55 protein-coding genes and 1 pseudogene (1 of these 56 running past the window's edge) are annotated in these 57,671 nt (G+C 38.8%); 26 read left to right on the top strand and 30 right to left on the bottom strand.

Translation table 11 applies throughout. The features are described from left to right. The first annotated feature begins 145 nt into the window (after positions 1 to 145). Positions 146 to 424: a hypothetical protein gene (locus tag CWC11_RS10365; protein ID WP_138682636.1), complete on the top strand. Its 279-nt coding sequence runs from the start codon at positions 146 to 148 to the stop codon at positions 422 to 424. Between the two features lie 55 nt (positions 425 to 479). Here CWC11_RS10365 and CWC11_RS10370 read toward each other — a convergent pair whose 3' ends face one another. Next, entirely contained in the window at positions 480 to 1,154 is a 675-nt protein-coding gene (locus CWC11_RS10370) for a hypothetical protein (protein ID WP_138682637.1), read from the bottom strand. 213 nt (positions 1,155 to 1,367) lie between these two features. Here CWC11_RS10370 and CWC11_RS10375 point away from each other — a divergent pair, with 213 nt between their 5' ends. From CWC11_RS10375 to CWC11_RS10390, 4 genes are all read left to right on the top strand, one after another. Beyond that, positions 1,368 to 3,389, top strand: a complete 2,022-nt coding sequence (locus CWC11_RS10375) for an AAA family ATPase (protein ID WP_138682638.1) — start codon at positions 1,368 to 1,370, stop codon at positions 3,387 to 3,389. Between the two features lie 65 nt (positions 3,390 to 3,454). After that, on the top strand, positions 3,455 to 4,369 hold the full coding sequence (locus tag CWC11_RS10380) for an HNH endonuclease (protein ID WP_138682639.1): 915 nt from the start codon (positions 3,455 to 3,457) through the stop codon (positions 4,367 to 4,369). Positions 4,370 to 4,384: 15 nt separating this feature from the next. Beyond that, entirely contained in the window at positions 4,385 to 5,359 is a 975-nt protein-coding gene (locus tag CWC11_RS10385) for a helix-turn-helix transcriptional regulator (protein ID WP_138682640.1), read from the top strand. Positions 5,360 to 5,432: 73 nt separating this feature from the next. Further along, positions 5,433 to 6,524 carry a cell division protein FtsZ gene (locus CWC11_RS10390; protein WP_138682641.1) on the top strand — a complete coding sequence of 364 codons (1,092 nt, stop codon included), beginning with the start codon at positions 5,433 to 5,435 and terminating at the stop codon, positions 6,522 to 6,524. 356 nt (positions 6,525 to 6,880) lie between these two features. Here CWC11_RS10390 and CWC11_RS10395 read toward each other — a convergent pair whose 3' ends face one another. The 6 genes and pseudogenes from CWC11_RS10395 to mnmC form a co-directional block, all read right to left on the bottom strand. After that, the gene (locus tag CWC11_RS10395) at positions 6,881 to 7,948 is read right to left on the bottom strand and encodes a hypothetical protein (RefSeq protein ID WP_138682642.1); all 1,068 of its coding nucleotides are present in this window, start codon (positions 7,946 to 7,948) and stop codon (positions 6,881 to 6,883) included. A gap of 159 nt (positions 7,949 to 8,107) precedes the next feature. Then, positions 8,108 to 8,401, bottom strand: coding sequence for a hypothetical protein (locus CWC11_RS10400; protein WP_138682643.1), 294 nt, complete (start codon positions 8,399 to 8,401; stop codon positions 8,108 to 8,110). Positions 8,402 to 8,431: 30 nt separating this feature from the next. Further along, a pseudogene (locus CWC11_RS10405) lies at positions 8,432 to 9,417 on the bottom strand (YHYH protein). 430 nt (positions 9,418 to 9,847) lie between these two features. Next, a complete protein-coding gene (locus tag CWC11_RS10410; RefSeq protein ID WP_138682644.1) occupies positions 9,848 to 10,483 on the bottom strand; it encodes an SDR family oxidoreductase in 636 nt (211 codons plus the stop codon). Between the two features lie 181 nt (positions 10,484 to 10,664). Beyond that, complete coding sequence (locus CWC11_RS10415; RefSeq protein WP_138682645.1) at positions 10,665 to 10,988, bottom strand: hypothetical protein; 324 nt, start codon at positions 10,986 to 10,988, stop codon at positions 10,665 to 10,667. A 68-nt stretch (positions 10,989 to 11,056) separates the two neighbouring features. Continuing rightward, a complete protein-coding gene (mnmC, locus tag CWC11_RS10420) occupies positions 11,057 to 13,066 on the bottom strand; it encodes a bifunctional tRNA (5-methylaminomethyl-2-thiouridine)(34)-methyltransferase MnmC2/FAD-dependent 5-carboxymethylaminomethyl-2-thiouridine(34) oxidoreductase MnmC1 (RefSeq protein WP_138682646.1) in 2,010 nt (669 codons plus the stop codon). Positions 13,067 to 13,247: 181 nt separating this feature from the next. Between mnmC and fabB the strand changes: the two genes are divergently transcribed. Further along, complete coding sequence (gene fabB, locus CWC11_RS10425) at positions 13,248 to 14,459, top strand: beta-ketoacyl-ACP synthase I (RefSeq protein ID WP_138682647.1); 1,212 nt, start codon at positions 13,248 to 13,250, stop codon at positions 14,457 to 14,459. Positions 14,460 to 14,556: 97 nt separating this feature from the next. Here fabB and CWC11_RS10430 read toward each other — a convergent pair whose 3' ends face one another. Further along, entirely contained in the window at positions 14,557 to 14,922 is a 366-nt protein-coding gene (locus CWC11_RS10430; RefSeq protein ID WP_138682648.1) for a hypothetical protein, read from the bottom strand. A 51-nt stretch (positions 14,923 to 14,973) separates the two neighbouring features. On the opposite strand from CWC11_RS10430, the gene CWC11_RS10435 reads away from it, so the two are divergent. After that, a complete protein-coding gene (locus tag CWC11_RS10435) occupies positions 14,974 to 15,516 on the top strand; it encodes a GNAT family N-acetyltransferase (RefSeq protein ID WP_138682649.1) in 543 nt (180 codons plus the stop codon). A 100-nt stretch (positions 15,517 to 15,616) separates the two neighbouring features. Further along, positions 15,617 to 17,287, top strand: a complete 1,671-nt coding sequence (ggt, locus tag CWC11_RS10440; protein ID WP_138682650.1) for a gamma-glutamyltransferase — start codon at positions 15,617 to 15,619, stop codon at positions 17,285 to 17,287. An 84-nt stretch (positions 17,288 to 17,371) separates the two neighbouring features. Here ggt and CWC11_RS10445 read toward each other — a convergent pair whose 3' ends face one another. From CWC11_RS10445 to CWC11_RS10485, 9 genes are all read right to left on the bottom strand, one after another. Then, positions 17,372 to 18,214 carry a Tim44 domain-containing protein gene (locus tag CWC11_RS10445; RefSeq protein WP_138682651.1) on the bottom strand — a complete coding sequence of 281 codons (843 nt, stop codon included), beginning with the start codon at positions 18,212 to 18,214 and terminating at the stop codon, positions 17,372 to 17,374. Positions 18,215 to 18,384: 170 nt separating this feature from the next. Then, positions 18,385 to 19,137 carry a DUF3379 family protein gene (locus CWC11_RS10450; RefSeq protein WP_058548479.1) on the bottom strand — a complete coding sequence of 251 codons (753 nt, stop codon included), beginning with the start codon at positions 19,135 to 19,137 and terminating at the stop codon, positions 18,385 to 18,387. Next, positions 19,137 to 19,694, bottom strand: coding sequence for a sigma-70 family RNA polymerase sigma factor (locus CWC11_RS10455; RefSeq protein WP_138682652.1), 558 nt, complete (start codon positions 19,692 to 19,694; stop codon positions 19,137 to 19,139). The genes CWC11_RS10450 and CWC11_RS10455 overlap by 1 nt, the downstream gene beginning before the upstream one ends. 63 nt (positions 19,695 to 19,757) lie before the next feature. Then, the gene (locus CWC11_RS10460) at positions 19,758 to 21,416 is read right to left on the bottom strand and encodes a BatD family protein (RefSeq protein WP_138682653.1); all 1,659 of its coding nucleotides are present in this window, start codon (positions 21,414 to 21,416) and stop codon (positions 19,758 to 19,760) included. Further along, complete coding sequence (locus CWC11_RS10465; RefSeq protein ID WP_138682654.1) at positions 21,410 to 23,341, bottom strand: VWA domain-containing protein; 1,932 nt, start codon at positions 23,339 to 23,341, stop codon at positions 21,410 to 21,412. Before CWC11_RS10465 ends, CWC11_RS10460 begins: the two co-directional genes overlap by 7 nt. Further along, positions 23,341 to 24,327 carry a vWA domain-containing protein gene (locus CWC11_RS10470; RefSeq protein ID WP_138682655.1) on the bottom strand — a complete coding sequence of 329 codons (987 nt, stop codon included), beginning with the start codon at positions 24,325 to 24,327 and terminating at the stop codon, positions 23,341 to 23,343. Before CWC11_RS10470 ends, CWC11_RS10465 begins: the two co-directional genes overlap by 1 nt. Then, on the bottom strand, positions 24,320 to 24,754 hold the full coding sequence (locus CWC11_RS10475) for a DUF4381 domain-containing protein (protein ID WP_138682656.1): 435 nt from the start codon (positions 24,752 to 24,754) through the stop codon (positions 24,320 to 24,322). The genes CWC11_RS10470 and CWC11_RS10475 overlap by 8 nt, the downstream gene beginning before the upstream one ends. A 2-nt stretch (positions 24,755 to 24,756) precedes the next feature. After that, positions 24,757 to 25,701 (bottom strand): DUF58 domain-containing protein, encoded by a 945-nt coding sequence (locus tag CWC11_RS10480; protein ID WP_138682657.1) that lies wholly within the window; start codon positions 25,699 to 25,701, stop codon positions 24,757 to 24,759. A gap of 3 nt (positions 25,702 to 25,704) precedes the next feature. Further along, positions 25,705 to 26,661 (bottom strand): AAA family ATPase, encoded by a 957-nt coding sequence (locus tag CWC11_RS10485; protein WP_104643066.1) that lies wholly within the window; start codon positions 26,659 to 26,661, stop codon positions 25,705 to 25,707. Between the two features lie 330 nt (positions 26,662 to 26,991). Between CWC11_RS10485 and fadI the strand changes: the two genes are divergently transcribed. From fadI to CWC11_RS10500, 3 genes are all read left to right on the top strand, one after another. Continuing rightward, complete coding sequence (gene fadI, locus CWC11_RS10490; protein WP_024031879.1) at positions 26,992 to 28,302, top strand: acetyl-CoA C-acyltransferase FadI; 1,311 nt, start codon at positions 26,992 to 26,994, stop codon at positions 28,300 to 28,302. After that, positions 28,302 to 30,524 carry a fatty acid oxidation complex subunit alpha FadJ gene (gene fadJ / locus CWC11_RS10495; RefSeq protein ID WP_138682658.1) on the top strand — a complete coding sequence of 741 codons (2,223 nt, stop codon included), beginning with the start codon at positions 28,302 to 28,304 and terminating at the stop codon, positions 30,522 to 30,524. The genes fadI and fadJ overlap by 1 nt, the downstream gene beginning before the upstream one ends. A gap of 284 nt (positions 30,525 to 30,808) precedes the next feature. Beyond that, complete coding sequence (locus CWC11_RS10500) at positions 30,809 to 31,318, top strand: GNAT family N-acetyltransferase (protein ID WP_138682659.1); 510 nt, start codon at positions 30,809 to 30,811, stop codon at positions 31,316 to 31,318. 39 nt (positions 31,319 to 31,357) lie between these two features. Here the strand turns inward: CWC11_RS10500 and CWC11_RS10505 are convergent, their stop codons facing one another. Continuing rightward, positions 31,358 to 31,744 carry an MmcQ/YjbR family DNA-binding protein gene (locus CWC11_RS10505; protein WP_138682660.1) on the bottom strand — a complete coding sequence of 129 codons (387 nt, stop codon included), beginning with the start codon at positions 31,742 to 31,744 and terminating at the stop codon, positions 31,358 to 31,360. A gap of 205 nt (positions 31,745 to 31,949) precedes the next feature. Between CWC11_RS10505 and efpL the strand changes: the two genes are divergently transcribed. Next, positions 31,950 to 32,522, top strand: coding sequence for an elongation factor P-like protein EfpL (gene efpL, locus CWC11_RS10510; protein WP_058548468.1), 573 nt, complete (start codon positions 31,950 to 31,952; stop codon positions 32,520 to 32,522). Positions 32,523 to 32,613: 91 nt separating this feature from the next. Here the strand turns inward: efpL and CWC11_RS10515 are convergent, their stop codons facing one another. Next, positions 32,614 to 32,928: a YebG family protein gene (locus CWC11_RS10515; RefSeq protein ID WP_058548467.1), complete on the bottom strand. Its 315-nt coding sequence runs from the start codon at positions 32,926 to 32,928 to the stop codon at positions 32,614 to 32,616. Positions 32,929 to 33,239: 311 nt separating this feature from the next. On the opposite strand from CWC11_RS10515, the gene CWC11_RS10520 reads away from it, so the two are divergent. Then, positions 33,240 to 33,536 (top strand): ComEA family DNA-binding protein, encoded by a 297-nt coding sequence (locus CWC11_RS10520; protein WP_138682661.1) that lies wholly within the window; start codon positions 33,240 to 33,242, stop codon positions 33,534 to 33,536. A gap of 24 nt (positions 33,537 to 33,560) precedes the next feature. Here the strand turns inward: CWC11_RS10520 and CWC11_RS10525 are convergent, their stop codons facing one another. Beyond that, a complete protein-coding gene (locus CWC11_RS10525; protein WP_138682662.1) occupies positions 33,561 to 33,863 on the bottom strand; it encodes a DUF6170 family protein in 303 nt (100 codons plus the stop codon). Between the two features lies 1 nt (position 33,864). After that, on the bottom strand, positions 33,865 to 34,383 hold the full coding sequence (gene dsbB, locus CWC11_RS10530) for a disulfide bond formation protein DsbB (protein ID WP_138682663.1): 519 nt from the start codon (positions 34,381 to 34,383) through the stop codon (positions 33,865 to 33,867). 505 nt (positions 34,384 to 34,888) lie between these two features. Here dsbB and fadR point away from each other — a divergent pair. Then, positions 34,889 to 35,602, top strand: a complete 714-nt coding sequence (fadR, locus tag CWC11_RS10535) for a fatty acid metabolism transcriptional regulator FadR (protein WP_058548462.1) — start codon at positions 34,889 to 34,891, stop codon at positions 35,600 to 35,602. A gap of 236 nt (positions 35,603 to 35,838) precedes the next feature. Next, positions 35,839 to 36,444: a peroxiredoxin gene (locus tag CWC11_RS10540; RefSeq protein WP_006793938.1), complete on the top strand. Its 606-nt coding sequence runs from the start codon at positions 35,839 to 35,841 to the stop codon at positions 36,442 to 36,444. 85 nt (positions 36,445 to 36,529) lie between these two features. Here CWC11_RS10540 and CWC11_RS10545 read toward each other — a convergent pair whose 3' ends face one another. Then, positions 36,530 to 39,121, bottom strand: coding sequence for a TonB-dependent receptor (locus CWC11_RS10545; RefSeq protein ID WP_138682664.1), 2,592 nt, complete (start codon positions 39,119 to 39,121; stop codon positions 36,530 to 36,532). Between the two features lie 421 nt (positions 39,122 to 39,542). After that, complete coding sequence (gene smpB, locus CWC11_RS10550) at positions 39,543 to 40,022, bottom strand: SsrA-binding protein SmpB (protein ID WP_058548460.1); 480 nt, start codon at positions 40,020 to 40,022, stop codon at positions 39,543 to 39,545. Between the two features lie 146 nt (positions 40,023 to 40,168). On the opposite strand from smpB, the gene CWC11_RS10555 reads away from it, so the two are divergent. Beyond that, positions 40,169 to 40,609, top strand: a complete 441-nt coding sequence (locus tag CWC11_RS10555; protein ID WP_058548459.1) for a type II toxin-antitoxin system RatA family toxin — start codon at positions 40,169 to 40,171, stop codon at positions 40,607 to 40,609. Beyond that, the gene (locus CWC11_RS10560; protein ID WP_138682665.1) at positions 40,606 to 40,923 is read left to right on the top strand and encodes an RnfH family protein; all 318 of its coding nucleotides are present in this window, start codon (positions 40,606 to 40,608) and stop codon (positions 40,921 to 40,923) included. The genes CWC11_RS10555 and CWC11_RS10560 overlap by 4 nt, the downstream gene beginning before the upstream one ends. A gap of 65 nt (positions 40,924 to 40,988) precedes the next feature. Here CWC11_RS10560 and CWC11_RS10565 read toward each other — a convergent pair whose 3' ends face one another. Further along, on the bottom strand, positions 40,989 to 41,348 hold the full coding sequence (locus CWC11_RS10565; RefSeq protein ID WP_104643062.1) for an outer membrane protein assembly factor BamE: 360 nt from the start codon (positions 41,346 to 41,348) through the stop codon (positions 40,989 to 40,991). Between the two features lie 107 nt (positions 41,349 to 41,455). On the opposite strand from CWC11_RS10565, the gene CWC11_RS10570 reads away from it, so the two are divergent. Continuing rightward, positions 41,456 to 41,773, top strand: a complete 318-nt coding sequence (locus tag CWC11_RS10570; protein ID WP_138682666.1) for a GIY-YIG nuclease family protein — start codon at positions 41,456 to 41,458, stop codon at positions 41,771 to 41,773. Positions 41,774 to 42,037: 264 nt separating this feature from the next. On the opposite strand, the gene CWC11_RS10575 is transcribed toward CWC11_RS10570, so the two are convergent. Together CWC11_RS10575 and ilvC are read right to left on the bottom strand one after the other, a co-directional pair. Continuing rightward, positions 42,038 to 43,957, bottom strand: coding sequence for a methyl-accepting chemotaxis protein (locus CWC11_RS10575; RefSeq protein WP_138682667.1), 1,920 nt, complete (start codon positions 43,955 to 43,957; stop codon positions 42,038 to 42,040). Between the two features lie 190 nt (positions 43,958 to 44,147). Next, complete coding sequence (gene ilvC, locus CWC11_RS10580) at positions 44,148 to 45,620, bottom strand: ketol-acid reductoisomerase (protein WP_058548454.1); 1,473 nt, start codon at positions 45,618 to 45,620, stop codon at positions 44,148 to 44,150. Between the two features lie 136 nt (positions 45,621 to 45,756). Here ilvC and ilvY point away from each other — a divergent pair, with 136 nt between their 5' ends. The 6 genes from ilvY (at position 45,757) to CWC11_RS10610 (ending at position 51,192) form a co-directional block, all read left to right on the top strand. Further along, a complete protein-coding gene (gene ilvY, locus CWC11_RS10585; protein WP_138682668.1) occupies positions 45,757 to 46,662 on the top strand; it encodes an HTH-type transcriptional activator IlvY in 906 nt (301 codons plus the stop codon). A 115-nt stretch (positions 46,663 to 46,777) separates the two neighbouring features. Next, the gene (locus tag CWC11_RS10590; protein WP_171038416.1) at positions 46,778 to 47,824 is read left to right on the top strand and encodes a GGDEF domain-containing protein; all 1,047 of its coding nucleotides are present in this window, start codon (positions 46,778 to 46,780) and stop codon (positions 47,822 to 47,824) included. A 196-nt stretch (positions 47,825 to 48,020) separates the two neighbouring features. Continuing rightward, the gene (locus tag CWC11_RS10595) at positions 48,021 to 48,830 is read left to right on the top strand and encodes a MipA/OmpV family protein (protein ID WP_138682669.1); all 810 of its coding nucleotides are present in this window, start codon (positions 48,021 to 48,023) and stop codon (positions 48,828 to 48,830) included. Between the two features lies 1 nt (position 48,831). Then, the gene (locus CWC11_RS10600; RefSeq protein ID WP_171038418.1) at positions 48,832 to 49,212 is read left to right on the top strand and encodes a DUF3019 domain-containing protein; all 381 of its coding nucleotides are present in this window, start codon (positions 48,832 to 48,834) and stop codon (positions 49,210 to 49,212) included. A gap of 14 nt (positions 49,213 to 49,226) precedes the next feature. Next, the gene (locus tag CWC11_RS10605) at positions 49,227 to 49,919 is read left to right on the top strand and encodes a response regulator (RefSeq protein WP_138682670.1); all 693 of its coding nucleotides are present in this window, start codon (positions 49,227 to 49,229) and stop codon (positions 49,917 to 49,919) included. Between the two features lie 25 nt (positions 49,920 to 49,944). Then, on the top strand, positions 49,945 to 51,192 hold the full coding sequence (locus CWC11_RS10610; RefSeq protein ID WP_138682671.1) for an ATP-binding protein: 1,248 nt from the start codon (positions 49,945 to 49,947) through the stop codon (positions 51,190 to 51,192). Positions 51,193 to 51,248: 56 nt separating this feature from the next. Here CWC11_RS10610 and CWC11_RS10615 read toward each other — a convergent pair whose 3' ends face one another. Together CWC11_RS10615 and CWC11_RS10620 are read right to left on the bottom strand one after the other, a co-directional pair. Further along, positions 51,249 to 51,503, bottom strand: coding sequence for a DUF3820 family protein (locus CWC11_RS10615; RefSeq protein WP_138682672.1), 255 nt, complete (start codon positions 51,501 to 51,503; stop codon positions 51,249 to 51,251). A gap of 343 nt (positions 51,504 to 51,846) precedes the next feature. Then, positions 51,847 to 53,421, bottom strand: coding sequence for a cation:proton antiporter domain-containing protein (locus tag CWC11_RS10620; RefSeq protein WP_058548722.1), 1,575 nt, complete (start codon positions 53,419 to 53,421; stop codon positions 51,847 to 51,849). A 266-nt stretch (positions 53,422 to 53,687) separates the two neighbouring features. On the opposite strand from CWC11_RS10620, the gene CWC11_RS10625 reads away from it, so the two are divergent. Further along, positions 53,688 to 54,431: a sporulation protein gene (locus tag CWC11_RS10625; RefSeq protein ID WP_104643056.1), complete on the top strand. Its 744-nt coding sequence runs from the start codon at positions 53,688 to 53,690 to the stop codon at positions 54,429 to 54,431. A gap of 60 nt (positions 54,432 to 54,491) precedes the next feature. Beyond that, the gene (locus CWC11_RS10630) at positions 54,492 to 54,938 is read left to right on the top strand and encodes a GNAT family N-acetyltransferase (protein ID WP_138682673.1); all 447 of its coding nucleotides are present in this window, start codon (positions 54,492 to 54,494) and stop codon (positions 54,936 to 54,938) included. 49 nt (positions 54,939 to 54,987) lie between these two features. Here CWC11_RS10630 and CWC11_RS10635 read toward each other — a convergent pair whose 3' ends face one another. Both CWC11_RS10635 and CWC11_RS10640 read right to left on the bottom strand, forming a co-directional pair. Continuing rightward, a complete protein-coding gene (locus tag CWC11_RS10635; protein WP_104643054.1) occupies positions 54,988 to 56,343 on the bottom strand; it encodes a sodium-dependent transporter in 1,356 nt (451 codons plus the stop codon). Positions 56,344 to 56,547: 204 nt separating this feature from the next. Beyond that, positions 56,548 to 57,671: the 3' portion of a sensor histidine kinase gene (locus CWC11_RS10640; RefSeq protein ID WP_138682674.1), read on the bottom strand. The gene runs 169 nt beyond the window's last position; the window shows 1,124 of its 1,293 coding nt (coding positions 170-1,293); the start codon falls outside the window, past its right edge; its stop codon occupies positions 56,548 to 56,550.

Here is a 57,671-nt window from a genome sequence, read left to right on the forward strand (position 1 = left end):
AAATAAGTCCTAAATGTGTAAGCACATTTCAGGACAAGACACCTTAAAGTATAAGCGAGAGACAATGTCTCTCGCTTTATTTACAAATACGCTTGCATCATCGCTGTTTTAATACGTTTCGTGAGCGGGTATTATCAAACCCATTTTGCGACACGTAAAGTTAGTAAAAGATACAAATTCAAATGATTCATTAAATACATTGATTGCTGAAGCGTTTAAGCAAGGCGTTAAACGTGGCTTTAACCGTTCTTTAGATCGCTATATGAGTGGAGCCATTAAAACTAAAAAGGTCCCGCACGAGGACAAGTGGAGTTTACACAGCGCGTCAAAGCAGTATCAAATAAAAACTGATTTACCCACTGTATGTGATGGCAGCCAGTCGGTAACAGTAAAAATTAAGCTTTCTGAATGTGGTTTTGAATAAACATAATGTAGAACGAGTAGAGCTCGGTTTTTAAATCGGGCTCAAAATTTGTATTTTAGTTTTTTACAAGCCATATATTTGTTAGATTCTTAGAGTCCATCAGTTCATTTAATTGTATTACCTTTAAATAAGCACGTTGATTTTTATTATGTTTTTGGCTGATACCAATTTTTGAGTTTTCGAATGTAACCGGTGTGATACTGATATAGTGAAAACTATCTAATCTTATGAGTATTTTATTAAGCTTTTCGTTGCTAATATCTGTATTGAGTGCTTTTCCTAATAATTGATAAAGTGGGACGTTATTTACTTCTACTAAAGACTCCGTATTTCCCTCAGCTATCCAAAAACCCTCATCGTCCCCAAAGTTATCAAGATTTATTTCATTGGTACTACAGATATGAACCATTTCATAAGACCAATGATCTTGAAAAAATTCATAGAGTGCTAATAAGGTTTTTATCTCTAATGGTTGTAGGTGCGGATTGGAGATAACATTTTTTGTAAAACAGTCAAGGTCATCTCTTAGTTTATGAAAAGCAAAAAGGCCACTTTCTGGGTCATCTTTGTCTAGTTCATGATTGTTTTTAGTATGCATCTGTAAAAGAGGCCTATGGATATACATGTCTCCGTTTTTATGTCTGGCATAGTATTTTTCGGATTCGATATCTTGATGCTTATTTTTGAGGATTATAGGGTTTTCTGCCGATCCTAAATTTACATTTTTCATAAGAGTCCAAAAAAACTTTATAGCTTAATTTATGCCTCTGCAGGGCCTAAAAAACAAGGGGTTAATAAAAAAACAAACCGAAAGAAAACAAAAAATAAAAAAACTAACATTATCAATGTACTATGCGTTTATTTTAAGACAGGATTGTGGGTACGTTACTTTTTTCTGCTTAGTATTATAGCTACATCAGTTAATAACTACTAGGTACATAGCATGAACACAACCCCTCAATTAAAACGAATTGTTGCACACTTTGCCACTGAATTATTAGGAGAATTCGACGTAGAAGATCTTTGGCACGATAAGCTATTTAAAAAGGCTTTATGTAACATCTCTGGCTTTAGCTATATAAATTTACAGGGCTTAGATGCTCATGATTTGATAGCCCGATTAGATCATTTAGCAATAAACACAAGGCCTAAGACGTTACAAAAAAATGTGCATATATTTTGTAAGGCCTTTGGACTGCCCAAAACGGTTAGTCCATTAGTTATTTTTTCTTGCTGTATGACGCTCAGTAAACCATTACGCGAACTTGTTGAATACTTACGCGACGATTATGCGAGCGTTATTTTAGAAAAAATAGCTAATGTGCTTGATATTGATGAAGCACTACTCAACAAGCAAATTGGGTTAATTATTGAATCTGGCATGTATTCAATGGATATTGAGATATTTGCAGGGGAAGATGAGTTTTTAATATTACCAAACGCAATTGCTAAAAGCCTGCTCGAGGGTAAGTTAAATAGTGAAAGTGATATTTTATCTAACTTGGTTACTCTTTGTGAAGCTTCTGAGCTTAGCGCTGCTGATTTATCTCACTTAGATTTAAATACTTTACTAAAAGCTACGCAAAATGCGACTAAGACGGGTGATCAAGCATTGAGTATTCTATTCTATGGCGTGCCAGGTTCGGGTAAAACTTCATTGGCGAAATATATAGCGCAAGTCTGTGGTTCACAGTTGCTAAAGGTACAAGCTAAAGGTAGTAACTTAATAAACCCAACAAACGAGCTCGATAGCCGAAGCGCAAGCTCTGAGCTGCGTTTAGAGCACTTTAATGTGGTGAGTAAGTTGGTTGGCAAGCGTAAAAAAACAATGCTGTTACTGGATGAGTGTGAAAACATTTTTGAGCGTGATTTATTCTCTAAAAGCTTCTCAAAGGAGCTACTTCATACTTATATTGAAAATCACCCAGTTGTGAGTATTTGGATCACCAATCATCTAGAAGAGTTACCACAGAGCGTTATTAGACGATTTAATATTGTTTACGAAATTCCTGAGCTAAACAAAACAACTAAAGAAAAAATGATTGGCAAATATGTTAAAGGTTTGAGTGTAGGTAACAGTTTTATAAGTAAATTAGCTACTCAACAAAATTTATTGCCTGCCCATATTGCTAAAGCTGTTCATGTAGCTAGGTTATGCGGATTTAAAGCACAGAGTGCGCGTGAATGCATAGAGGAGAATATTCAAGATACTTTAACTGCATGCGGCTTTTCGGCTCACGAACTAACTTATCAAGCAGCGCAAAAGTTTAATCCTAAAATGGTGAATATAGAGTCTGAGTATGCATCACTCGAACAGGTAGAAGAGGCTGTAATTGAATATTCGAGTTCAAGAACTCTGCTAACGGGCCCACCAGGCACAGGTAAAACAGCTTTTGTTAATTATTTATGCGAAAAAGCTGATTTTAAACTTATTTCTGTGAAAGCATCTGACTTATTAAGCAAGTGGGTTGGCGAAAGTGAGCAGAATATTGCTCAACTATTTAAACAAGCTACACAAGAAGGAAGTGCAATATTTATTGATGAGGCAGATAGCTTGCTATGCAGCCGAGAACAAGCGGCTGCAAGTTGGGAAGTGCAAACAGTTAATGAATTACTTTGCCATATGGAGCAATTTCAACTCCCACTTTTTGCAGTAACTAACTTTGCTAAAAATTTAGATAAAGCGGTAATGAGGCGATTTGATTTTAATTTAAATTTAACCTATTTGACTCCGGTACAGTCTAAGCAATTATTTAAAGATACATTAGGCCCAGGAGTGTTAAAAAAGCACCTAATGCATGAGTTATACAAGCTTACAAAGCTCACACCTGGTGATTTCGCTATTGTAAAAAGGCAAATGAAGTTTTCAAAAAAGCGAATGACTCAAGAGCGAATGTTATCGATTTTACAAGAGCAAAACGACCTAAAAGAGGGCGGAAAGCAGAAGATTGGGTTTGTTATTTGAATCTGTAATATACTTGTCTACTATAAAACATTGTATTTAAAGTTATAATTAAAGGGAAAAAAGTTATGAGTGATACGAAAAGATTAGATTTATCAAAATTAAAAAAAACCAAGAGAACACCCGACTTATACCAAAGGGAAGCGGCACGAAAATGGCTTGAAGCTAATCCAAAAGTGTACAAGTTAGTATTAGAGATAATTGACTTTTGCGACCAATATAGAGTTGAAGGTATTGAGTTTGGTTGGTTTAACCGAGAATCAAGCCATGTTTTTAAGTACGGTAAAGACTCAGTAGGCTCTAGGCTGAGTATTCGATGCAAACAAATTGGCTGTACGATAACAGTAACGCTACCTCAATCAGAAAATATACCTAAAAGTATTCAGAATTTATTTGTTGAAGAAGATAATGAACTAAAACATAGAATATTATTTGAGGCTGATTTAGATAATCAGAGTAAGTACGATGAATTACTAAAAATAATAAAAACAAATGTGATTGCTCCACTGTCAAGCCATGATAAGTTTGAGGAAGAAGAGCCAGAAGAATATATTAATGAATTTATTAATACTATTTATAGATTAAGCAAAACCACAGATACTGAGAAAGATGCTCTCGTTAAAGTTAGAATCGGGCAAGGTAGATATAGAGCGGCTTTAGATGATATTTGGAAAGGCTGCGCTTTAACAGGCATAAAATGCAGAGATTTACTGCGCGCTTCACATATCAAGGCCTGGCGCGATGCTGAGGCCCATGAAAGGATAGACCCATTCAATGGTTTGTTGCTTGCTGCACATTTAGATGCGTTATTTGATAAAGGCTTGATAAGCTTTGACTCGAATGGTTTTATTTTGATATCAGACTTGATAAGCGAATCAGATTTAAATAAGTTATCGATTGATAAAAGTATGCAACTTGAAATGCCGCCAGAAACACACGAATACATGAAGTGCCACCGAGAAAAGTATGGTTTTGAATGTTGATATAAAAGGTTATCAATGAATTCACGCCGTCACTTTTCAATTTTAGAGCTTGTGCCAATAGCACCAAGCTCTATCTCGACCCACCAGTTGCAGCAAAAATTGCTTGAACGTGACTTTGATATTTCAATTCGTATGCTGCAACGCGATCTACAATCACTTTACGAGCAAGGTTGCTTTGGGCTTGAAAAAGATAGCCGCAGTAAGCCCTATGGCTGGTCTATCAATGCGCAGTGGCGAAGTAGCAACTCAAGAGTAATGAGTACCGAAGTTGCAGAGCATTATTTGCTGCTAGAGCAATTACTACCGCAATCTGTACCGAGCGATGTTAAACAGTCGGTAAATATTAAAGCAGAGCAGGCGCTTAAACGTGTTAATGGGCATGTGCCTGACTGGCTTTCAACTCTGCCTAAGCCTTCGTTAAAAGTGAATATTGATAGCAAATTAGTTGCGCAAATTGAGCATGCGATTAAGCATAAGCGTGCAGTGAGCACTGAGCTTTATAGAGTACTTTACGATGAGGCACATTGGCTAAAATTTTCTGAGTTGAGTTTTTATAACTTAGTTGAGCAAGGCGGTGTGTTGATGGCGCAGTTTATGGTGGGGGAGCTTCACGATAAGTGCTATCAGATGCCGGTTTATCGCATTCGCAATGTACACATTTTGCAAAAAACACGACGAGAGCCAAGCACTGAGCAGTTAAAGTCGTTACACAGTGCGATTAGTAAAGGCATGTCGCAAGAAGCGATTGAGTTAGTTGTGAAAGTGCCTAGCCACTCTGCGGTTAATCAAGGCTTTATTGAGCTTGGCGAGCTGACTGACAAGCAAAAGATTGATGATAAAAACGTATTACTCACTTACCAAACTATTGATAGCGAGCAATTGACCGATGAGCTATTTAAATTTGCCCATTGGCTCGAGGTTGTTAAACCCGAAAAGCTGCGACAAAGAATTGTTAGCAAGCTTCAAGCGGCCGCAAATATTTATAAATAACTCCTACTAGTTTTGGTGCGTCAAAAATTGACGCACCTGTTTGCTATGCTCCTTTAAAAGTTAAGGAGTAGTTATGTTTCAATTAATTCAGCAAAATGATGGTTTATCAATCGGTGTATTTGGCATTGGCGGGTGTGGCTGTAATACGCTTAACAGTATTTTTGAACAACGCGAGTCTGAGCAGGCGCACTTATACAGCGTTAATACCGACAAAGTGGTGCTTGAACATACGCAAAGTGATGAAGCGGTACTGATAGGTGCAGAGCTTACTCATGGATATGGTGCAGGAGCAGATCCTAAAGTTGGGCTGCAGGCAGCAGAAGAAAGTAAAGATCAGCTTTTAACGCTTATTAATGGTTGCGATATAATACTCTGTGCAACAGGATTGGGTGGCGGTACAGGGACTGGCGCTAGCCCTTACATTGCACAACTTGCTAGTGAGCAAAATAAGCCAGTGATATTTGTAGCTACATTGCCATTTAGTAGTGAAGGGCAGTTTAGAAGCAATATAGCGCAAGCAGGTTTAAATGAGCTTAAAGAGCATGCTAATGCTGTTATTACTCTCCCAAACGATCAACTTATTGAAGTGCTAGGTAATGATATTGGCTTATTTGATGCCTTTAAGCATAGCAACCAAATACTCCACTCACTGATAAAATCACTCATCGATATGCTTTGCTATCAAGGCTTAATAAACGTTGATTTAAATGACTTTGCTAAAATTATGGATTGCCAGGGAGATGCTGTACTGGGTGTTGGCAAGTGCAATGATGAAAGCGAGCTTACTACAGCACTTGATAGTGCACTCAATAACCCACTTGTTAATCAGGTCGATATGTCATCAAGTACGGGTGTAATAATACAAGTCAATTGCAAAGATGAAATTTCACTAGGTAGTTATAACCTCATTACCGATACAGTACGTCAGCAAGTAAGCTCAAATGCTTTAGTTATTTGTGGTGTTTCAAAAATAGAAAGCTTATCAACCAATTATGAGCTGCTAGTTATTGCTACGGGCGCGAGTTCTAAAATGGTTATTGATGACTTGAATAAAGACAAACAGCCTGAAGAAAAAGAACCTAATAAAGCCAAACCAGAAACAACTGACATTTTTGATATTCCTGCTTTTATTCGCAATCAAGCTCCGGCTCCATGTACAAAATAAAAATTTGCTACTGTTCAATCAGTACAGACTCATCAACAGTTTTGTATCGATATGATGACTATAAACATGAGTCATACTAAGAATAGAAATTAAAAAATACACCATTTATACACAAATTATTTTAAGTTGTTGTTTTTAAAGAACTAGGCGGGGGTTCAAATCCCCCCAACTCCACCAATAACGGTTTTTAAATTCGTTTGTTTAAAAACCATAAAAAACCCGCAACTTGAGCAATCAGGTTGCGGGTTTTTTTATAAATATAGTTTTACTGAAAATGATTACTTACTGTACAAATTTAGTTTTAGGTTGCTATTTCAATGTGTGATATTTAATACCAAAGCAGTGCATTATAATATTTAACTGTTTTTTATAGCGCGTAGTTTCATTTTTATAGCTATAACAAAAATGCTCAATAAAGAAAGTAAGCTTATTAACAGCGTTAAACTTAATACTGGGTTGCCTTTTGCTGGTGGTTCGCTTTTGGTATTTGGCTTATCGGTACTTTGGTGCTGCCTAATATAACTTTGGCTTATCCAATCTACGGCGTTAATCCAGTGTATTTTAGCGGAGTCGTCGCTCTGAAGAGCGCTCATTTTATGAGAGTCGTTATCTAGGTTTTTTGCAAGTAGAATGATCTGTTTCCAGAATTCATTTTTTGGCCCTAAATCGTCTATTTCTTGAAGGTGTTGCTGTAACTTAGCTCCGCCCATGGCGTTTACATTTGCTTGGCCTAGAGTTTTTGCATAGCTATTTATATATGTAGCAAACTTACTAAAGTATTCATTATTTTCTGTTGAATCTGTTTTAGTACCTTGCTCAGCGATAGCCATTTGGGGTTGATGCTTAGTGCTGTTTTGCTCATTTAAAAATAGCTTGTATTGTTGATAACTTAATTTACTTTGCACTAACTCATCAGAAGTAAATGTACTTTTAATAACGGTATAGCTAGTGCTTAAGCCAAATAAAGTAACAATAAAAAGCGCTAAATAGCACAAATATAATGCGCTTTTTAGCGTGTTACTAAGTAGTTTTGTTTTAACATTTGTTTGCTCAAAAACAGTGTTTAGTTGTGCTTTTTTAGTTTGTACTGCGCTGTTTTCATCGTTAGTTTTTACAGGAACTTTTTTATCGTTGTTTTGAATGTGCTCGGGGCAAACTAGTTGAGTGTTTTGTGATTGAATAACAGGAGCTGTACGCTCTGGCTCTACTTTAGTTATTAAGCCGAGCTTTTTTAATGATGACTCCGTTTTAACAGCATCAATACTTGTTAAGTCTTTTTTTAAAGCATAAGACTTACCATCAAATAACTGAATGACGATGTCATGAGGGATCTTTAAAAATTGCCCAAGCTGCTCCTGAACAGAAGTAATATCAGCATCTTGATGTAACTGGCCATTAAAAATAATTTTAAATGTAGCGCTCACGTTAGTTTCCTAGTGTAACTCCTTGTTGGAGTGTTTTTTTTATTTTTATACACCCGATTAATTTAACAGATAAACATAACCCTTACTACGTCCATACTCATGATTTTTACTTAAAAACCTTTACTAGCAGCATTAAGGTTTTTAATGCCAGTTATCTATTTATAGATTAGTTAATGGGGTTACAGATTGTTTTACAGTGTTGGTAGGTTTATTCTGTGTTGCTTTATCTAATAATGTCTCTAGTGGTTTGTTTCTTACACACATGAGTATGTTATTCATTGCTTGGCATGTGCCTGATGCTTTTTTATCGTGTGTTGTATAGCTACATTCTTGATTTACAGCTTTTTCTTCACATGCTTGCCAAGGCGCACTTGAGCCATGACCTGCGTGGCTTATTACTGAGCACGATGTAATTAATAAAAAGCACGCTGATAAATTTTTAATTATTTTCATAGTTATCTCACTTAATTCTTTGGTAACAGGCTAGCGGGCGATGGCCCCTTTAAAGCAACCAATAAACATATTTTCAGCTACGCCTGCTGCGTGGTAGTGGTAACCGCGAGTATCGTCAGAGTGGCCTCTGCATTCATCTAAATCTGTTGGCTCTGTGTTGTCTTCGTTAATCATTCCAAATATACCAAAACCATCAAGGGCGTAACCCATCATGGCTGCGTGACCATCCGATTGAATTTGTGTTTGGCTACACCCCGCCTCACCATGATAGTGATAACCAGCCACTAAGTTAATGTGGCCTGCGCAATCGTCAAAGGCGGCAATTGTATAAGCACCTAAAATAGCATCTACAGGAGCAGGGGCTGCGAGCACTACACCGTTTAATGCAACACCTACATTTGTATTGCCAATACTGTTATTTTGAGTTGAAGCAACGGGCGTGATTGGAATTAAAAATGATTCTGATATACCGCCATCAACATAATCAATAGAGCACTCTACACAGTGATTTTGATATTGCTCTTCTACGTTTGGCCTTGCTGCACCGTCACATGACTCTTGCGTGTCGGTTACATTTACAAGCCCAGTTCCTTCGTCATAAAGCTGCCAATGGCTATCGTTATACAAAGTAGGTAGGTTTAAAATAAAGTCGCCAGTAATATCGTAAACCTCACCGCCGCCATCAAACCAGATCCCAGTATATTTTTGGGGCAAAATACGCCAATTTCATAATTAGAGGGAGCGCCAGCAATATCAATCTTATAGCAAGAAGCCTCGTCGCCATTACTCAGTGTGCATGTTTGAGTGCTTATTGATGAGATAAGCGCATCACTTTCAAAGTTAAATGGATCAACCTCTACAATAAGATCAGTTGAGGCTTCAGTGGTGGTATCGTCTGTAGTTGTTGTATCACTAAGTGTTGTGCTGTCGCTACTACCGCCATTACAAGCTGCCAAGCTTAGAAAAGCTAAAAGTAATGTAACTAGCTTTAAGACATGCGTGTTGAATTTGCTCATTAAATATATCCGGTAATGAAATTGATTGTATAATATTTGTTAAATGTGCAAAAAAAGTGCAAAAACCTCGCAACATAGTACATGGCTAGATTAAGGCCGATGATTGGAATATTTTAATACCGTTTCATTTTTGGATTAGTGAAGTTAATGGGTGTGCTTTTTGATTAATTATCATCAGGCAGTTAATTAATAGGAAGTTATACCAATTCGCTTAATTAAGTGAGCTATTCTGATGTGAGAAAATCGTGTCGATAACTAGGAAAAACTTTCTTTATTTGGTTGTTCTATATAAGAAATTTATAACGCAGTTAGCGTCTGATTTAATCCCTCAAATTGAATAAGTATTATTGCGGATTAATGGTATTAGTTAGGGAAGTGAAATAGCAATTGCTTCGCTAAAAGTAGCGAAGCAACAATACAATTTAAACGTTTATTTAACCGCTGCTTTAATAGGTTTTTCGCCATCAAATAGCTCAAAAATACGGTTACTATTAAATGAATTTGTAGCTATGTGTAGCAATGCATTGGCTACATTTTCGCGACTAATTTTAGCTTTTGATCGATCGTTAGGGCGCTCTGTTGTTACTTCCAATGAGGCACTTTCGTCGGTTAACGTTCCTGGGCGTACAATTGTATAATTTAAACCACTGTGAATTAAATGCTCATCAGCCATATGTTTTGCAACTAAATAGGGTTTTAAGTCGCTTTCTATTGCATCGGGATCGTCTGCTCCAATAGAGCTGACCATAATAAAGTGCTTTACACCGTGCTCTTTAGAATACGTTGCCGCTTTAGTTGCTGCCCACAAATCAATAAGTACGGTTTTATCTGTACCTGTGCTTCCACCAGAGCCTGCAGCAAAAATAACTTGGTCACAGCCATTAACTGCATTTGAAAAGTCACCTTCTAAATCTTGTTCAACAATACTTAAAAATGGGCTATCTAAATCACTCAGTTTGCTTTTGTCTCTTACAAGTGCAACAACATTTTGCTCGTTTTTTAAAAGTAGCTCGGTAGCCATTTTACCAATTTGACCACTTGCGCCAATAATTAAAGTCTTACTCATAATTAACTCCTTCTCAATATAGTGTAAAAGTTATTTGTACAAATAGACCTTGGGGTAGGGGTTTATTTTTAAAGGGTAGAATGAGGTTTAAATGAGCTAATTTTAAAAAACATGATAATTTAAAGTTATTACTTAACTGGGTATTAAAATTAGCTATTTTTAAGGCGTTTTTTAGAACTTTTTATTCGATCATTATACTAACTTCGGTCACATAATTATGGTGGTATAAGCTAATCCGTACACTGCGTTCTTGGTAGTTATAATAAAGGGTTTTGTAGGTATTATTACCTTTACTTTTTATTGGCTCACCTAATGCCTGCAAATAAAACTGTGATATAGCCTCGACTGATGATGCTAAATAGCCAGTGCGCACCATAGGGTATTCGTTTGTAACATCTAAAGTTGTAACAAACTCATCTGGCAGGGGGATTTGTGTAACGTCTTGGCTCATTGCGCTAAATGGTAAAATACACATTAGCGATATTACAAAGGTGAATATTTTCATGGGAGTCCTTTTAAGTGAGTAAATTCCTTTTACAGGCACTATTTTACGTAAAATTACGGTGATGTCATTTAAATTTTATTACGTATTAAATCACGAACAATAAATCGTGCAGGGTGAATCGCTTGGCTTACGCGCTCACTTAAAGGGCGAGGTTCGTTGTTTAAACAACTAATAAAGTGCTCACTCAACAGTGGTGCGCTACATAATGCACGAGCGCCAAACCCTGTAAAAATATGCAGGCCTTGTTGTGGCTTATTAAGTTTCTCATATTGATAGCGTTTACCTAAGCGTAAGTTAGCAAAAGCGATTGTGTAGTCACTTTGCTCGCACCACTGACCAGCCATAGGAAGGTGGTCGATAAATGTGCAGCGCACAGCCGCTTTAGCAGATGTTATTTTTCCTAGCGTGGTTGCAAAATCGCTTTGCTGATAAAAGCTAAGCAGCTGCTTATGATTTAGTTGGTTGTCTTGCTCTGTAACAGCTCTGCTTTTAGTGTTTTTTTCAAATGTGGCTCCCATACAATGGCTATCTAAATATGCAGGGGTAAAGTAGCCTTTATGGCAAAGCACAGTTTTAAGTTTATGTGATTGCTCACTTGCCTCAATATGTGAAACTTGTCCGCGTACGCCTACTATAGGGAGCGCTTTTGTTTGCTCAAATGCATCGCTATGCTCGCCTGCACAAATAATTATATCGCTAAATGGGCCAAACTTTTGGTTGTTACTGATTAAATACCAGTCTTTATCTGATTTATTTAATTGCTCAATATTACAGTTAAACATGCTATTAAATGGCGTTAGATTATTTGCGGCCTTTAACATTGTATCAACGAGTTGCACAGGGTTAACCCAGCCACCTTGTTCAAAAAATACGCCAGAGTAGCCTGTTGCTACACCTGCTATTTTATCGCCTTGTTCGGCAGTGACATTGCGCATTAGCTGCTCAGGCCAGAGTTGTTTTTGCTCTAAATTTTCGTGTTTATCGGCTAAGGGCTTTTTTACTGCATGCTGTAATACGCCGCACCAATCGTGATCAAAACTAAACCCATCTGTACATAATTGATTATAAAAACGTTTGGCATACAAAAAGCTATGAGCAAATAACTCACTATGTGGTGAATTTTTAGCTTGTAAATGAGGATACACAGCGCCTTGCACATTATGTGATGCGCCCATTGCAGGTTTTTCATCTTGGCAAAACAGTGTGCTTGAAATACCGCGCTTAGCTAAGCTATATAAAATGCAGCTACTGGCTATACCTCCGCCTATTACAGCCACATTTTTAAGCTCGCTGGTGTCTTGGTTAAAATATGCAGGGGACGATTGCTGACTATTTGGCGCTGCTAGGAAGCCTGTTAGCATTTCGCGCTTACGAGCAAAGCCTTTAGCTTTTTGTATTGTAAAGCCTGCTTCAATAAGCCCTCGGCGCACAAACCCTGCAGCGGTAAATGTTGCAAGCGTTGCAGATTCGCGCGAAATATCAACCATGGCATTAAACACACTTTGTTGCCACATATCAGGGTTTTTACTTGGTGCAAAGCCATCTAAATACCACGCATCTACTACCCCTGTTTGCGGGTAGCTCATTGTGTTTATCGAATCGAGTACATCGCCAAAGTATAAATCGAGTATAACTTGCCCGTTATTAAACTCTATTCGGTGGCAGCCTTGTAAATTAATAGGGTAATTTAGCGTTAGCTGAGCACTTAAGTGGCTTAAAGTAGGCCAAGCGGTGAGTGCTTGTTTTAAGTCATTTACCGTTAGCGGAAATTTTTCAAACGAAACAAAATGTAGGCGTTTTACTCTTTTATCACATTCATTTTGAACTTGCGTGCGTTCTAAGTGGTCATTAAAGCATTGCCATGTATTTAAAAAATTTAAGCCTGTGCCAAAACCAGTTTCGGCAATAACAAAATGTGATTGGTCATGATTTTGTAACCGTGACTCTATATTGTTTTGTTGATAAAACACATAATGGGATTCAGCAAGGCCATCGTCATTAGAAAAATAAACATCGTCAAAGTTGTCGGCAACGGGCGTGCCTAAGTTATTAAAGTGTATTTTGGCGTTTTTTATCATGACTTATTACATTTATAGAGTGTATTTTTTTAATTATTTTACTGGTTTTCTTTGAAATAGTCTGGCGTTATTTATAAGCTATAACTTCAGAGTACAAGTGTACGCTAGAAAGCTGACCACTTAGCGATTAAAATCAGCGTAAAATAGAACACAATTTAGTATTAAGCTAAGGGAATTACCCATGAGAAGAGCCGTAATTACGGGCATCGGTGTTGTATCAAGCATCGGTAACAACAAAGAAGAAGTATTAGAGTCGTTAAAAACTGGCAAAAGCGGCATCGCTTTTAACCAAGAATTTGCCGATTATAAGTTACGCAGTAACGTATCTGGTAAAATTGACATTGACGTTAAAGAGCACGTAGACCGCAAAGCTATGCGTTTTATGGGCGACGCAGCTGCTTATTCTTACATTTCAATGCAGCAAGCAATTGAAGATGCAGGCTTATCTGACGATCAAGTATCTAACGAACGTACTGGTTTATTAGTTGGCTCAGGTGGTGGTTCATCTAAGTGGCAAGTAGAAGCTGCTGACATTTTACGTGAAAAAGGCGTAAAACGTGTAGGTCCTTACATGGTTCCACGTACTATGGCGAGCACTACATCAGCATGTTTAGCGACTCCTTTTAAAATTAAAGGCGTTAACTACTCAATTAGCTCTGCTTGTGCAACATCAGCGCACTGTATTGGCCATGCTGTAGAGCAAATTCAACTCGGTAAGCAAGATGTAATTTTTGCTGGTGGCGGTGAAGAACTTCACTGGACATTGGCAATGGAATTTGACGCAATGGGCGCTCTTTCTACTAAGTACAACGAAAGCCCAGAAAAAGCTTCACGCACATATGATGCTAACCGCGATGGTTTTGTTATCTCTGGTGGTGGCGGTATTGTTGTGGTTGAAGAGCTTGAGCATGCACTTGCTCGTGGCGCGCACATTTATGCAGAAATAGTTGGTTATGGTGCAACATCTGATGGCTACGATATGGTTGCTCCATCGGGCGAGGGCGCTGTACGTTGTATGCGCCAAGCAATGCAAGATGTAGAAAGCATTGATTACTTAAATACGCACGGCACCTCTACTCCGGTAGGCGATGTTAAAGAGTTAGGTGCGATTCAAGAAGTGTTTGGTGGTAATTCACCAATGATCAGCGCAACTAAAGCTATGACCGGTCATGCTTTAGGTGCTGCAGGTGTTCATGAAGCTATTTTCTCATTATTAATGTTAGAGCACAGCTTTGTAGCGCCTTCTATTAATATTGATGAGTTGGACGAGCAGGCAGAGGGTTTAAACATTGTAACCGAACGTCGCGATGTTGAGCTAAATACAGTTATGTCTAATAGCTTTGGCTTTGGTGGCACTAACGCTACTTTAGTTATGAGTAAATACAAAGGTTAATTTTAAGCAAGCCCTAAAGTGCAATAACCCAGGGCTAGTTGCTAAAAACAAAAAAGGAAAGCCTCAGCTTTCCTTTTTTATTGAGCGAAGGGTTATATTAACCTTCTTCGTGCTCTTGACGTGCCTGCTCAATCTCTTGTGCAAGTTCACGTGCTTTTTGTTTGGTTTTTTCAGTAAGCTCACCTGCGGCTTCTTTGCTTTTAACCCATGCATCAACAGCAATTTCTTTACCGTCGTCGTACATGTCTAAGCCCATTGCTTTACTTTCTTGCATAAGCTCGTTTAACGATTCGTCGTTTTTAAGCTCGTTTGTTTTATCTTTAACATCTTCCCATGCATCACCAAGCTTTTCTTGCATTTGCGCGCTTTTATCTTTTGCATCTTCTTTTACTTCTTGAGCGTCTTCACAACCCGTTAAAGTAATTAAAGTGCCTAATAAAGCTAAACCTGCTAATTTGTTCATGTGCGATCTCTCCTTGGAGACAAGTAATTAATTCACACTAACTATAGAACAATGAAAATGAACACACCTGTAACAAAGCGATTAAATTTTAAATTAATGGATGAGCACGATTGGCTGCTGTTATTTGAGCTCGATCAAAACCCGGCTGTAATGCAGTTTTTAACTCGAGGGATACCCACATCCTTAGATAAAATTAAAAACGAAGGTATACCTCGTATGCTTGAATATAAAAATGAGCTAAAAGGGTGGGGGCTTTGGGCTATAAGCATTAAGCCTAGTAATACTTTTATAGGTTGGGTTTTAATAAGACCAATGCACTTTTTTAGTGATAAGCCTAACTTTAGTGATATTGAAATAGGCTGGCGTTTTAAGCAGCAAAGCTGGGGAAATGGTTATGCAACCGAAGCTGCAAAGGCATTGTGCGATGAATTAGTGAAACAAGCAGATGTTAAAAAAATCAGTGCAACTGCAATTACAGATAACTTAAGGTCTATTAATATTATGAAAAAATTAGGGCTTACCTTTATAAAAAGTTATACACACACAGATGAACACGGTGACTTGCCCGCAGTTTTATACGCTAAAACACTTTAAACTAAGACTAAAATTTACCTGTGCAAACATTGACCTGAGCATAATTGATATGCATAAATGTGTTTGGGTAACTTAAAAAATAATAAATTAAGGATGTTGTATGGGATTATTTTCACCAAATAAATTAATAGTAAAAAGTGTGTTTATTTTACAGCTGTGTGTATTTGGCGCAGCAGCTGAGCAAGTTACTCAAAGTGCGGTTGCGATGCCTGACTCATTTAGTGCCGACGCCGCTAAAAGCATATTAGAACAAGGAGGTAATGCTGTAGATGCTGCCATTACAGCGCAGTTTGTACTTGCAGTTACATTACCCGAAGCCGGAAATATTGGCGGCGGTGGCTTTATGCTTATTCAAAAAGACGGTCAGGGCGACTTTATAGATTATCGTGAAACAGCGCCTACGGCAGCTCATCGGGATATGTATTTAGATGAGCAAGGCAATGTTGTTCCTAACAAATCAATATATGGCATTCACGCAAGCGGTGTACCGGGCAGTGTGGCAGGTATGTGGCTGGCTCATCAAAAACACGGCACGTTAAAGTGGGAAGCATTGGTACAGCCTGCTGTTACGTTAGCTGAGCAAGGCTTTGTAGTGCCTCCTAAATTAGCTCAGGGAGTAAGTCGTTATATTGCGCATTTAAAAGCAAAACAAATAGATGTGAATTTTGAAAAATATTTTGCTGATGTAAAAGCGAATAAAGTATTTAAGCAACCTGAGCTTGCAGCTACATTAAAACGCATTCGCGATAATGGTCAAGATGGGTTTTATAAAGGCGAAACTGCAAAAATTATTGCCAAATTTATGCTCCAACATGGCGGTATTATTAATCAAGATGATTTAAAAAATTACACGGCTAAATCGCGAACACCTATAAAAGCAAGTTGGAACGGCTATGAAGTATTAACATCACCGCCACCAAGCTCTGGCGGTATCGCTATTTTACAATGGCTCAAAATGTTTGAGCTAAAAAAACCAGATATGGGTTTAGTACATAACTCCACGCAGTATGTGCATTTACTTTCTGAAATAGGTAAACGCGTATTTGCTGATAGAGCAGAGTATTTAGGCGATCCTGATTTTTTTGATGTACCAGTTAATGCACTTACAGACATTAATTACCTTAAAAAGCGTAGCGACGATATTTCGTTAACGGCTATTTCTACAACCGAAAACATTAAACCTGGTTTAAAAGAAAGTGAGCAAACTACGCATTTTTCAATTGTTGATAACATGGGGAATGCAGTCGCAAACACTACAACCATAAATCTAGGTTTTGGAAGTGGGGTTGTCGTTGAAGGCGCAGGGTTTATTTTAAATGATGAAATGGACGACTTTAGCGCCAAGCCAGGCGTTATGAATGTATTTGGCGCAATTGGTGGTAAAGCAAACGAGATACAACCTAACAAGCGTATGCTTAGCTCTATGACACCAACCATACTGTTAAAAGATAACAAAGTAAAAATGGTAACAGGCTCACCGGGTGGCACGACTATTATAAGCTCTGTTTATGAGTCTATTTTAAATGCCGTAGAGTTTGATATGAGTGCGGTTGATGTTGTAAACAGCACGCGTTTTCATCATCAACTTTGGCCTAAAAACGTAATTAGAACACATAGCGGTTTAACTGATAACGTTAAAGCAGAGCTTATAAAAATGGGTTACGCCCTTGATGAGCGACACTTTGGTGATTTACATGTCATTATTAGTAAAGAGGGTAAATTAGACGCCGCTTCTGAGAGTTCAGGACGTGGTAAGTCAATTGTTTTTTAATAACTTAAACGCTGGTTTATAGGTTTACTAATACAATAAAACACCGCGCTAGTAATAATAATTAAAGCGCGGTGAATTATCTTACTAAGCGTCGATTAAATCTTCGACACCAACAATAAGCCAAGGAGCGTCGTCTGAAATAGCGCGCTCTAAGTGCCAAATTTCTAAAATTGGCTGTTCTTTTTTATCACCTAAGTCGCGGTACTTACCTTTAAAGCGAATACTTACTTGCCACACAGAGGCTGTAATATCTGCGCGAACAAGCTCAGCATCAATAAACATTACTTCTGTTTCTACGCTTTGTATTGCTTCGCGTTCAGCTTTAAACTCTGCAACAAGCTCTGGGCTTAAATATTCTGCCATAGTGGCGTAATCAGCATTATTCCAAGCACTTTGCAGTGTGTGGTAATGATTACGAGCACCTTGTAAAAAACCATTAACGTCAAAATCAGGCGGCAAATTAAAAGGTACGTTTTCACTTTGTGGGGCACTATTTGCAAAGCCTGTGTTTGTAGGTTGCTCTATAGGCGCTTGCTTAAACGCATTTTGCGACATGCTTGCATTGGCAAGCTGAGGAGAATGTTTTGCGCGCATAAAACCGGTGATCAGTTTAAATAAAATAAAAAGTCCCCCAGCTAATAAAATTATCTCTAAAAGTTGAAAGCCTTCAAAGTCATCGCCTAACATCGCAGCAATTAAGCCACCGGCTAAAAGCCCGCCAAATACACCGGCCATAATCCCTTTTTTATTCGATTTAGCTTTTGGAGCTGTAGAAGCTGGAATGTCAGATTGTTTGTTTTGTGTTGTTTGCTGTGTGGTTGGTGTTTTACCACGTTTACTACTGCCAAATTTTTTGCGTGCGTGTGCATCAAAACTTGCCGTACAAAGCAATGCAAGTAATGAAAATATAACAATGATGTTCTTCATGTAATTCCCTAAATAAGACTGAGCGGCGAGTATAATTAACTTTTCAGTAAAATCTAATAAATTACGTTAAAAATCAATATGATTGAGCGTAAATTGAGCAGCTATAGGTTTATATACAAAAAAGCCGCACAGTAAACACTGTACGGCTTTTCAAAATAACTAACGAGTGACTATAACCAGCGAATAGCACCCGTAACGCGTTCGTTATACACATTAATAGGTGCGCCAGCATTAGCCACTAAAATGGTATCTGCTTGTGTACCTCGGTTAATATGGCCTTCAAAACGCTCATCGCTAAAGTCGTCATCACCAAAACCAAACGACTGGTTGTCAGAAGGTACAATAAATACCGTCATTGGGCCAAAGTCTGACTCAAATATTAAGTGTAATCCTTCCTGACCTTTAAAATCACAAAACATAGCGTAGGTAATTTTGCCCGGAAGCTCTTCAATGTGTCCGCCAAGCATAGCCAGCTTATCGTTTACGCTTTGTAAGCTAATCGCATCTGTTTTATCTAGTGCACTAATTTCGTGGTAAACATGTGTTAAGGCATGTTCACCTGCTTCGTGAGCAATGTGCTGTTCAGAGCTAAAAAAGAACGCGCCCATTGCTACAAAAAAAGATGCAGCAAGTGCTAAATGCACACGGTCAAACTTAAAACGCGAGCGGGCATCTACCACATTTTTACCAGACGCTTGTTCTTCTTGCAGTGCTTTTTCTTTTAAAGAGGTATTTAAAAGAATTCGCTCAGCAAGGTTATCTGGCACAGGTATATCTAGCGCGTCTTGAATTTGTTTATCAAAATCTTTCATATCGTTAATAAAGCTTTGTCTCTGAGAGCTTTCTTTAGCAAACTCCAAAAGCTCTTTTTCTAAATCGTTTGGCTGCGCAATAGTGCGGCGACGAAACTCAAGATCATCCATTATTTTGATGCTCCTTTAAGTTGTTCATCATCACGGCTTAAAGCCTCTTTAAGTTGGTTTCTGGCACGGTATAAACGAGTCATTACCGTGTTTTTATTTAAATCGAGTATCTCTGCAATCTCCTCACCAGAGCAGCCCATTACAACTTGAAGTAGTAATGGTTCTCTGTATTCATCAGATAGCATCGCAATTTGGCGTTGTATAACTGTTTGTTCCATTTCATCATCAAGTGAATGGCTCGTTTCATCAACAAGGGTATCGTTTTCTACATCGCTGTAATCAAACTGTTTACGTTCAAAACGACGTGCGTTTTCTCTGCGTAAAATAGTCAGTAGCCAAGGCTTAGCTGCTTTTTGATCCAGTAATGAATCAAGCGAGCGCCAAGCACGTAAAAACGTCTCTTGCACTAAATCATCTGCTATATGTGGGTCACGGCATAACCAATAAGCAAAGCGATAAAGCTCCTTATTGTATACATGCACCAAGGCTTCATAACGCTTTTGTTTCTCTGCCATATCAACTAAGACCTGATTATTTGATTTTTTCTTTCCAAGCATAAGTACTTTTTTAGTTAAAAATTATTATTTAATGCATGAAAAGACCTAAATTTATCAAACTAGTTAATAAAGGTCTTTTAATACAGCTTGTTGCGACGTATTGCTTTGAGCTTGGTACTGCTCAATTATTTTAATAATAGCATTAAGATCGCTCTTTGTGCTGTTATTAGCATATAACGTAGCTTGTAGTTGGTTTATTAGCGCCGTTAATTCGCTGCTACTAATAAGGTTTGTTAGTGCATCAATAGCGGCAACGTTTTTACCTGTAAGCTCTTTAGCAACATTATTTAGCTCGCTATAAAATGCGCTTGAGTTATTAACTTTGGCGGCATTTTTTAATCTATTTAGTGAAAGCGGCGCTTTGGTGTTACTTTTTAAGCTATCAATTTTTAGTTCATTTTTAGTAGAACGGTTTAACCAAAATAAAATTGCAGTAATAATCCATAAAATATAACCAAGCACTGCAATAACAATTAACCAAAGCGGTGTAACGCTTTGAATAACCGGTGCGAGCGTAGATTGCTGCGCTAAGTTATTCGATGGATTTATTTTGCTGTTTTGTTCATTTGAAGCGATTGCATTGGTTACATCGGGCGCGGGTGTATTTGCGTTACCTGTCACGGTTATGGTGCGTTTAGGCAGCGTTGCATAACTAATACGGTTAATTTTAGTGTTATACCAAGGTAATTTTATTTCAGGCAGTGTGTAAGTACCTGGCTTTTGAGGTAGCAGCGCATACGATGCGGTTTGCTGCGACACGACTCGCCCATCACGTACAGCGTTGTTATTTTCTTTTTCATCTGGGTAGCTGCGAATGCCATCTATTGTTGGCATTGTGATTTCGGGTAATTGCTCTTTTGTTACTCCAAGCGCCGTTAGGGTAATTGTACGTGTAATGGGGGTGCCTACTTCTACGGTGTTTTCTTCTGGTTGCCACTGCTCATCTAAATTAACAAGTTCGCTTGGTAACCATGCACCTTTATAATTACTTGGTATAGGCTTTATTTCTATTTGCTGATCATCGCCAAGTGCAGACACCTCAAGTTGTCGATAGTTTTGCTGAACGCGCCCCTGAAAAGCTGGCCCAGCAATAGTGTAAAGACCACTTTTTTGAGGCTGAATTAAGTATTCGCGGGTAATAACGAGGTAGCGTTTACCATCTACAAGCTCGTAACTCTCAGTTTGTTTACCTAACTGCGTTAATTGCGCATCCTCCATATTTGGCGTGCTTAAGCTGCCATCAAGTAGCTCTTTAGCGAGATAAAGTTTTATAGTGTAAACACCGGCTTCTTGCACAAAAATAGAGTTACTAGAGAGCTCTGTTTTTAAAAATATATCATTATTTTTATCTGCATCCGCTGAGCGCTTGGCTACTTTTAATTTAATAGGCTGGGATGTAAGCCCGGCAACACTAAAAGGTGGAATCGTGTATTCACCCTCGGCGCGGGTCATTAACTTTACTGACCACGTAGTTTGTTTATTAATGCTGCCATTAATAATATTTGTTCGTGAACTTAAGCTTGTAGGTCCAACAACAAAATCTTTAAGTAGTGCTGATGTGTCAGGTTGCTGGCCTTTAACTGTATCGTCTACTGTTATGTTGAGCATAAAAAATTCACCTGCAAGTACAGGGTTCTTATCTACGCTTGCTTCTAACTTGGTGGCGGCCCATGTTGGCATCGCACTTAATAGCAATAAACAGCAAAATAATCGCATTACCATGATTTTTCTACTCCTGTAGGGCGACGTTGATATTGTCTTTTTTGGGCTTCTAATTGCATTTTATTCCGTAATAAAATTGCCGGGTCGTCCGGTACTTTTCTTAATAACTGATTAAGCTGCTGCGCTTTTTCTCTCTCTTCGTTGGTAAGCTCACGTGTCTGTGCTTGAGCAGCTTGTTGCTGTGCATTTTGCTTTTGCTCATCCGTTAACGCTTGCTCAGTAGCACCTTGTTGCTGTGCGTTTTGCGGTTCTTGTTTAGCTTGTTCAGAGTCTTTTTGTGCTTGCTCAGTTTGTTGCTCTGCTTGCATGTCAGGTTCATTTTGCTTATCTGATTGCGAGCCAGGCTGTGCGTTTTGCTCTGAGTCTGATTGCTCATTTTTATCTTTATCAGACTCGTCGGGTTTACTTTGCTGATCTTGTGATTGTTCGCCCTGGTTTTCACCTTCTTGAGATTCGCTTTTTTCACCATCGCTTTGCTGCTGATCTTGCTTTGATTGATCATTTTGCTGTTGGTTTTGTTCATCTTTGTTTTGCTCGTTTTGATCTTGCTGATCTTGCTGATCTTGCTGATCTTGTTGCTTTTGCTGATTTAAAAGCTGTTCAACAAGTGCTTGGTTGTCGGCAGCTTCACTAAAATCGCTTTGTAGGTTTTGTGCTTGTTTATAAGCGTCAATAGCCTGCTCAAGCTGGCCCGCTTTTGCAAGTGCATTACCATAATTGTATAAACCAGAGGCCGACTTATCTTTGCTAAACGCATTAAGCGCCTCTTCAAAGTTGCCTTGTTGGTATAAAGCCGCACCTTTTAATTTACTTGAATCGGCATTGGCTGCGCTTTCAAAATCTTTATTTTGATATGCATCTAGCGCTTGTTGATCGGTATTTTTTAAAAACGCGGGTAGCTCTACGCCGTAGGCCTGTTGCTGTGGTAAAAAACTCAATACTAAAAAAGCACCTACAAAAGCTGCGTTTCTAAATAAATATAAACCTAAAGGCAATAAAATAAGTAAGCCATAAATACCAGCATCTATTCGCCAAAGTGCATGGCTTTGCTTTTCATCTTTTAACAGCTCGCTATTTGCATTTGGTGCAAACGCTGCAATGTCGCTACTGCTAGGTTGGTAACTTGCATATTTGCCACCGCTGTTGCTGGCAAGGCCTTTTAATTGCGATGAGTTAAGAGTGGGCACTACAATTTGCCCATAGCGGTCTTTTAGAAAGCCGCCTTCAGGTAATTTTATTGGCGCACCTTGGGCAGTACCTACACCGTAAATATTTAAGCGGTATTGGCTGTTGTTAGTAAAGTCACTTACATCGCTTTGCTCAGTTTGATCTATGCCATCGGTAACTAAAATTATGTCGCCATCAATATAACCTGCTTGAGTTAAAAGCTCTTTTGCCATATCAAGCCCGGCTAAAACATTAGAGCCTTTGTCAGGCATTATGTCGGGGCTCAAACTTGGGATTAAATTGGCAAGCGTAGTGGCGTCGTTAGTTAAAGGAGAAATAGTAAATGCGCTACCTGCATAGGCAACTAAGGCTGTATCGCCTTCTTTAAATAGCTCAATCATATCGAGTGCTTTAAAGCGCGATTGCGTTAAACGGTTCGGTAAAATGTCGGTACTGTACATTGAATACGACATATCCATAACGATTACGCGAGCGCTTTTACTTTGAAATACGGGCACTTGTTTTTCTTCAAAGCTAGGGCCTGCACTAAATAAAATACCTAAACAGCAAAATACAGCAATAAGCCAAAGCGGTTGGCTGGTTTTAGTGTTAGATTCGCTCATAATAAACGACGCCAAATGAGGAGCGATTAAGTTATCTGCTGTCGTTTTTTTATGTTTAATGAACGCGACAAAAAATAGCGCTATTGCGGGTATTAAAAGCCACAAAACAGCTGGGCGAATAAATTCGAAATCCATTAGTTAGGCTCCTTTAGTGCACGCAAAGTGCTTATCATTACTTTTAAACTGATGAGTAAAATAGCAATCAGTAGTGGGTAGTAAAATAGTGAGCTTTGTGGGCGAAATGTTTGTTCATCAGCACTTATTGGCTCTAATTTATCAAGCTCAGCGTATATTTGCTGAAGGCCGGCTACATCTTTTGCTCTAAAGTATAAGCCGCCTGTTTGCTCAGCTACTTGCTTTAGTAAGCTTTCATCTAAGCTGCCACCACTTGAACCACCCATATTAAATAGGCTAAAGCCGCGTGGGTTATCTGAGCCTACACCTATGGTATATACTTTAATACCTTCTTCGCGGGCAAGGAGTAGGGCATCTTCTGGTTTTAAATTACCGGCTGTGTTTTGACCATCGGTTAAAAGCACCACAATTCGGTTACTTTTATCTTTATTAGCAAAACGTTTTACCGATAAACCTAGTGCATCGCCAATAGCCGTGGCGCGCCCTACCAAGCCAATTTGAGATTCGCTGAGCATTTTACTTACTGTTTTCACGTCGCGCGTAAGTGGTGTTTGTAAAAATGCTGTGTCGCCAAATAATATCAAGCCAAGCCTGTCGCCTTGACGCTGTTCTATAAAGTCGCTCAATACGGCTTTTACCATAGTGAGACGGTCAACATACTGGCCGTTGTAGGCCATGTCTTGTTCGGTCATAGAGCCTGATAAATCAACCGCGAGCATTATATCGCGCCCTTCATTAGGTAATGAAATAGGCTCGTCTAACCACGTTGGGTTTGCAGCCGCTGTTACAAGTAATAACCATAAAACCCATTCGAAAACATTTAACTTACGTGCACCTTGCTCAAGGCTATGTGTGGTTAAGTTGTGTTTAGCAAAGCTAGGAATGCGAAGGCGCGTTTGTGCGCTAGTTGCAGCCGGTTTTAATAATAAAAGTAATAAAGGCAGTGGCAGTAATAAAAATAACCAGGGCCAGCTAAATTCAAACATGTACTGACTCCTTTAGTTTAAATTGTTTAATACCTTGGCGAAACTTGTCGGTTAGTGCTTCGCTTGCTTGCTCGGTATTATAAAGGCTGAGTATTTCTTGTTCGCTAAAGCTTAAGCCGGTTAACGCATTAAGCGTATTGCACCAATTAGTTGTTGATTGTGCAGCTAGGCGTTTGTCGTAATACTCAATAACAAGGCGTTTTAAAATAATATGAAGTTTGAGCGGGTTTTGCTCTGTTTTACTTAAGTCTATTGCGTAACGTTTTGGTTTTTTAAATCTGTGATTTTTGTAAAACCAAAAAGCAGCTGCACAGATTGCTATAAATAGCACCGTAATAATAACCCACCAAGCAGGGGCGAGTGGCCACCAACTTACTTGGCTTGGTGCTATTATGTCGTGCAGGCCGTCGAGTGGATTGGGTTGCATGGTTACTTTCTCACTAATTGCAGTTCAAGCGGGCTGGCTGCATTGAATGATATTAAATTAAGGCCTGATTTAGTTAAGCGATTAAGGCGAGTGCTAAATGCGTGTTCGGCATTTTTTGCAAAGCGTTCTCTAAAACTGTTATCCATTAGCGGAAGGGCAAAGTCTTGGTTATTTGCACTTACCGTAACCGTTTGTTTAAACGCAGGGAGCTGATGCTCAAACGGGTCACTTATATGACAGCCTATTAGTTCGCAGTGGCGGCTTAAAATTTCTAATTGCTTAAAGCTTGCATCATCTAGGGCATTAAAATCAGAGACTAAATACACTAAGCTGCCAGGTTTAGCTAAGTGGTTAAGGCGTTTTAAATTATCGCTAAAATTGTTAGTGGCTTGTTTGTCTATATTGTTAAGTGCTTGGTGGTGGTTGTCGCATAGGTTATGGCAAAGTTTAAGAACGGCTTTTTCGCGAGCGCTTGGCTTAAGTTCTAGATGCGAGTGCTGGTTAAACACAATGCCGCCAATCCTATCACCGCGCTGACACGCCGACCAAGCAACTAGCGCACTAATGTGCGCAGCCTGTACCGACTTAAGCAGCAGCTTTGAGCCAAATAGCATAGAGTTTGAAAAATCAGTAAATACAAAAACTGGGCGCTCTTTTTCTTCTTGAAAAAGCTTTGTATGGGTTTCGCCGGTGCGCGCTGTTACTCGCCAGTCAATAGAGCGAATATCATCGCCTTGCTGGTAATGGCGCACTTCGGCAAACTCCATTCCTCGGCCTTTATGAGGCGCAAGGTATTGCCCAGTTAAACTATTTTTAATTTTAACTTTTGGTGCAAGCTCTAGTAACTGCGCTTTTGCTTTGTAATACATCAGCTCTTTTAGCGCTAAATTTACACCGTGGCTGTGGCTTTCTTTTAGCCATGCCTGAGGGTCTAATTGTTTTTGCATAACTTAAGGTACGGCTACAAGTTCAACAATTCGGCTTATTACCTGATCTTTAGTAATGCCATCGGCCTGTGCTTCGTAGCTTAAAATAATACGGTGGCGCAGTACATTATGTACAACGGCTTGAATGTCATCTGGTGCTACAAAATCGCGGCCGTTTAACCAAGCGTGAGCTCGGGCACATTTATCCAGTGCAATAGTTGCACGTGGGCTTGCGCCAAATTCTATCCAACGACCCAGTTGCTCATCTAATTGCGCGCCTTCTCGTGTTGCAATAATAAGCTGTACTAAATATTGCTCAAGAGGCTCGGCTAAATACAAACCTAAAATTGCTTGGCGGGCAGCAAATAAATCGCTTTGGCTAATTTTTTGTAAAACAGCTTGCTGCTCTTTTAATGCTTCACCTCGAGTTAGGCGTAAAATGTCTAGCTCGTGCTCGGCGCCCGGATAACCAATACTTAAATGTAATAAAAAGCGGTCAAGCTGAGCCTCTGGTAGCGGGTAAGTACCTTCTTGCTCTAGCGGGTTTTGGGTTGCCATAACCATAAATAAATCGCTAAGCGGATAGGTGTTTTTACCTACGGTAACTTGGCGCTCTGCCATGGCTTCTAGTAGTGCTGATTGTACTTTGGCTGGGGCGCGATTAATTTCATCTGCTAAAATAAGGTTATGAAACAAAGGGCCTTTTTCAAATACAAACTCGCTGGTTTGTTGGCGGTATATATCGGTGCCTGTTACGTCTGCAGGTAATAAGTCAGGCGTAAACTGTACACGCTGAAACGAGCCTTCAATCCCTTTAGCGAGCGCATTTACAGCACGCGTTTTTGCAAGCCCAGGAGGGCCTTCTACTAATAAATGGCCATCGGCTAAAATTGCAATAAGTAGTGCTTGAGTGAGCTCTGGCTGGCCAATAATCTGTGTATCTAAGTACGTTTTTAATTGTGAAAATGCGTTAGCTGCCATAATAAGTAGACTGTCCTCGTCAGCTTGGGTTGTACCTAAATTGTTTTAGGTAATAAATTCTGACCTAGTTATAAGGTTTATAATTGAGTAACTCAAGAGTTAGACTTAATTTTTCAAAATAGTTCGTTATTTTTTAACGGTTTTTAGCGTACCACAAAACTTTGTAAAAACGCTTAAAAAAGCCTATTGTGGTAGTCAATATTAAGTACTGTTTATGTATCTGCCTGTAGTGCTTTTGTATAAATTTGTGTTTATCTATTGGCTTTAGCACACGGGTTGTTTAGAATCGAGGAAAATAAACAGGTCAGACCTGTCAGCGGGAGAGCATAAATGTCTGAGCAAAACATACTAAAAACACCAAAGGGCGACCGTATTGCCATAGTTAGCGGCTTACGTACACCTTTTGCAAAACAAGCAACAGCGTTTCACCATGTACCAGCCCTTGATATGGGTAAGCTGGTGGTTAACGAAATGCTTGAACGATTAAATTTCGACAAGTCAGAAATCGATCAACTTGTATTTGGTCAAGTAGTACAAATGCCAGAAGCGCCAAATATTGCACGTGAAATTGTTTTAGGTACGGGTATGCCAGTAGGCGTAGATGCGTATTCTGTATCGCGCGCATGTGCTACCAGCTTTCAGGCCATTGCTAATGTAGCTGAGTCTATTATGGCAGGCTCTGTAAATGTGGGTATTGCCGGTGGCGCCGACTCATCTTCAGTACTGCCAATTGGTGTTAGTAAAAAGCTAGCAGGCAGCTTAGTTGATTTAAATAAAGCGCGCACATTAGGCCAGCGTTTACAGATATTCTCAAAACTACGTTTAAAAGATTTATTACCAGTGCCCCCTGCGGTTGCTGAGTACTCAACAGGCCTTTCAATGGGGCAAACTGCTGAGCAAATGGCTAAAACACATAACATTAGCCGTGAAGATCAAGATGCACTTGCGCATCGCTCGCACTCACTTGCAACCCAAGCATGGGCTGATGGCAAGTTAAAAGATGAAGTAATGACGGCGCACTTACCGCCATACAAAAGCTTTATTGAAGAAGATAATAACATTCGTAAAAATTCAACGGTTGAAGGCTACGCTAAACTTAAACCGGTATTTGACCGCCAACATGGCTCAGTGACCGCAGCAAACGCAACACCTTTAACTGATGGTGCAGCAGCGGTACTGATGATGAGCGAAAGCAAAGCAAAAGCACTAGGCTATGAAATTTTAGGTTATGTGCGTAGCTTTGCGTTTTCGGCTATTGGTGTAGAAAAAGACATGTTAATGGGTCCTGCGCACTCAACGCCTATCGCACTAGATAGAGCGGGTATTACACTTGCTGATTTAGATTTAATTGAAATGCACGAAGCGTTTGCATCGCAAACACTTGCCAATATGAAAATGTTTGCATCAGATAAGTTTGCGCAAGAGCAACTTGGTCGTAGCAAAGCAATTGGCGAAATTAACATGGATAAGTTTAACGTTAACGGCGGCTCTTTAGCATATGGTCACCCATTTGCTGCAACAGGTGCTCGCTTAATTACGCAAAGCTTACACGAGCTTAAACGTCGTGGTGGCGGTTTAGCATTAACAACAGCGTGTGCTGCTGGTGGTTTAGGTGCAGCCTTTGTATTGGAGAGCGCGTAATGTCAGATTCAGTATTTAATTTAACGGTAGATGAAAACAAAATTGCCGTAGTAACCATTGATGTGCCGGGTGAGAAAATGAACACCCTGCGCGACTCATTCGCTGATGACTTAAAAGCTTTACTTGAAGCGGCTAAGCAAGAGTCAGTAAAGGGTATGGTATTTATAAGTGGTAAAAGCGATAACTTTATCGCGGGCGCTGATGTAAAAATGCTTGATAGCGTGCAAAAGCGTGAAGATGCTTTAGCAATTAGCGAACTATGCCATCAAGCCTTTTTTGATATGACAAAACTACCTTATACAACAGTAAGTGCAATACATGGTGCGGCGCTTGGTGGTGGTTTAGAGTTTGCTTTAGCGTGTGATTACCGCGTAGGCACAGATAGCGATATTACTAAAGTAGGCCTTCCTGAAGTACAACTTGGTTTATTGCCAGGTGGCGGCGGTACGCAGCGTTTAACTAAAATTGTAGGCATTCAAAAGGCACTAGAGTGGATGCTAACAGGTAAGCAAATTCGTCCTAAGCAGGCTAAAAAAGCGGGCGTATTAGACGACGTTGTGCCACAAAGTGTATTGTTAAAAGTCGCTAAAGAATTTGCAGCTAAGAAAAAGCCGCAGGATAAAGAGCCTAAGCTAGATAAAGTAAGCAAGTTATTAGAGTCAAACCCGTTTGGCCGTAACTTTATCTTTAAAAAGGCGAAAGAAAACGTACTTAAAAAAACCGGCGGACATTACCCTGCACCGCTTGCAATTATTAAGGCTGTGCGTGCAAGTGTAGAGCTTGATAAATTAAAAGCATACAAAACAGAAGCTGAAAGCTTTGCAACACTTGTAATGAGTGATGAGTCTAAAGCGCTTCGTAGTATTTTCTTTGCAACCACTGAAATGAAAAAAGAGTGGCGCAACGATGATGCGCCGGCTATTAGTAAAACAGCCGTTTTAGGTGGTGGCTTAATGGGTGCTGGTATTGCACATGTAAGCGCAGTAAAAGCCAAAGTACCTGTGCGTATTAAAGATGTAGCAGAGCAGGGCATTAGTAATGCCATGAACTACACCTATAAAATTTTAGATAAGCGCCTTAAGCGCCGTATTATGTCTAAAGCTGATATGCAGTTAACCATGAACCGTATTACCGGTACTACTGACTACAGCGGCTTTAAACACATTGATTTAGTAGTAGAAGCTGTATTTGAAGACCTAGCCTTAAAGCAAGGTATGGTTGCTGATATAGAGCAGCAATGTCAAAGCAATACTATTTTTGCTAGTAACACGTCATCACTGCCTATTTCACAAATTGCAGCACAGGCGCAGCGTCCAGAAAACGTGATTGGTCTGCATTACTTCTCGCCAGTTGAAAAAATGCCACTAGTGGAAATTATTCCTCATGAAGGGACTTCACAAGAGACCATTGCGCGTGTAGTTAACTTTGCTCGTAAGCAAGGTAAAACGCCAATTGTGGTAAAAGACATGGCTGGTTTTTACGTAAATCGTATTTTAGCGCCTTATGTAAATGAAGCGGCTAATTTAATGCTTGCCGGTGAGCCAATTGAAAAAATAGATGCAGCGCTTGTAGAGTTTGGCTTCCCTGTGGGGCCGCTTGCTTTACTTGACGAAGTAGGGATTGATATAGGCTCTAAAATTGCCCCAATTCTTGAAAAAGAACTAGGCGAGCGATTTAAAGCACCAGATGCATTTTCTCGTATGATTGATTCAAAACGACTAGGCCGTAAAACGGGTCGTGGTTTTTATGAGTACGATAAAAAGAGCAAGAAAGTTGACGAGTCTGTCTATGAGCTATTAGGTGTACCACCTGCACCGCGTTTAAATAAAAGCGAAATTGCTAAGCGTTGTGTATCACAAATGCTTAACGAAGCCGTACGTTGTTTAGATGATGGCATTATTGCAAGCCCACGTGATGGCGACATTGGCGCTATATTTGGCATTGGCTTCCCACCGTTTTTAGGTGGGCCGTTTAGCTACATGGATAAACTTGGCGCAAGTAAAGTAAGCTCTGACATGTCTACTTTAGCTAACAGCAATGCGAACTTTGCTCCGTGCGATACGTTGGTTGCAATGGCAAACTCAGGCGCTACATTTTACAATGTGCAAACAGCCACTGATGAGCCAAGCTCAGCCACAATTGAAGAGCAAGTAATACACGCTGAACCTTCTGATAAGCAAAATGAAGAAAGCGTAGCCGAGTCGTCAAAACAAGACTCTTAACAGCGAGCTTGCTGCTCACCTGTTTAATTAAAACCGCATTTACATGCGGTTTTTTTACGCCTGTTATTAACAGATGCATACTACTAATCCGCAATAATACTTAATCACTTTGCGGGGCTAAACGTGTCGCCACCTAGGTTAAAAACCCTCATTTAGAACAACTAAATAACGAATACTTTGCTTTACTATGAACACGTTTTCCCACCCTCAAAATAGATTAATTAAGTAATTAGTATGCAATGTGTTAGCGTAATTACTTAGTACGCAGATAAATAGGGGAATTAATGCAGTTATTTACACCCAGATTAGCAATGCGCCAATTACAAAGTCGCGACTGGCCGTTATTTTTACAGTTACACAGAGAGCCACAAGTGCTGCGTTATTGTTACGACATGCCTAGTGAGTCCTTCGTACGCAATCGATTTGAACAGCGCTTGGGGGTTTGGGATACACGCTCAAGGGAGCCACTGTGTTTGGTTGTAACAGATAAGGTTTCAGGTGTTTTGCTTGGTGTGACAGGGTTTACTTATGATGGCGATACAGCAGAGCTTGGTTACTTATTTATGCCAGAATATTTTGGCCATGGCTACGCCACAGAATCTTTAAGGGCTGTTATAGATTGGGCATGGAGTGAGTGCAAAATAAGTCAGTATAAAGCCGTGGTAACACGTGGGAATGTTAATTCTGAAAAGGTACTGAGTAAGTGTGGCTTAACGCATACAGATACGCTTGCAAGCTCACATACAATTAGTGGTAAGCTGTATGATGATCTAATTTATACACTGAAGCTTTAGGGTATTTTAATGGGCTAGTAACGCCTAGCCCAAAAATGCCTACAAATGAAGTAAAATAGCTTGTCGGTCTTTTTCTGGCATGTTTTCTACTACTAAATTGAATGAGTTATCAATCATTCGCTCAATTTCACCTTGTGGAATTGTGCCGTCTAGAATAACAGTGTTCCATAAACGTTTGTTCATATGATAACCAGGGATCACCGCTGGAAAAATATCACGCAACGAAAGTGCTTCGTCAGGATCGCACTTTAAATTAAGCCACCAAATAACTTCTCCATCATCGTTTGTTTCACCATCATTGCCAACAGCAAGAGTAGCAAACATTTTATGATTCACTTTATAAACGTCAACCTCTTGCGCAAATGGTTTAGTAACCTGCACAAGTGGTTTTTTAATTAAATACTCATGTACTTTTGTCTGGTCCATGATCCATTCCTTGAAGTCATACTCGGTAAAGCTACCATAGCAGTTTTTTAATGATTTGATTATATGTATTTTAGTATAAATTAGAATTTTGCAAGCTAATACAATCTAATACAGTAAATGTAGATTATAAGATCAACTTTATTGTTGAACAAAATCTAGTTCGTGGTATGTTTCTGCCAATCACAAAAATAATAGGAATACACACATGCCAAAGGCGAGTGAAGTTAAAAAAGGTACGGCGATTGATTTTAATAATCGTGTTTTAGTTGTAAAAGATATTGTGCGCTCTGTGCCGCAGGGTCGTGCAGGTGGTAGCTTATACCGTATGCGTTTATACGATGTAGTAACCGGTGCTAAAGTAGACGAGACATTTAAAGACAGCGATATGTTAACGCTTGCCGATTTAACTCGTCGTGAAGTGATGCTTTCGTATGTAGATGGCGACGAATATGTATTTATGGATAACGAAGATTACACACCTTATAACTTAAATAAAGACGCAATAGCTGAAGAAATTCAATTCGTTAATGAAGAAACGCAAGGCGTACACGTAATTGTTATTGATGGCGCTCCGGTAGGTCTTGATTTACCTTCAAGTGTTGAACTTGTTGTTGAAGAAACAGACCCTTCAATTAAAGGTGCTTCAGCAAGTGCTCGCTCTAAACCAGCAAAGCTTTCTACTGGCTTAACTATTTCTGTACCAGAGCATATTTCTACAGGTGATCGCATCCGTATTAATACAGTAGAACACAAATTTATGGGTCGTGCTGAAAAGTAATACCAAACCTTTAGCCCATATAAATACAGGGCTCAAAGTAAAAAGGGAGTAACATTAGTTACTCCCTTTTTTTATGTGTTTTTTAATACGGCTAGCTTGCTTGCTGCTCGTCGTCTTTAATTGGCGCTATATTATCAGCTTTCTTATTTTTTGTAGGTGCCTTAGCTGCTGCAGGCTCTTTGCCACCTTTAAGTACTGCCATAAAGTCATCTTTACTTTTTGCAATTTCAAGTGCTAATGATTCGACTTGTTGCTCGCTTAACGGCACATCTACCTTTTCTAACATCAGTTCAAGTGACTCTGCTATATCCAGCATTTTGTCATAGGCATCAGCTTCTTTTTTGGTAGTAAACGTCATGCGCTCAACTCCGTTTCGTTCTACAACATATTTAACAACAACAGCCATGATCTCTCCTGCAAGCTTGCGTGGTACTGTGGTTTATAAAAACCATTATATTACTGTTTTTATGTACAGTAATGGTTTGCGAAGGATTTTGCAAGCTAAGAGTATTGATTTTCACTGTCTTAAATTTGACAAAAAACTGTAACTTTACTTTAGTTAAGCAATCACTTGTTGTACCAGCTGCATTTTCAGGATTTCGGATCATGGTGATAATGCGTTTAGGTACTCTTTAAGTGACGAGCATTTTGTTCTTTGTTTATTGATTTTCCTGAGCAATATTTAAAAAAATTAGAAAGAACAATAAGGACGAACAAATGAAGATTATAAAAAGCTTACTAGTTGTAGGTGTGCTGCTATTCATGCCTATAACCGCTGTACAGGCACAATTACCCGAAGTAACAAAGCAAATGCCACAGTTTGAAACCGTGAGTATAAATAATGCGGATGCTGAAATGCTTGCTCAACTGCCGGGTATAGGTAAGAAAAAAGCGCAGGCAATTGTGGATTACCGTGAAGAAAACGGCGAATTTAAAAGTGTCAGTGATTTATCGCAAGTTAAAGGAATCGGTAAAAAGCTATTAGCCAAATTAGAAGGAAAAGTATCACTTTAAAGCTAGTAAGTAATAATCAGGGCGCTATGCGCTCTGATTAAATTGTTTTAGCGCATCGCTTAAGTGCTTTTTAGCAAAATTTATTTCAATAGGTGTTGTTAATAGCGGATAGCAAAGCCCACCTAGTATCAAAAACGGGATTAATATCCAGCCTTTAAATACCGTAAATATTAAAAATAATGGGCTAAGTAATAACAACTTTATAATACGTAATAAAACCTTATCAATTGGCGATAGCATGCTTAACGAAAGTGCTATTACGTCCTGACGTTTGCGTACTTTTAGGTGTTTAAGCTCATCTAATTGGCTTGAAAAAAATGTAAACATATCAAATCGACTTTTTAATTAATAAACGGCCAATAACTATAATAAATAATGTTAGTGAGAAAATCCCAAATATAATTTCCATCCAAGCAGGCATACTCAAACTAATAAATTGCCAATCTATATTTCCACAATCCCCGGTTGCTTGAAAAAAGCTAGGTATCCATTCGTGCAGCGGCATAAAAGGTGGGAAGTTTGGTTCAAACTCGCAGCTAAATGCAAAAGGGTCTGTGGTAGTTTGCATCTCAATATGTTCGCGAGCAATTAAATATCCCCAAATACTCGAAACTCCCCACAATAAATATGCAAGTGTTCTTGCTAGTTTGCTTTTAGGTTTAGTCGAACCAATAATACCTGCGCCTAATAAACCTAACACAGCGGTACGCTGATAAATGCACATAATGCACGGTGCTAAGCCCATCTGGTATTGAAAAAATAGTGCGGTGACTTCTAGTAAAAACACAATGCCAGTAAATAACAACCATGGTGTACGTTGAGTGGGGAGGTGAGCGAGCCAGTTCATAAAAATTCCGCATTTAAATAAGACGTTAGATTATGTACTAGGATAAAGTAAGCGGCAACAAAAAGTAAAAAAAAGCTACCGAAGTCACTTTTTTTAAGATGAAATTATTGACCATTCGATACAGCGCTAATAGAAGTAACATGCTTATCTAATTAGATCTTATTGATGCATTAATTGAATTAGAGGTTTGCGATAGACAATATTTGAAAGCCATGACTAAGGACATACCGACTCTAAAACTAATATCCAGAAAGTTAATCGAACTTAAGCTTTATATGAATAAAATTCCTAGAAATAACAATGTACCTACGATGAATATTACCTTTAGGACTGCGCAGTTTAGCTAAATTAGATAAATATAAATTTAATTATTTATCAATTTTTAATTTCTACTCATTTGCTTTATTAATCTACTTACTTTACTTGTTAGTTATGCTTCGTCTGGTACAATCAGTCAGTTATTCGTGTAAAACGATGAGTATTGATTAATTCGAGTGGGAACTGGATGAGAATTTTTAAAGCGAAAAGCCCAGCAGGATTTGCTGAAGAATATATAGTTGAGTCTATTTGGAATGGCGATTTCCCTCCAGGTTCAATTCTACCGGCAGAGCGAGAGCTTTCAGAGTTAATTGGTGTAACAAGAACAACCCTACGTGAAGTGTTACAGCGTTTAGCACGCGATGGTTGGTTAACCATTCAGCATGGCAAACCAACTAAAGTAAATAACTTTTGGGAAACATCAGGCTTAAATATACTTGAAACACTAGCGCGCCTAGATGAAGATAAAATGCCAGAGCTTACAGATCAGCTTTTATCTGCGCGAACAAATATAAGTGCTATTTATACACGTGCCGCTATTAAGTTAAACCCAGAACGCGTAATTGAAATTTTATCAGAAAGCGATGAATTAGAAGATACAGCTCAAGCATTCGCTGATTACGATTATAAAGTACATCACGAACTTGCCGTTGCAGGTAACAACCGTATTTATGTACTTATATTGAACGGCTTTAGAGGTTTTTACTTTAAGATTGGCTGTCATTACTTCTCAGATGCGGGAACTCGCGAGTTAGCTCGTCAGTTCTACAAAGATTTAACTGTTCTTGCTCAAAACAGAGAGCATGACGGGGCTATTTCGATGATGCGTAAGTTTGGCCATCAAACTGGCGAAATTTGGCAAAAAATTCGTGATGATATGCCTTCCGATATAATGGATTAAATTGAGATTAAAAACCTGCATTTGCAGGTTTTTTTGTATCTCTAATGCAGTATTTACTTACATTCGGTATTTTCGATTGCTCATATCGCTAAATACGATTGTTCTTTTATATCGAATAACTCTAGAATGCCAAATAATTATATGTTTGCGCTATTGGTTTTTAATTTTTAGCGCCCATATAACTATCAGTATTGCGTTAGCAATCTAAAACAAACTCAAAATATTTGGAGAATAAAATGGGTGTATTAGTAGGCCGCCAGGCACCAGACTTTACCGCTGCAGCTGTTCTAGGTAACGGTGAAATTGTAGATAGCTACAACCTTCACGAAACAATTAAAGGTAAAAAAGCAGTAATCTTCTTTTACCCACTAGATTTCACGTTTGTATGTCCTTCTGAACTTATCGCATTTGATAAGCGTTTTGAAGAATTTAAAAAGCGTGGCGTAGAAGTAATTGGTGTTTCTATCGATTCACAATTCTCACATAACGCATGGCGTAACACGCCTGTAGCTGACGGCGGTATTGGTAAAGTTCAATACGCACTAGTTGCAGACGTTAAACACGAAATCTGTAAAGCATACGACGTTGAGCACCCAGAAGCGGGTGTTGCATTTCGTGGTTCTTTCTTAATCGATGAAGAAGGTAACGTACGTCACCAAGTAGTGAACGATTTACCACTTGGCCGTAACATCGACGAAATGATCCGTATGGTTGACGCTTTAGCATTTCACAGCGAAAACGGCGAAGTTTGCCCAGCTGGTTGGACTGAAGGTAAAAAAGGTATGGACGCAAGCCCTGAAGGTGTTGCTAAATTCCTATCTGAAAACGAAGGCGAGCTATAATTTAGCCCTTTGCTTTTAATAAAAAACCGCCAAATGGCGGTTTTTTTGTTTTAAGCATAGCCCATTCTAAATGGGTTTTAGCTAATTAAAACGAGAAGCTAACTTTAGTATAGAAGTAGCGGCCTCTAGGATTGTGTACACCTGAAGCATAACCGTATAAATCAGCGTCACCATCACCAATTGCAAATGGTGGCTCTTCATCAAATAAGTTATTTACACCTAACGATACTTTAGTTGAGTCAGTAACACGATAAGATGTTTGTAAGTCTACCAATGTTTGCGAATCAACCATGCGTGATGTATTGCTATCGAAGTCTAAATTACCGTCAAAATCAATATCAGGGGTATCTTCAAACTCACCTACATAACTGATGTTTACGTTTGTATTAAACTCGCCAATTTCCCAGTTTGTAGAGAAAATCCAGCGGTGCTCTGGATAGCCATACTCACCGGTATAATCACGACCATCTTTTTCAAATTTATCTTGGTAAGCCCATTCTAGGTTAAATTTAAGCAAACCTAGGTCATCAAGTGAGTGATTGTAGTTAGCTGAAACATCAACCCCAGATACTTCTTGCGAAGAAACGTTTTCAAATGTGCTGTAAATTTTTTGAATTGTTCCTAAGCTGTCGCCACCTGTAGGTGCTAAACGCACACATACAGTACTATCTTGGTTATTACACTCAGAGTTATAAATTGGACCAAACTCTTGCTCATCAATTTTGTTATCTTGAGTGATGCTCCACACATCAATACTTAAACCGAATTCAGCTGTAGGCGCCCAAATGAAGCCTACATTCCATGATTCTGATTCCTCAGCTTCAAGGTCCGGGTTACCAGCAAATTCAATATTGTAATCAAGTGCATCACAATCAAGGCCGGTTGCTTCACAGCGGTATGTATCTACAAAGAATTGGCTTTCTTGAGATGGACCCAAACCAACTTGTGCCAAAGAAGGCGCTCTAAAACCTTGTGCCCAAGAGCCACGTACTGTGATTTCATCAGTAGGCGCCCAGCGAAGAGCTACTTTAGGATTCGTTGTTGTACCAAAGTCACTGTAGTCATCGTAACGGCCAGCGAGTTGTAGCTCTAAATTTTCAGCAAGAGGAATAGAAAATTCAACATAGGCTGCGTATTGTTCACGATCTGCAGATGCCGATACAGATTCTGTACCAAATATTAAGCCACGTTGAAATTGATCATCAGGAATGTCATTCACATCTTCTTCACGGTATTCAATACCTGCAGCCATCATTACTACATCGTCGCCAAAACTAAATGCTTCGCCTGTAATGTTTGCATCAAAAGAGGTCATGTGAGACTCACCACGACGCACTAAGCTTGTTGTAATGCGGTCAATTACAGCTGGGTCGTTGTACGTGCCACCAAATGGGTTGTAGTTTCCTGCATCAATTTCTTGTTGTAAGAAATCAGTACGAACCCAGCCTTGTGTTCTATCACCTGTTTGAAGAGATTTACTACGGCCTTTTTGTACCGCAGTTTCCCAGCTCCAGTCGTTAAATTCACCTCTAAGCCCTGCAACAAAGCGAAGCGTATCTGATTCAATATCCCATTGGCGTGCGCCAGCATCAACTGTACGGTAACGACCAATTTGAATGTCTTCACCAAATGGATTGTTAGGGTGATTCGCTGGGACAGTTAAGCCTGCATCTTCATCAAGTGGAGTAGGGGCTCCGGCTGCAACAGACGTATTGTGCTGTACTGCCATTTCTAAAAAGCCTGTAATGCCATTGTCAAAGTTATATTCAAATTGAGAAATAGCACCTACGCGCTCAGACTCTGGTGCAATATAACCGTATGGGCCGTAATCAAATAAACAACTACCGCTTGAAGTTGCGTTTTCTGCAGGACAAGCCGGATCAATTGTTTTAACACCATCTACATAAAAATATCCCGGGAAACCACGAGATGAGCGAAAATCTTCACCCCCATAAGGTGACTGATTTGCTGTACCTAAGCTGCCCATTTCATCAGATGATAGTGAGGTGTTTTTAAAGTAATCAATGATCACAGAAGCACTACTTTTCTCGCTAGTAGTCCCCCATACTAAGCTTGCTGTTGTTTCTTCATAGCTTGGGCCATCAGTACCACCGTAGCCTAAATTAACTTCAACACCGTCAATGTCTTTTTTCAAGATAACGTTTACAACACCGGCTACTGCGTCTGAGCCGTAAATAGCAGATGCGCCATCTTTTAAAATATCTATACGCTCAATCGCTGATACAGGTATGCTGTTGATATCTACAAATGAATTTGTGATACCTTCGGCGAATGCACTAATAGATACACGACGGCCATTGATTAATACGAGCGTAGCATCAGCACCTAAGCCACGTAAACTAACAGCAGCAGACCCATTTGCAGTTGAATCTTGGTTGTTACCACGTGTAGAGAAAGTACCGCTACCCGCTACAGGCATTCTTTCGAGGAGTTGTTGTAGGTTGTCATAACCCATGTTTTCAATATCAGCTCTTCCGATTGATTGTACCGGAGAAGGTCCTTCGATATCTGAACGTTTAATTCGCGAGCCAGTAACTTCAATACGCTCTACTTTTTTAGCTTCTTCAGCAGCGTAAGTTGTTGTTGTAAAACCTGCTGAAAGTGCGATTGTAGCACCTGCAATTAAGCTAGGTGTAAATGCAGTTGATTGCTTCATCCTTAAGTCCTTGTTGATATGTTATAAATTTAGTTGCTCAATACCAATCCTTTTAAACTGTTAAATAAATCCAATATTTAAGCGGATTGATATAACAAGCGACGACATTAATATCATGTAACTTAAGTGTTAGCAATTAGACTCAAATGTGATTTTAGTATGGCTTTTAGTATGTTTTTGGATGATTTTAAAACAGATGTTATGCGCTGAAGAAGGTTGAAATAGGCGTATATGCTTTATTTTGGAAATAAAAAATACAGCCTAAATGAGAGTAATAATTAAATTAATTAATTCACAATAAAATTGTAATAAATTATTTACATATATACTCTGTGTGAATAGTAATCTTGTTGTATATTAATAAAACAAATAATAGTTAACTTTTTTATAAAAAAACGCCTAACTTAGTTAGGCGCTGTACTTATACTTTATGCTTCATTAAACGTTCTTTTTCGCGAGACCAATCTTTATTTTTTCCATCTTCGCGTTTGTCATGCATTTTTTTACCTTTCGCTAAATGAAACTCTAGTTTCACCCAGCATTTTTTCCAATACATGGCTGTGGCTACCAACGAGTAGCCATCGCGTTCGGTTGCACCGACTAATCTATCAAGCTCTCTTCGGCTTAATAGAAGTTTGCGGTATCGCATAGGATCGCAAATAACATGGGTTGATGCACTGTTTAAAGGCTGAATTTGACTGCCTAATAAAAACGCTTCGCCATTTTTAAGGTGAATGTAAGTTTCTGAGATGTTTACCTTACCTGCTCGGATACTTTTTACTTCCCAGCCTTGTAGTTCAACACCTGCTTCAAACTTGTCGTGTAAAAAATACTCATGACGCGCTTTTTTGTTTAGCGCGATGGTATTACTATTCGATTTTGATGATTTGTTCTTAGCCATAGTGCCCTATAATATACGTATTAAGAGATGTTTTACATCGATTTTTTAATTCTGCATTTAAAATAATCAGGTTAATTTAAGCGCCATGAAAATTTGGGGAAACGCGCAAAGCTTGCTAAAATTCGCCCACACAGTTGGGAGTGAGTATGCCACAAATAGAAAAAAGTGCGCTGGTTATGTACAGCACCAAAGAGATGTTTGATCTAGTTAATGATGTAGAAGCTTATCCAGAGTTTTTACCTAATTGTTCAGACTCAAAAATTGTTTCACAGCATGATAATAACATGACCGCGAGCTTAGAAATATCTAAGGCGGGTATAAAAAAGTGGTTTACTACCGAAAATACATTTATTGATGAGCAAACGGTTGCTCTTCGTTTAGTTGATGGCCCATTTAAAATGCTTCAAGGGCGCTGGCATTTTCAAGCACTAGATAAAACAGCATGTAAAGTTAACTTAGAGCTTGAGTTTGAATTTTCGAGCAAGTTAGTTGAACTTGCATTTGGCAAAATATTTAATGATGTTGCTAAAAATATGGTGAGTGCCTTTACTCAACGAGCTAAGCAGGTTTACGGATCGCGATTATGATTAATATAGAAGTTGTATTTGCATTGCCTACTACGGCGACAAGCTTATCTATAGAAGTGCCAGAAGGTACTACTGCTGAGCAGGGGGTTATTCAGTCAGGTATTATTGAAAAGTGCCCTGAAATAGACCCAACTGCGCTAACATTGGGCGTATGGAATCGAACTGTAAAGGCTAACTATGAGCTAAAAGAGGGTGACAGAATAGAAATTTATCGCCCATTAATAGCAGATCCTAAAGATGCTCGAAGAAAGCGTGCAGAAAAAGCTAAAGAAGAAGGCCGCGCTAATAAAATTACTGGCGGGCGCCCTCTGTAAAACAAAAAAAGGTGAGCAATGCTCACCTTTTTATATTGTTAAGTTATTTATTGCTCTATAGGTGCTTATTGCTCAAGCGGAGTATTAAACTCTTCAGGTTGGTCGTAATCACCTAGTACAGCAACTAATTTCTCGTTTTCAAATTTAATCACCAACTCTTTTTGTTGCTCGTTTTTACGACCTTTATTGAAGCTATAAACATAGCGCCATGTGCTTTTATCAAAGGCATCTTCAGCAATAGGGCGACCTAATACATAAATAACTTGCTCTCGAGTCATGTTTACACGAAGCTTATCTACATCCGATTGTTCTAAAAAGTTACCCTGTGGGATGTTTATTCTGTATACCCAGCTAGAACAGCCCGCTAATGAGCTAAATGTTAAAGCGACGATAAGCCAAAGAGAAAAAGTTTTTAACGACTGCATTGTTAGTTGTGATCCTTATTTTTTATAATCTGCATGATACCGATTAGTCACTGAAGGTAAAACCCTTTTAAGCAATTGTTTTTTGTTAAGGGTGTTAAGGTAATGTTTTGACCACTGATAATGAAAAAAGTTTACAGGACATTGATACAAATGCATTAAAAAGTGAGCCTATGTGGTTTTTATACATAGTAGAAACACGATTTGGGCATTGGTATACAGGGATCACTACAAACGTTGAAAAGCGTTTTGCTACTCATCAAGCAGGTAAGGGCGCTAAAAACCTAAAAGGTAAAGGGCCCCTTTTATTGATTCATCAACAACAAGTAGGTAATAAAAGCGAAGCGAGTAAGCTGGAATATAAGCTAAAAAAACTGACTAGAGCAAAAAAAGAAGCGTATGTATTTGCTTACACTTGCAAAGATTAAGGTAGGATTAGTTAATTAATACATCAACTAATAGTGCATCGAGTTTAAAGCGACATATCAACATTTTAAATGTGCAGCTTGCGCTCCAATAGGCTTTTAAAGGTAACTTCTAATCAGCTACATTAACAACCAGGTGTACGGATAACTTAAAACGAGTATGTGGTGGGTATGATAAATGGTGAGTTAATGGGGGGTAAACACCTTTAAACAACACTAAATGTTTATAGTGATGCTCAAAGGTGTCATTCAATCGCTTTTATTTTCTTAACGGTGTTTTTCAAAAGTAGCAACTAATGCATCAAGTGTTTGTGCACTGTTTGCTAAGTCGCGAATAGCTTGTTCAGTATTAATTTGCTCGCTCATTGCTTTGTCGCTAATTTCACTGATTTGTTCAATGTTACGCCCTACATCAGCAACTACATTGCTTTGTTGCTCAGTAGCCGTTGCTATGAGCGTAGCCATATCATTTATTTGATTAGCCGTTTCGCTAATTGCATCAAGAAGCTCAACCGAACTTTGCATTGCCCCCACACTTTGCTGGGCTTTATTTTTTGATTGGCTAATATCATTAACCACATCGTCAGAGATTTTAGTGAGCTCTTCAATCATAGATTGAATCTCAGTTGTTGATTGAGATGTACGATTAGCCAATGCACGTACTTCATCTGCTACTACAGCAAAACCGCGTCCGTGTTCACCTGCACGAGCAGACTCAATGGCAGCATTTAAGGCAAGTAAGTTAGTTTGCTCTGAAATGCCTCGAATTGAGTCAACAATGCTTGCTATATCAACTGTTTTTTTAGAGAGCAGTGTAACCTGCTCTGTTATGCCGTCAATATCGCTAGCTAGGGCTGAAATTGTTGCCTGGCTTTGCAATACTTGTTTATGGCTTTGAACGGTATTTTCGCGACTGTTATCAGTTAATTTTGCTGTGTTTGCCGCGCTTTGAGCTATTTCTTGCACGGTCGCGCCCATTTCATTAATTGCAGCTGCCACAGAAATTGTTTGCTCTTTTTGACTATCTATTGCTTGTGAGTTTCGTTTTGCTTGTTCAAAAACATGATCAGAGCTTTGACGAATATCATGGCTTTCGCTTGCCACTTGAGTAATCGCTGTTTCTATTTTATTGATAAACTGATTAAAGCCATTACTTAAATTATTAAGCTCTGGTTGGCTTGATTCAGGTAGTCGGTACGCTAAATTAGCATCACCAGATCCCAACCTTGAAAATAGCTCAGCCATTTTAGAAAGTGGAGATGAAAGCGAGCGAGCAAGTAAATAACTAACTAAGCTAGCAATGATTGCAATTATCAAAGTGAAGGTAAATATTTGCCACTGTAGTGTACTAACACTTGCAAATACTTCACTTTTTGGTACTTGTGCAACAACGTATAAATCAGTGTTTTTAATAGGTGTAGCGGCGATTAGTGTTGGTTCACTATTTAAGCTTATTTCTTCTATCGCAAAGCCGTTTTGGTTAAATAATTGGTTGTGAATATTTGCAGTATATAAATCATCAATATTCGCTTTAGCTACTTTATTGGCATCTTTATGAAGTTGAATTAGGCCGTTTTTATCTGCAATAAATACAAAGCCTGTTTTTTCAATTTTAAACTGTTGTAAAAGCTTTTGCATATCTGTGATGCTTTTAGCTAAACCCGCTAAACCAGTACCATTTGCTTGCTGGTGATTTACAAACATTTTTACGTCATTAGCAGACTCTTGATAAATACTTATGGAGTAGGGCTGTTTAGATTGTGTAAAACCAAAAAACCAGCCATCGGCGGCATCATTTTGTAGCACACGTAAAAAACCGTTTTGGTTCCAATATTGCGCTGTATTTCTATTTGCCCAAGATGCAGTGGCTAAATCAAATTGTGAGGCGACTCGGTTTAACTCTTTTAATAACAACGTATCGTCTTGGTTATTAGACTCAGCCCACTGTAATATAAACTCATTTGATGATAGTTGCTGTGCAGCACCTAATAGCTCGTTTATTTCACCACCGATATGGTTACTTATCGTTTGCAGTTTGCTTGGCAATTCTGATTCGATCATACGTTGCTCAATAATATCTTCAGAACTGTATAACGAAGTTAAGCCAATAAGTGCAGCTACGCATATAGCAATACCGCTTCCAAGAGCCGTTATTTTTTGAGTGATTGAAAGGTTTTTTATCATCATGATATTAATTATTTTTACAACTGAGTAGAGAGCTATGTTAGCACATTATTTATTTTGAGCTAACTATTGGCTAAAGCACAATTAATGAACTTACATTGAATTGATTAAGTTTTTATTAATAGGCATTAAAAAAGCCCATACGCAAAACATATGGGCTTGGTTTCTAACAAGCGAAACTTAATGTCTAGGGTTATACAATCTTTTTCATTGCTGACATGTAACCACGTAGCTTAGCGCCAACTTTTTCTACAGGGTGCTCACGTAGAGCTGCATTAATTTGAATCAACGTTTGGTTATCAACTTGGTTGCTTTGCTCGCCAAGACCTTTACCAATAACATCAGTATCAATGTTTTTCATAAAATCAGCTAATAGTGGCAAACATGCATGGTTATATAAGTAACAACCATATTCAGCTGTATCAGAAATAGTACGGTTCATTTCGAAAAGCTTTTTGCGGGCAATTGTATTAGCAATTAACGGCGTTTCGTGTAATGACTCGTAGTAAGCCGACTCTTCAATAATGCCCGCTGCGGTCATTGTTTCAAAAGCGAGTTCAACACCTGCTTTAACCATAGCTACCATTAAAATACCGTTGTCAAAAAACTCTTGCTCTGAGATTTCTACATCGCCAGCAGGTGTTTTTTCAAAGTTAGTTTCAGCTGTTTCGCTGCGCCATTTTAGTAAGTTAGCGTCGTCGTTATTCCAGTCTTCCATCATTACACGTGAGAACGTACCGTCGATGATGTCATCTTGGTGCTTGTTATAAAGCGGACGCATAATAACTTTAAGCTCTTCACTTAACTCAAACGCTTTTACTTTTGCTGGGTTTGATAAACGGTCAAGCATGTTAGTAACACCACCGTATTTAAGTGCTTCGGTGATTACTTCCCAGCCGTATTGAATTAGTTTAGATGCGTAGCCTGCATCAATTCCTTTTTCAATCATTTTATCAAAACATAAAATGGAGCCTGTTTGTAGCATGCCACAAAGGATAGTTTGCTCACCCATTAAGTCTGATTTTACTTCAGCAATAAATGACGATTTTAAAACGCCTGCACGGTGACCACCAGTACCTGCTGCGTATGCTTTAGCTTGTGCTAAGCCGTGGCCTTGAGGGTCGTTTTCTGGGTGAACAGCAATAAGTGTTGGAACACCAAAGCCGCGTTTGTATTCTTCACGTACTTCAGAGCCTGGGCATTTTGGCGCAACCATGATTACCGTGATGTCTTCGCGTACTTGCATGCCTTCTTCAACAATATTAAAGCCGTGAGAGTATGCAAGGGTAGAGTCCTTTTTCATAAGCGGCATAATTGCACTTACTACTGCTGTATGTTGTTTATCTGGCGTTAGGTTTAATACTACATCAGCAGTAGGGATTAATTCTTCGTATGTGCCAACTGTAAAGCCATTCTCAGATGCATTTAAAAACGATTGACGGCGCTCAGAAATAGCAGATGCACGTAATGTGTAAGAAACGTCTAAACCAGAGTCACGTAAGTTAAGGCCTTGGTTTAAACCTTGTGCGCCACAACCTACAATAACTAATTTTTTACCTTTAAGTGCGTCAACGCCATCGGTAAATTCGCCAGCGTCCATAAATTCACATTGCGCTAATTGCGCTAATTGCTCGCGTAAAGGTAAGGTATTGAAATAATTCGCCATTGTTAGTGTCCTATAAATTTGTTTGTTAGATGCGCGGCATTTGCAGCGCTTACAAACACCTTATGCAAAAACGTTACTTGCGTAAAATGATATATTTGAATTAAAGTATTTCATAATATGAAACGTAGAGCGTGATATGGACCATAAACATCTAAACTATTTTTTAGCCCTAGCTAAAACTTTGCACTTTGCACGTGCAAGCGAACTTTGTCATATAAGTGCACCCACACTAAGTCGCAATATAAAGCAGTTAGAAGAAGAGGTGGGGGTTGCATTATTTTTACGAGATAACAGAAGTGTAAAGTTAACGCGTGAAGGGGAGTCGTTTATTGATTACGCAACAGCAACGCTTGCAAGTTGGCAACGTTTTAAGGCTAACGCACAGGACCCAACTCAACACATTTATGGCAAGGTAAGTATATTTTGTTCAGTGACTGCCTCTTATAGTTTTTTACACCAAATATTGGAGCAGCTGCGAGCGCAACATCAATATATAGAAATAACTTTAAACACGGGCGACCCAGCGTTAGCTATTAACAGGGTGCTTGATGGACACGAGTTAATGGCAATTGCTGCTAAACCAAGTAAGTTACCCGCGCAAATTGCATTTGTGGATATTGGTTACTCCCCACTTGTATTAATAGGCCCAAAAATTCAATGTCCGCTTAGCGAAAAATTAATACAAAATAATGAAATAACAGATTGGTCAGATCTTGAATTTATAGTGCCAGAGCAGGGTTTTGCAAGACAAAGGTTAGAGCAATGGTGGCGTAAAAATAATATTCACGGAAAAATATATGCACAAGTTGCAGGACACGAAGCTATGGTTTCTATGGTAAGCCTAGGTTTTGGTGTGGCAATGGTTCCTAAAATAGTGCTAGATAACAGCCCGCTGCAAGATAAAGTACAGATTTTGACACCTAAAATGCAAGTGCCTGAGGGGTTTGATATAGGTTTAGCGGTATTAAAAAAAGAACTAAACGACCCAGCTATCAGTGCATTATGGAATATAGCACAAACTTTAGACGCAAAAGCTATTTAATATACTCAGTAAAAAACTAGTTCAGTAAATAGTATGAATAGTGGTTGCTTAAAGGTTTACTATTACTTAACATTGAAAACTAATAAAAAAAACAATGCCGCATGAGAGTTTATCTATGAACCAAGCAGTATCACTTGCTCATTCTGCCCAGTGCCTTAAAAAGGCAATCCCATTAATGGTAAAGTACCGTATGCCGGTCACCCCCATTAACTACGCAATTTGGTACTGTTATATTCAAGGGAATAACCCTTCTCTTAATGCTGAGTTAGATCAAGTTATTGAGCAGCAACAAACCTGTTCTCAAGATAAAGCCAAAGAGATTTTTGATAAGCATCTAACGCAGGACGATTTGGCTTTTTTTCAAGAAATGACAGAAAAATTCCATACAACTATGGAACAAGTTCAGCAAGATATAAGTATAACGCTTGATCATTCTAAAAGTTTCACTACAAGCCTCGTAGACTCTCAAAATGAATTAAACATGCTTGCAGATGTAAGCTCATATAATGAAATTTTAGGCTGTGTTGAGCGTTTAACTGACGAATCGATCGCCATGCAAGATTATGCGCGAGAGTTTCAAACTAAGTTAGCCGTTGCATACAATGAAATTAAGGATTTAAAAGAAGCGTTAAATATTTCAAAAGAAGCTGCTGATACAGATACGCTTACAGGCTTTTATAATAGAGGTAAGTTTGATACCGACATTATAGATTTTTGTCGTCAATATTCAGAGCAAGCACAAGAAAGCTCGCTTGCTGTACTTATTATGTTTGATATTGATCACTTTAAGCGCTTTAACGATGACTTTGGCCACCAAAAGGGCGACGAAGTATTGAAGTTGGTAGCTAAAAAAGTAACAGAAAACACAATAGATACTGCCAAAGTGTATAGGTATGGCGGGGAAGAGTTTTGTATTACTGCTTACTTTGACACGATTAACGATATTATAGCGTTTGCAGACCGTATTCGTATTGATATAGCAAAACTAGCGATCCGTAAAAAGCATGATGTAACAACTAAACGTGCTATTTCGGCTAGTTTTGGATTAGCTATTTTACGCCCGTTTACAAATAGCGCTGTATTAGTAGAGCGGGCAGATAGAGCGTTATATATAGCTAAAACTCACGGGCGAAACCGTATTGAGATAGCTCCCGATATTTAATCCTCCCTTTTTTAAACATAAAAGTTAACATTGTTGTATACAAATTGTGAATAATTGTAACCAGCTAGAGCTAGTTTAAAAAGACCTTGCTAGTATGGGTGACTCACTTATTTTTATACTTTGATTTACGCTAATGCGGTACTCCTTTTCATTAATTACAGCTTTATGCTTTAGCTTGCTGTTTAGCTGTTTTTCAGTGCGTGCTACACAAGATAGTAATCACGCTGATGAATTTACAGAGCAAAGCATATCAATTAACCAGTGGCATTTAAGTTTAAGTGCGGGAGTTGGTGTAATAACAAACCCATTACACGGCGGAGATAACATCCCGCTGGTGGTAATTCCTCAAGTCGCTTTTTATGCAAAGCAATGGTTTTTTGATAACGGTCGGCTTGGTTACTCATTTTTACAAACTCCAAAACATCATCTTAACTTAGTGACTGAATTAAATACTGAGTCTCGCTTTTTTATTGACTGGCACCCAAAAAATATTTTTACATTACAAAGTAGTGCGTTTAATACTCAGCAGGTTATAGAAGAGGAAAGTGAAGCGCGCTCCGTAAATATAAATACCCTACATAAACGCAAGCTAGCTCTTGATGCTGGACTGGCATATCACTATGTAAATGAAGAACATGTATTTTCTGTTCAAGCGCTACATGATGTAACCGATGTATACTCTGGTGTCCGTGGTGCATTGCAATGGCAGTACCATACACTGTTTGGGCAGCTTAAAATAAAACCCACCCTTGGAATAAATTACAAATCTTCGGAACTAAATAACTACTTTTATGGACTTAAAGACGGTGAAACTCAATTTGGTAAAATAGACGTTGGTAGTAGTTGGCAACCTTATGCTAAAATCGACGCCCGTTGGCCACTGAGTAAGGCTGACTCTCTTCGTTTTCATATAGCATATTATGACTATTCGGCTATGGATGGCAGTCCGCTTTTTGAACGCACTTATTCAATGACTGCTTTTATAGGATTTGACCGTACTTTTTAATATGAAGTATTCAATATTAGTTGTGTTTATTACTACTTTATTTAGTGGTTTTAGTATGGCACAAACCGCTAATCTTAGCGTTTCTCCCAAAGTCTGTGTTGTTTCTGAGCAACAAGAATTTTGCGATCTCGATTTACAGTTTAACTGGCAATTACATGCCTCTAGTGATGTGTGTTTGTATCAACAAGATGAGCAGCTGCAGTGCTGGCAGCAGCAAAGTTCTGGGCAATATAATTATAAAGCGCGTGTTCAGGTGGAGACCATATACTCCTTAATCAATCCTCATACGGGTGTGTTAATAGCAACAACACAAATTGAAGTACAAAGCGCCCATGCTAAAAAAAATAGGCGTAGGCTTCGCTCTCCGTGGAGCTTTTTTTAATTTAGGAGCAACAAATGCCAAAAATTTTACTTGTTGAAGATGATCTCGGTTTACAGCAGCTAACAAAAGATTACCTTGAACATAATGGCCTAGAAGTCGATGTATTAGATCGTGGTGACGAAGTGTTTGACTACTTAGAAAATAACACTCCCGATTTAATGATATTAGACGTAATGCTGCCAGGTAAAGATGGCTTTAGCGTTTGTCGCCAAGTAAGAGATAAGTTTACTCTACCCATTTTAATGCTGACTGCTAAAGGTGAAGACTTTGACCAAGTACTTGGTTTAGAGCTCGGCGCAGACGATTATGTAATAAAACCAGCAGAACCGCGTGTACTTTTGGCTCGTGTTAATGCATTACTTCGTCGTGGGCAACCGGTTGTAAAAGCAAGTGAAGAGCTTCAGTTTGGCGATTTAATGATTGATAAAACCAGTCGAATTGTAAAGCTAAGTGATTCTGAAATAGTATTAACCTCACATGAGTTTGAGCTATTATGGCTACTTGCCTCAAATGCAGGCGAAGTATTGAGCCGAGAACATGTTCATCAGCATATGATAGGACGTCAATACGATGGTCTTGATAGAACGGTTGATGTGCGCGTATCACGAATTCGAAAGAAATTAGGCGATAATAGCGATAAGCCTTATCGTATAAAAACTGTATGGGGACAAGGCTATTTATTTGTTTCTGATGCGTGGGATCTTTAGCACTATTTAAGGTTAATCGGCTTTAATGGGAAAACTGTTTACCAGCTTATACTTATATATCATTGTTTCATTATTTGTTGTAAGTGGTGTTATTGAGCAGCTGTGGCCCTATGAAGAGTCGCAGCAGCAAGTTCTATTAGATGACGAGTTTGGGCAATCGCTCTGGTTGCTCTCACAAACCCCCAACGGTCTTCAACAGCTCAAGCATAACTTTGAAAGTAAAGTTATTGCCAGACGTGACTTGATACTTCCTCAAAAGCAACAAACACAACTTAAACAAGATCATTACTTATACTTGTACGATAAGCAGCAGCGTATTGTATGGTATGTAGAGCTTGGCAATAATGCATTACTGCAGGTTGGGCCTGTAGGTGTTTTAACACCAGAAGCATCATCTGTTTGGCCTTATTTATTATTACTCGTTATTGTTGGAATTCCGGTAGGGCTTTGGAGCTTTTTATTGTGGCGCGATTTTACAAAACTAAGTAAAGCCTGTGAAGCTGTTGAAGGCTTACAAGACTTTGACTTAAATGACACATCAAAATCATTTTTTTTGCCAATTACCGATACATTAAAAGTAATGCAGCAGCGTATTGAGTTTTTACTTAGTGCGCAACAAGAGCTTACTTCTTCTGTATCGCATGAATTTAGAACGCCACTGGCGCGTTTAAAGTTTGCCATTGTTATGCTGCAAGAGCAGCTACTTAATGAAAAGGGTGAGAAGTACCTAGCAAATATGCAAACCGATATTAGCGAGCTTGAATCTTTAGTTTCTGAGATGCTTGAGTACGCACGCTTAGACTCACAGCAACCAAGCATTAAGCCAGTAAATTGTGATTTAGTGGGTTTGATAAAAACAGTTGTTGAAAAGCTAAACTTTGAAACGCAGATAAACCTTTCTACGGACTTTCCTGATAAATTTAATTACGACTGCGATAGCCACTTCATGTCGCGAGCTTTACAAAACTTAATAGGAAATGCCTTAAAGTATACGTATTCACAGGTTAAGATTTCTCTTTTAACTGAAAAAAATCATATTTTACTTATCGTTGAAGACGATGGAGAAGGGATTACTCCCACTGAGCGAGAAAACGTATTCAAACCTTTTACCCGGTTAGATAAAAGCAGAGCAAAGGATACTGGTGGTTTTGGCTTAGGGCTTGCTATAGTTGCTAAAATTATTCATTGGCACCAAGGTGAGTGTAAAGTAGAAAGCTCTGCCTTAGGTGGTGCTAAATTTATTGTGTGTTTACCGCTTAAATTCAAGACATAAAAAAAGCGCCGAGAGGCGCATTTTTGTGGTTAAAAACCAAAATCAACAAGTAGCAATTAAATAGACCGGCTACCTTCAAAAAAGTTCTCAATTAATTTATTTTTTTCAAGCAATGGCATAAGCATTTGCTCAAGCCCATTTAATTTTACTTCATACATCATCGCTAATTGGCTGCCGAGTTTTGTGTCGGGGAATCCTTGTTGCTTAAACCAAACCAAATAGGGCTCGGGTAGTAACAATAAAGGACGTCCTGCATATTTTCCAAAAGGCATTATTGTGTTGATTGCTATTTTGAGTTGTTTTGGATCCATATAGATAACTTAAATATTTATGCGTAGTTAAGTGTAAGGGATTTTAGAGAGATAAAATAGGCTGTGACGGGCAAGAAACAGCCTATTGAGCGAGGGAGTAGGCCCTCTGACTTAAGAATTTATGTTGGTAAATATAACCCTTGTAAGACGTTAATTAGCTGGAGTCTAATTACGTTATTATTTTTAACATGGGTTCTTATTTAACCAACACGGCTAGTCTACCTGTTTTTTATTGCTGTGGTGAGTAGGCTTGTAAAGGAATGTAAATAGAATGGGTTTTTATTTTAAAACTAATAACAAAGAACTACGTTCTTTGTTATTAGTTAGCGTTATCAAACACGATTTATTCGTTAAATAGCTCTTGCTTAACGTGTTCAGCAAAACCACTACCAGCCTCTAGGTAAAAGTTATAAGTAGAGTGCACACCCATTTCTTCGAGTTCTTTTTGCTGGTCGGGATAGTTTGCAATGGCGGTAACTTGGCCTTTGTAGCCAGAAGCCTGAAGTTGCTCTAATGCAAAAATATTTTGCATATGCTTGGGCATTGCAAGCATAACCATTTCAACATGTGAGTGATTCACTCGTTGCCAAAAATCAGGGTCTGTTGCATCGGCAATGAGTACATTTCTTCCTCTTTTAACGTGTTTATCTACCACTTCTGGCTTTATATCAATACCCGCAACAACATTTGGGTGCGTAGCATTTATTGTTTCATACGCACCGGTACCTATACGGCCCATGCCAAAAATAACTATTTTAGTGTTATTTAGGTTAACCGGTAGCTCTTCGGCCAAACGTGTTTTACTTTCAAACTTCAATAGCCAATGCTCTATTTTTACGTACAACTCGTTTGAGCGTTTATTCAAAGGCGAAGCGATAACAAACGTAATAGACACTGCAATTGCCATCACTGCCAGCCACTCAGAGGTGATCATGCCGGTAGTTGCTGCCACAGCACATACAATTAAGCCAAATTCGCTGTAGTTAGATAAGCTAAATGTAGTTAGTAAAGAGGTGCGTGCACGCAGTTTAAATAAATTAGTAAACACATAATAAAGGCCTGCTTTAATTGGTAGTACCAAAATAAGTATTATTGCAACGATTAAAGAATTACCCGTAAGCTCTGCATTTAAGCCAATACTTAGGAAAAAACCAACCAATAATATATCTTTTAAGTTGAGTAAGGACTTTGATAACTCGCCTGCTTTTTTATGCGGGGCAAACATCATCCCGATTATTAGTGCACCTAAATCGCCTTTTAGGCCTGCAAATTCAAAAGCATGATAGCCAGCAACGAGTGCGAAAAAGAACCCAAATAAAGGTAGTAGCTCACCATGCTTTGAGCGGTTTAATACGCCGTACATTACGGGTCTAAGTAAAGGCAAGGCAATTATTAAAGCAATGGCCCATAAATTTGGTACTTTCCCTGTGCTTATTGCTAAAAATATAACCGCGAAAATATCTTGCATTACTAAAATACCAATGGCTATTTTACCGTGTAAGCTTGCCATTTCTCCGCGCTCTTCAAGCACTTTTACTGCAAAAACAGTGCTTGAAAAGCTAAGCGCAAAGCCAACTAATAAAGCACTTTGCCAGCTTAAGTCAACAAACATAGGTACTGCAAACACACCAAGTAATAGCATAAAGCCACTAAATAATGCGCTACTAAAAATTATATGTAAGGTCGCAGGCGCCCATACCTGGGGTTTTACTAAGCTGTGTACTTTAAGTTTTAAGCCAATACTAAAAAGAAGAAGTGTTACGCCAAGTGCCGCAATTGTGTCCAGTAGTTCAGTACTTTTGTAGCCTGATAAATTTAAAGCAAAACCAGCCAGTAAAAAGCCAATTAGTGGAGGAAGTTTTAACTGATAAACGGCAAAGCCACATACAAATGCGGCGGCAAAATAGATTAGTTCCATAATTCTTAATATCACTTCATTTGGGATTGCAGTGTAACGAAAAATTTATACCATTGAAAATAAAAATAGTGCTAAAAATGAGCGCGTTTAATCAATTACTTGCTCAGTTACGTATAAAAAATGCACATTAAACACGTATTTAATCGTAAATAGCATGTAAATAACATTTTTTCACTGACATTGGCTTTTAAATATGGTTAAGATGCTTTAACGAAGGAGTTTAAGCATGAGCAAAAAATACAGTCGCTCAGCTTAAGGAGAAATATATGTTTAAAAAGATTTTAGCGTCAGTGGGTATTGGTGCTGCGAAAGTAGACACTATTTTAGAAACTGAGCACTTACAACCAGGTCAGCTTTTTAACGCGCAAATAGTTATTACAGCGGGTGATGTAAGCCAAGAGATTGCTGGTTTAGATTTATTATTAATGACCCGTGTAAAAGTGGCCGGTGATGATGGCGATTATTTTACTAATCATGTAATCGATCAGTGGCGCATTACAGACATAGGGTCTATTGAGCCTGGTGAAGTAAAAAGCATTCCTTTTGAAGCTCGCCTTCACCCTGAAACACCAATTACTGAAATTAACGCGGGTTACAACCAATCTCATGTATGGATTGAAACAGGCTTAGATATTGATTTAGCACTTGATCCGACCGATAAAGACCATTTACACATTTATCCTAATGAAGCCGTTAAAACATGTATGCAGGCAATGGATAAACTAGGATTTAGCTTGATGAAAGCGGATGTTGAAAAGGGTCATTTACGTGCATCTACTTTTCAGTCTCTGTCAGGCTGTTATCAAGAACTTGAATACAAACCAAATAGCCGCAGCTTATTTGGGCTTCAAGAAATTGAGCTGTCGTTTGTTCCTGAGGCACATAAAACTCACGTGCTGATAGAGCTTGATAGAGCCTTTAGAAGCGATGGTTATGTAGATTTAACTATAGAGCATGACCATGTTAATTTGTCGCAGTTGTGCGACCAACTAGAGCGCTTATTTACTTGATAGTAGAGCGTAGTTTAGTAAAACCCAGCTAAGGCTGGGTTTTTTGTTATAGGATTTTATATGACGTTTAAATGCGAACCGTTCGACTCCCTTGACTCTCGTACTCTTTTTACAATAATTCGTGGGCGTATTGATGTATTTGTAGTGGAGCAACAATGCCCTTATCCCGAGCTAGATGATGTAGATATTGCTGCAAATACTAAGCACTTATATACACTTTATAATGATCAGTTACAGAGCTATGCGCGTTGCTACGAAAAAAATAAACACTACAGTGCAATAGGGCGCGTACTTGTCAGTGAAAGTGCACGTGGAAAAGGGCAAGCTACACTACTTGTTAACGAGGCTATAAATTGTTGTAAGAGGCACTGGCCTGAGCGTGATATTTATATTGGCGCTCAAACTTACTTACTTGAGTTTTATCGCTCTCTTGGTTTTGAAGATTATGGAAATGAATACTTAGAAGACGGTATTGCCCATCAAGATATGATTTTAAAAGTGTCATAAATCAGTACACATATAAAAGCTCACACATGTGAGCTTTTATATTTTAAGCTTAGCTTAGCAAAGAGTGTAAAAACACCATGCCAATGGCCAGTGGGCATACAAACTTAGTGTACCAAGGCCATACTTTCCAAAATAAAGTGTTATGGACCTCTGGGTTACCTTCTTGAATTGCTTTAAGTAGTGAGCCTCTATACCAAATCCAACCAACAAAAATACAGCACATTAGGCCAAGCAATGGCTGTGCTACTTTAGTCGTTAAGGTGATCACTAAACCAAATAAGCTACCAAGGTTGCAAACAATAGTAATACTAACAATTGCAATGAGTGCGCCAATTAACCAAGTTGCTTGAACGCGTTTCATCGCAAAGCGCTCAACAGTGTATGACACAGGTGCTTCTAACATTGAAATAGATGAGGTTAATGCGGCAATACTCATTAACGCAAAAAATGCAAAGCCTACAAATAAACCTACGCCGCCCATACCGTCAAATAAAGCGGGGAGTACTTGAAATACTAATGTATCTTCAGAGAGTAGTTTACCTGTTGATGCAGAGAATATTTCAACACCTTGTGCTTGTGCTACATACATGGCTGGAATGATCAGTAAGCCTGCAACAAAAGCGATAAATACATCAATAAGCGTTACATAAGCACCTAAAGAAACTAGGTTCTCTTTTTTGCTAATATATGAGCCATAAATAATCATTACACTAGTGCCTAGCGATAACGAGAAGAAGGCTTGGCCAAGTGCACTTACGAGAAGTTGTGCGTCAAAAATAGATGAAAAGTCTGGAACCAAATACGCTTTTAAACCTTCCATAGCGCCATCTTGTGTCATTACATAGGCAATAAGTGCAAATAAAATACCTAACAGGGCGGGCATTAATCGTTTTGACCATTTTTCGATGCCGTTTTCTACGCCTCGACTGATAATAGCGACAGTCAAAGCAATAAATACTAGAGTAAATATAATGTTTCTAGTAAGTGACTGCTCGCTTAGCCATGTCGATGCTGTGTCGGCGCCGACCAAAGTAGCTATGGGTTCAGCGGTAGCACTGAGCATCCAGCCTGCAACAATAGCGTAAAAACTTAAAATAAAGCCTGCACATAAAATACCACCAAAACCAACAGTAAAAGCAAAACGCTTTTGCCAAGGTTTACTCGATATTTTTTTAAGTGATGACACTGCATTAGCTTGACCGTGACGGCCGATCATCAGCTCTGCCATTAAGGCAGGGTAGGCCAAAAAGAAAGCAAGTACTAAATAAGCGACTAAAAATGCAGCACCGCCATTACTTGCTGTTTGTGTTGGGAATCCCCATATGTTGCCCAAACCAACGGCAGAACCGGCGGCGGCCATAATAAAACCAAAGCGAGAGCTAAACTCGCCTCTAACTGCGCTCATATTATTGTACTTCTCTATTGTGTGACGGCGCTGACAATCTACTGGAAATGTAAATAAATAAAAAGTGCTTATTTGCTGATTTAGCACAATTTAATAAGTCGAGTGTATGTATTAACCATCAGTTTTATTTATTGTTATCGAGTCGTTTAAAATAACGAGTTGATTTTGTTTAATAATTGTTAACTTTGCTCTGTAACTATTGCTTTACGGGTTGTAATGCTGAGCAATAGTGAGGGTAAAACAAGCCCCTCCTAGTTGATTACTTTTAGTAACTTTAACATTACCGTGATGCCAATCAGCTACTTTGGCAACTATGGCCAAACCAAGACCATAACTTTTATCGGCTCTATTGCGGTGATCTTCTTCTCTAAAAAATGGGCTAAATACATTATTAAAGTTTTCACGGGCGATTCCCGGCCCATCATCTTCTACGGTAATTATAAGTTGTTGCTCGTGTAATTTTGCGCTTAAGTAAATATATTGACTCGCAAAATCACAGGCATTCGTTAATAAGTTTGTAATGGCACGTGCAAGCCAATGAAGATCGGCACTTATAAAATCGCCGCTACTGTTAAGCTGCACACTTAACATTTGCGACTCAAGCTTTGGCGCAAGCTGCACTAAAATATCTTCAAGGTATAGTTTAATATTTGTTGAAGAGTAGGTCAGTTTATTAGCATTTTGCTCAAGTGTTGCAAACGCTAAATAACTGCTCAGCATAGACTCCATATGATCCAAATCGTTTTCCATACGTGCTAAATATTGCTTTATTTTATGCTCATCATGGCTATCAAGCGCGGCATCTAATCCAAATCGAAGGCAGGCTATAGGAGTGCGTATATCGTGAGATAAGCTTGAGGCCATTAATTTATTTTCGGCGACGAGCTTTTCTATCTGACTCGCCATGCGATTAAAGGTGAGCTCAACATCTTTTATATAAGTAAAGTGCGACACTTTTATACGGGCTTGAACGTTACCGGATGCAAATTTTTTGGCAGCTTCGTTTAATACAGTTAAACGTTTTGCTAAAGGGGCAATAATAAAGCCCATAAATACACACAAGCCTGCATAAAATAGCAGTGTTAGCATTATGTCATTACGTTGCTCGCCATCAGAGTGTTTATCTAAGCGCATAGATAAATGAAAAGGATTTAGTATTTCACTGCTATAAAGCATATAAAAGCCTTGCTGATCTTCTAAAATCAGACCATCAGGGGTGTGCATTTGTAATAATAGTGATGGCGGTAAGGCTAACGACTCGTTAGGTTTGTAATCAATTAAAATATCAAACTCTTGGGCAAGTTGTTTTACATAGCTGCTGCGCTCTG

The organism is Pseudoalteromonas sp. S3178, from assembly GCF_005886985.1.
GTDB classification, from domain to species: domain Bacteria; phylum Pseudomonadota; class Gammaproteobacteria; order Enterobacterales; family Alteromonadaceae; genus Pseudoalteromonas; species Pseudoalteromonas carrageenovora.

Coding starts and splice junctions, on each gene's coding strand:
- CWC11_RS10635 (WP_104643054.1), bottom strand. CDS start 56,343: ATGAGCGCAGTTAGAGGCGAGTTTAGCTCTCGCTTTGGTTTTATTATG.
- CWC11_RS10480 (WP_138682657.1), bottom strand. CDS start 25,701: ATGCAAAAACAATTAGACCCTCAGGCATGGCTAAAAGAAAGCCACAGC.
- CWC11_RS10485 (WP_104643066.1), bottom strand. CDS start 26,661: ATGGCAGCTAACGCATTTTCACAATTAAAAACGTACTTAGATACACAG.
- CWC11_RS10630 (WP_138682673.1), top strand. CDS start 54,492: ATGACGTTTAAATGCGAACCGTTCGACTCCCTTGACTCTCGTACTCTT.
- CWC11_RS10515 (WP_058548467.1), bottom strand. CDS start 32,928: ATGGCTGTTGTTGTTAAATATGTTGTAGAACGAAACGGAGTTGAGCGC.
- CWC11_RS10605 (WP_138682670.1), top strand. CDS start 49,227: ATGCCAAAAATTTTACTTGTTGAAGATGATCTCGGTTTACAGCAGCTA.
- CWC11_RS10575 (WP_138682667.1), bottom strand. CDS start 43,957: ATGATGATAAAAAACCTTTCAATCACTCAAAAAATAACGGCTCTTGGA.
- CWC11_RS10590 (WP_171038416.1), top strand. CDS start 46,778: ATGAACCAAGCAGTATCACTTGCTCATTCTGCCCAGTGCCTTAAAAAG.
- CWC11_RS10455 (WP_138682652.1), bottom strand. CDS start 19,694: ATGCTTGGAAAGAAAAAATCAAATAATCAGGTCTTAGTTGATATGGCA.
- CWC11_RS10385 (WP_138682640.1), top strand. CDS start 4,385: ATGAATTCACGCCGTCACTTTTCAATTTTAGAGCTTGTGCCAATAGCA.
- ilvC (WP_058548454.1), bottom strand. CDS start 45,620: ATGGCGAATTATTTCAATACCTTACCTTTACGCGAGCAATTAGCGCAA.
- fabB (WP_138682647.1), top strand. CDS start 13,248: ATGAGAAGAGCCGTAATTACGGGCATCGGTGTTGTATCAAGCATCGGT.
- dsbB (WP_138682663.1), bottom strand. CDS start 34,383: ATGAACTGGCTCGCTCACCTCCCCACTCAACGTACACCATGGTTGTTA.
- CWC11_RS10610 (WP_138682671.1), top strand. CDS start 49,945: ATGGGAAAACTGTTTACCAGCTTATACTTATATATCATTGTTTCATTA.
- CWC11_RS10430 (WP_138682648.1), bottom strand. CDS start 14,922: ATGAACAAATTAGCAGGTTTAGCTTTATTAGGCACTTTAATTACTTTA.
- CWC11_RS10520 (WP_138682661.1), top strand. CDS start 33,240: ATGAAGATTATAAAAAGCTTACTAGTTGTAGGTGTGCTGCTATTCATG.
- CWC11_RS10375 (WP_138682638.1), top strand. CDS start 1,368: ATGAACACAACCCCTCAATTAAAACGAATTGTTGCACACTTTGCCACT.
- CWC11_RS10475 (WP_138682656.1), bottom strand. CDS start 24,754: ATGCAACCCAATCCACTCGACGGCCTGCACGACATAATAGCACCAAGC.
- CWC11_RS10435 (WP_138682649.1), top strand. CDS start 14,974: ATGAAAATGAACACACCTGTAACAAAGCGATTAAATTTTAAATTAATG.
- CWC11_RS10410 (WP_138682644.1), bottom strand. CDS start 10,483: ATGAGTAAGACTTTAATTATTGGCGCAAGTGGTCAAATTGGTAAAATG.
- smpB (WP_058548460.1), bottom strand. CDS start 40,022: ATGGCTAAGAACAAATCATCAAAATCGAATAGTAATACCATCGCGCTA.
- efpL (WP_058548468.1), top strand. CDS start 31,950: ATGCCAAAGGCGAGTGAAGTTAAAAAAGGTACGGCGATTGATTTTAAT.
- CWC11_RS10450 (WP_058548479.1), bottom strand. CDS start 19,137: ATGGATGATCTTGAGTTTCGTCGCCGCACTATTGCGCAGCCAAACGAT.
- CWC11_RS10565 (WP_104643062.1), bottom strand. CDS start 41,348: ATGCAGTCGTTAAAAACTTTTTCTCTTTGGCTTATCGTCGCTTTAACA.
- CWC11_RS10465 (WP_138682654.1), bottom strand. CDS start 23,341: ATGGATTTCGAATTTATTCGCCCAGCTGTTTTGTGGCTTTTAATACCC.
- fadI (WP_024031879.1), top strand. CDS start 26,992: ATGTCTGAGCAAAACATACTAAAAACACCAAAGGGCGACCGTATTGCC.
- CWC11_RS10620 (WP_058548722.1), bottom strand. CDS start 53,421: ATGGAACTAATCTATTTTGCCGCCGCATTTGTATGTGGCTTTGCCGTT.
- fadR (WP_058548462.1), top strand. CDS start 34,889: ATGAGAATTTTTAAAGCGAAAAGCCCAGCAGGATTTGCTGAAGAATAT.
- CWC11_RS10600 (WP_171038418.1), top strand. CDS start 48,832: ATGAAGTATTCAATATTAGTTGTGTTTATTACTACTTTATTTAGTGGT.
- mnmC (WP_138682646.1), bottom strand. CDS start 13,066: ATGATAAAAAACGCCAAAATACACTTTAATAACTTAGGCACGCCCGTT.
- CWC11_RS10370 (WP_138682637.1), bottom strand. CDS start 1,154: ATGAAAAATGTAAATTTAGGATCGGCAGAAAACCCTATAATCCTCAAA.
- CWC11_RS10460 (WP_138682653.1), bottom strand. CDS start 21,416: ATGGTAATGCGATTATTTTGCTGTTTATTGCTATTAAGTGCGATGCCA.
- CWC11_RS10505 (WP_138682660.1), bottom strand. CDS start 31,744: ATGGACCAGACAAAAGTACATGAGTATTTAATTAAAAAACCACTTGTG.
- CWC11_RS10380 (WP_138682639.1), top strand. CDS start 3,455: ATGAGTGATACGAAAAGATTAGATTTATCAAAATTAAAAAAAACCAAG.
- CWC11_RS10500 (WP_138682659.1), top strand. CDS start 30,809: ATGCAGTTATTTACACCCAGATTAGCAATGCGCCAATTACAAAGTCGC.
- CWC11_RS10615 (WP_138682672.1), bottom strand. CDS start 51,503: ATGGATCCAAAACAACTCAAAATAGCAATCAACACAATAATGCCTTTT.
- CWC11_RS10540 (WP_006793938.1), top strand. CDS start 35,839: ATGGGTGTATTAGTAGGCCGCCAGGCACCAGACTTTACCGCTGCAGCT.
- CWC11_RS10390 (WP_138682641.1), top strand. CDS start 5,433: ATGTTTCAATTAATTCAGCAAAATGATGGTTTATCAATCGGTGTATTT.
- ilvY (WP_138682668.1), top strand. CDS start 45,757: ATGGACCATAAACATCTAAACTATTTTTTAGCCCTAGCTAAAACTTTG.
- ggt (WP_138682650.1), top strand. CDS start 15,617: ATGGGATTATTTTCACCAAATAAATTAATAGTAAAAAGTGTGTTTATT.
- CWC11_RS10625 (WP_104643056.1), top strand. CDS start 53,688: ATGTTTAAAAAGATTTTAGCGTCAGTGGGTATTGGTGCTGCGAAAGTA.
- CWC11_RS10415 (WP_138682645.1), bottom strand. CDS start 10,988: ATGAAAATATTCACCTTTGTAATATCGCTAATGTGTATTTTACCATTT.
- fadJ (WP_138682658.1), top strand. CDS start 28,302: ATGTCAGATTCAGTATTTAATTTAACGGTAGATGAAAACAAAATTGCC.
- CWC11_RS10545 (WP_138682664.1), bottom strand. CDS start 39,121: ATGAAGCAATCAACTGCATTTACACCTAGCTTAATTGCAGGTGCTACA.
- CWC11_RS10400 (WP_138682643.1), bottom strand. CDS start 8,401: ATGAAAATAATTAAAAATTTATCAGCGTGCTTTTTATTAATTACATCG.
- CWC11_RS10560 (WP_138682665.1), top strand. CDS start 40,606: ATGATTAATATAGAAGTTGTATTTGCATTGCCTACTACGGCGACAAGC.
- CWC11_RS10555 (WP_058548459.1), top strand. CDS start 40,169: ATGCCACAAATAGAAAAAAGTGCGCTGGTTATGTACAGCACCAAAGAG.
- CWC11_RS10470 (WP_138682655.1), bottom strand. CDS start 24,327: ATGTTTGAATTTAGCTGGCCCTGGTTATTTTTATTACTGCCACTGCCT.
- CWC11_RS10525 (WP_138682662.1), bottom strand. CDS start 33,863: ATGTTTACATTTTTTTCAAGCCAATTAGATGAGCTTAAACACCTAAAA.
- CWC11_RS10445 (WP_138682651.1), bottom strand. CDS start 18,214: ATGAAGAACATCATTGTTATATTTTCATTACTTGCATTGCTTTGTACG.